Source organism: Glycomyces tarimensis, assembly GCF_054776215.1.
On the sequence record NZ_BAAHCB010000011.1, the window covers coordinates 1 to 57,671 of the forward strand.

Genomic DNA, 57,671 nt, shown 5'->3' on the forward strand with positions numbered 1-57,671 from the left:
CGGCAGGCTAGCCTCGCCCTCGCCGCATAGGACGGTGTCAACATCAAAGGGGTAAGCCCCCGCCGGTCAGGATGGCCGACAAGGGGATGCCGTTGGCATCGGTGGCCAGGTGGTGTTTGGAGCCAGCGCGCCACCGTCTACCGGACTCCGGCTGGCCCAGCAACACCCGGTGGTGCCTCCCACACACCGGCCTCCCGCCAGTCACGCAACCGCCGCCAGCATGTCATCCCGCACCCGGGCTCCTGCGGCAGCCACTGCCACCGGATGCCGGTGTAGAGCACGAACGCGTTGCCTCACAAGGGCTTCCTGTCATCGAATGGCTTTCTTCCACGGGCGCCCGGCGCACGCTCGTGCCTGGGAATCAGCGTCTCGATCCGCTCCCACAACGCGCCGTCGACGATCCAAGGCCCGTAGCTCTTGCGCTGCTGCGGGCCACGCTTCCCTTGCCTCACGACAAAGAGAACAACAATCACCCAAATAGTCACGACCTTTAACACGGCAACTGTATTTCGTTGCGCTGCAGCTATTTTCGCTGGAATTGGGACTGTCTGGCGCGCGTTTGGTGGCGGCGTCGCCAGTGGGCCGCGGCGACTCGCGTTCGCCGCGGACCCCGGAACCGGCGGAGACGGTGTGCCAGGCCTCGGCCGGGGCGCGGCCGATGAGGGTGTCTGATCCAATATCATCGACCACGATGGGCATCATAGGCTGCCTGCAGCACAACGAAATACAGCTGTCGTGCTAAACGTGAGTCCCCGTCGTACGGTTCAGAATCGGAGAGGTTCATGGGCGCCGAACCGGCGTCAGATGTCTTGAGCTTGGGGTGGAGCGTCAGCTTGATCCGGTGCAGCTGTGTACCGCTTCGCGTGTTGTCGGCCTTCGCATCGACGACGCCGAGAATGGCGATGCCACCGCCGCCGTTGGTCTGCCGTCCGATCTCCAACGTCAACTCCAACTCGACGTCCTTGACTTCCAAGCTGATCTGGTCATCGGCGGACAACAGGGCGATCTTCAACTCACGGCGAATCTCGGCCACCGCCGAACTGAGGGGAATGGATTCCATCCTCCAACCTTAATGCCCCTTCTCCAGGGCATTGGCGACCTGTGCCCGACCGTGAGCTCTAACGAACCGGGGGATCGACTCCGTCAGCGCCTCCAAGTTCGTGCCGTGGATCAGATCGCGAAGCCAGCGGCGTTGCTCCGCTTCGGCATGGGATTCGAACACCTCGCCGAGGGCAGCGGCCGCGTCGGCCGGCTGGTTCGCCTTCAAGAGCATCTGGCCTTTGGCTATCAGCGACTCTCGCAAGCGGACGCTGTAATTCGTAGGCGATGCGTTAGCCAACTTATGCCAGATCTCGGTGGCCTCGGTGATGGACTTCACGGCCGCCTCGTCGTAACCGCGAACGATCTGGAATTCGCTGAGACGCTCGAGTGCGGAAGCCAGAGAGCTATATGCTGCCAGGTTATCTTCCGCGATCATACGCAACATCTCAACCTTGACTTCTGGCCGCAACAGCGGTTCAAGATCGGCCAGCGGCGCAGGCAAAAACGGCTGCGTTCGTGGGTCACTGTGGGCCGGGATCGTTGGGGCGCTGCCGGAAACCATCACTGCCCGTTCGGTGGATTCCGCCTGCCGCATGACTTGCAACGCGCTCGCCTTCGTTCCCATGTCCCAAAGTGCCGCGGCCAGGTCTTCGGCCGCGAACACGGCGCGCAACCGAGAATCGCTCCGATGGGACGCTTCTTCCCAGGTCAAGGTCTGTATCTCCTGGAAGATCTTCAATGCCTTATGCCGCTGTTGCGTTCTCCAAAGCGCCATAGCGCAGTCTCTCAGAAGAGGGACCATATCGAGTCTGTAGAAGCCGGGGAAGGGCGTCGGCATGCGCCGGATCGATACTGCAGCTTCGAGTGCTGCCACGGCCTCGGGCTTCCAGCCGAGCCACCACATGCGACGTCCTATAGTCTCCAAGCCAACAGCGGCGCAGTAGGACGCGACGCCCGTTTTGGCGAGCCAATGCAGCAGCTCCGCAGTCTCAGTGACATCGGCTGCGTCAGCACTCTGCTGAAGATGGAAGACCGTTTCGATCCGCTCGAAATCCGACGGGCAGGCATAGGCGTCTGGCTGATCGAAGTCGCGCCGAAGTCGCAATGCCTCCAACGTCGCCTGCAGTGCCATGGTCGCGCTGCCAGAGAGGAGTTCCTGCTCAGCCAACGCTTCCAACTCTGCGATGGCAAAAGAATAATCGCCGCTATCCCGCATTCCCAGTCCACGGCGAGCCAGGACGGCTTCAAGGAGCGCTTTGCGTGCAGCCTCACTCTGCCCACTCTGCCGCAGCTTCGAGGCGACGGATTCGATGATAGAGAGATGTTCCCGATAGGAATTCAGATCGTCACATCCCGCCGCCCGATGGAGGTCCATCACCGTCCTCGCCACGGTAATGGCGCTGTTGTATCGCTCCAGGTTCGAGAAACGAACGCATACCCGCGAAAGCGCCGAGAATGCCCATGCAGAGGGCAGATTGGCGCCGATTTTCTTGCGGAGTCGCACCGCTTCGGTCAGTGAATCGAAGGCCTCGTCGACCTCCCCCATCGCCAGCGCCGCACCGGCTAGCCCCTCCAGCGCGTCGACGAGTCCGTGCCGATCGTCGGTTTCTTGACAGTGCCGAATCTTGAGGTTGTACAGCACCCGACCCAGCCGAGCCAACCGTTCGTCGTCGCGACGGGTCGCGAACTCCGTATTCGCGATAGCTTCCACGACTCCGTCGGCTTTATCGATTCGCTCGATCATGCTGGCGAGAATATTCGCCACGGCTTCGTTCCCGTGCTCCACGACCTGATTGACGGCCAGCTCAATCAGCTTCGGCAGGCTCTGGTCCAAAAATTCCGGCATGAGCGGGTCGCCGTCCTCGCCGACCATCTTCGCGAAGGTGCGGTTAAGGGTCTCATAAACGTGGTCGACCGCGCCCGGGTAGTGGTCGCAGGTGAGAGCCAGTAGGTGCAGCATCCGCGCGTAGTGCTCGGTGCCGAGCGGCTGGTCGTGTAGCGCGGCAAGCAGTTCCGGCAGGTCTTCGACGCTCGCCACCAGGTATTCGGAGACCAGGTCGGGTTCGATCGGGGCGGCACGCCAATTGGCGTCTGATTCGGACGGATAGAGTCGTACCAGCGCCTTGGCCGCCTCTCTCCGGTCGGCGTTGGACTGGTCGGCCCACAGCTCCGAGGCTTTGAGGAACTCGGTCGCTTCGCGGACGGTCGGTGCCGTCAGGGTCATGATCGCCACTGCATGCAGGGCTTGGTCACTCTGTGCCGGATTCGCTTTCGTGGTTGAGAGGGCCGGGGCGAAGTCCCAGCGCCGCTCGCGTTCACGCCGCAGCAGATAGCCGAGCAGGCGCTCTCGCAGTCCTTGCCGTTCGGGGACGGGCAGGATCTCCCGACGGGACGCCAGCAGCGCGGCGATGTGGACCAAGAGCGGCGAGTCGTACTGATCGCCGTCCACCAGGTCCAGGAATTCGCCTGAGCCTCGGGCGCCTTCGGCTCCGGCGGTGAATCGCTCGTAGGCGGTCGTGAAGTGGGTGCGGCGCAACTCCGGGCCGAAGTGCGAGCGCGACAACTCGATCCGGGGTGATTCCTCGCCCCGCAGGCGCTGTTGCAGGAGGGTCCCGCCGTGGTCGGTCATCTGCTCGTACCAGCCGCCCGCCGCCCTGGATACCAGCAGCACCCGCACGGGGTACCGCAGCGCATCTCCCAACCGCTCTAGATGCCGCAGCAGGGCGATCACCCTGGCGGCGATCGCTGCCCGCTCGACGTAGTCGAAGACGACGAGCAGCGGCGTCTGCGGCAGATGGGTTCCCCAGGGCGTCTGCTGATCGTCGTAGGCGAAGCCCGCCCTCCACGCCGAATCCGACTCGGCGACTTTCCGGCAGAGTTCGCCTGCCAGCCGAGTCTTGCCTGCGCCCGCCGGGCCGGTCAGCAGACGCAGCGAGACGTCGCAGTCCGACCCAGTCGAATCAGCCAGGCACCAGGACATCAGCTTGTCCAGCGCTTCGCCGTGGCTCTCCTTGACGAACGGCACCTGGCCGTATCTGGCGGTGATGAGCTTGAGTTCGGTCTCCTCGCCCAGCGACTCGAAAGGGTCGCGGACGAGCGGATGCGGGTCCGACAGCGGGAGCAATTCGGTGGCGCCGATCAGTTCCCTGAGTCGCGGCTGCGCCAGGATCACCGACGCGGGCACCACGTGGAAGCGGGGCCGCACCTTGTGCTCGTATTGCGCCACGACACCCAGCAGTCCCTTGTCGTCAACAACCATCGCGCCCGACAGGCCGCTCCACCAGGCCGTCTCGGCGCCGTTGGCATCATTCACGGTGAACAGCATCTTGCCGCGGCCGGAGCCCTCGCCAGGGACGAAGCCTCCGTCCACCCGGGCCGCGTGGTACGTGTCGTTCTCCTTGTCCGCGCGTGGAAAACCGATGCACCAGGCGTCCTTCGCTCCCACGTAGTCGCTGTACTCGCCCCAAACGACCCGGCCTTTCGGGGTCTGCAGACCGGGGACGCTCAGCAGGGCGACATCAATGGGGTTCACCTGTTTTTTGCCGTTCCAGACCACTTCGGCATGCCTGGCTATCCCATCGCCCGCGCACCGGACCTCGTGGGTCTCAGCGTCGGCCACGTCATGGGCGCAGGTCAGCACGAGTTCGTCGGCCACGAGGTAACCGGTGAGGCTGTGCTTCCGGGGGCCTCCGGTTCCGTTCTTGCGCGTACCGATCCGGACGACGCGCTGGTCGCTGCTCCATAGCCGGTCGGTGGGAGTCATGGTGTCCTGTCCTCGGGGGTGGTCCGGTAGCGGGTCGGTCGGCGAGCTCTCGGAGGTCGTCGGCCGAGTGAGGCGCGGCCCGAGTGCGGCTGCGGCTGTGTCGGCGGGGCCCACCCAAGTCTCGCGCATGCGTTTCGGTCGCGAGAGTCCGTCCGGGCAGGTCCGTCCGGCCAGAGGCCGAACTTCCAGTTCACGGTATCCCGGCCGCGCCCTTCGAAAACCAGACCGTACTGAAGCCTCGGACGATGGCGATTCTGCTTGGGTGATCGCTTGCCGGAGTCGACCCCCTCAGATGGTCAGGAACCGCAGTGGCTTAGTGGTTGAGAGATTATTTCTTCAAGGGGGTATGCCGAGCCAGGTTCATACCGATCGGTCGTAATATTTTCCTGCAGAAGGCCATCGTACAGACTTCGATACCAGCCATCGCTCCGCCGGTCTTCGAAATATATTCCTTTAATCTCGTGCCCAACAGTATTGTCGAGCTCGGACTGCATAATTGCGGCAACTTGATCCAATCCGATGATTATCTCTGCGCATGGGGTAATGGTAGTCAAGTACACGATCGAATTGAGCGCCTTGCTGGGCGCGCTGAAGACGATGCCCCAATGCGGGATTGGATCTGCAGTGCGGTTCATTACGTGCATCCCGTCCGCCTCGACCCAGACTGCCACTCGGGATGCTTCATCCGTTATTTCCCGCAGGGTGACCCCTTGTTCGAATTCGCTTCGGGCAGTTTCCATAGCATTCTGATGTTCATGGAGGGAATTAGCGATGGAATCGATCCAAGCGGCGATTAGCAGACTTGCAACGGTAGTGATACTGGAAAACACCATGCCTACCGAAGAGATACGGAGATGGATCAGTTCTTCGCGAGTCGATCCGGAATCGCCCTGGCTCTTCTCTCGATCAAACGGAATATGCGACATTTCGGGCCTCAATATAACGTGCCGATGGTGACCGATCGCTTGAGTCCGCGAACGCACCCAGCCGACGCCAAACCAGTTAATCAGAAGGCAGTCTATAGGCGGGCGGTCTATATCGCGTCGACGGCCCAGCGGACGTAGGCCAGGCGGGAGTGGATCCTAGCCTGAAACCGGCGCGGGCCTGCTTCCTTCCACCAGTCCGGCGCGGGAACTCTATCGTTCGCGCACACCACGATCTCGACCCCCGCCAGCGCCAATAGTTCACGGCGGTCCTCCAGATCGCCGGCGTCCCAGCGCTCCCCGTAGGTGGTGCCGGTCGGGACGCTCTGCCAGTGGGCCTGGGTCCGGGGTAGCGTTTCGAGACGTTTGCGTTCGTCGATGAGGCGCTTCATAATCTGGCGGAACCGCTCGTCTTCCCCGTCCCACACCCCAGCAGCGCGGTCGCCGCGATGCTGGTCGATCGCTCGATTGATCTTCACCAAGCGGTCGGCGACGTCATTGGCGGGCACGAACTCTTTGGCGTAGACCTCGGCGTCGTCCAGTTCCCCCATGACCGCCTCGACCACGACCTTTTCGAGCTTCGGCAGGAAGATCTCGGGCACGGCGTCGCAGTTCTTACGATGGCGCGCGCACCGGTAGACCAGCTCGTCGGGCTGGTTGCCCGGACGGACACGCGCGTACCGGTAGAGCCGCTCACCGCAATTGCCGCACCGGGCGAGGCCTTTGAACAGGTAAGTCTCGGTAACCGGCTTCTTAGGCCGGCCACCATAGAACTTCGTCCGCTTCGCATCGTCGGCCATGGTCAGCAGCGCCTTGTACTCCTCCTCAGTCGCGAGGGGCTCGGCGAACTGGACCGGCATCCCGTCATCCCCGCACACCACCCGACCCTGATGCATCGTGTAGCCCAGCAGGGTCGGGCTGGTCAAGATCCGGTTGACGGTGTTCTGCTGCCAGAACGACCCACCGAGGGGTGTGGGCACCTCTCGGTCGTTGAGCTCGCGGCGGATCCGCCCGATCGACCAGCCGTCGAGCCGCCACGCGATCATCTCGCGCACCACCGGCAACTGCTCGGGGTCCGGTTCCACCAGGAACGAATGGTCGTCCTGCCGGATCGCGCGGTAGCCATAGGCGAGCCGCCCGCCCACGTATCGGCCCTCGCGCCGGGCCTTCGCGCGCATATCGGCCGACCGCTGGGAGGCCATCACCCGCTCCCACTCGGCGCAGATGCTCATCACGTAGGCGAGCATCATCCCCGTCGGGGTGGTCGAGTCCAGCACGTTGTCCGACGTGGCGACCATCTTCCGATGCTCCTTCGCCCAGTCCAGGAACTTGGAGAAGTGAGAGACCGACCGCGAGTACCGGTCGAGCTTCCAGGCGCACAGGCCATCGAACTCATGGCGGCGATGGTTGAGCCATTCCCCGAGTTCACCTCGCTCCCATGGATCTACCCCGCCTGAAACGTCCAGGTCAACCGCCCAGCCAACGATCTCGCAATCATGCTGTTCGGCCCAGAGGATGATCGCCTCCCGCTGCCGCTCGGGAGAAGTAGTCACGTCGGTCTCGTGCGAGAGCCGGATGACACCGAGGATGCGGCGGTACTCCCGCTGGAACTCCGCGGCTGCGACGGTGCCGATCGACGCGAGATACTTGTCAAGATTCACGATGACCCCCAAAGCCCATAAATAATGATTATTCGGACTAATTAGTGTACATGAAGGCCGTAAATCTGTAACTTTTCACTGGGCCAACGGCGGACCGACCGTGGCCGAGAACCTGATCCTGCTGTGCCGCTTCCACCACGGCCGCATCCACACCCCCGGCTGGACCATCACCAAAACCGGACCGGGCAAAGCCCTGATCGTCCACCACGAGGGGCACGAGGACACCGACCCCGACCTGAAATGCGGGTGCGCCGACTGGCGCACCGACACCGACCTGGACGCCGACTTCACCGACGACATCGCGAACGCCTTCCCCACCGGCCTGTACCCCGAAGAATGGTCGGAGACCCTGAAACCCGACCTCGAAGCGGCTGCCGAACAGGCCGAGACCGAACAGGTCATGGCCGCCGCGAAAGCCGCCCGCGCCAAACTGCGAGCCCGCTTCACCACCCCGACACCCCGACACCCCGACCCGAGACCGAACCCGAACCGGCATCAGCACCGACACCCGAACCGGGGCAGGGCCAGAGGCGGGAATATGAGACTTCGACACCACTGACCGAGGCGAAGCGATCTCGCGACCTCGTCAGCGCCGCACCGGCACCCGACTACGGACCGCCCCCGTTTTTAGGGTGCCCGCTACGGGAGGCCGTGGCGGGGAAGACACCTCATAGGTCGCCAGCTCGAAACCGGGACGGGTTCGAGCACATCCCCATGCCCGGAGCCCGAACCGGCACACCAACCGCCCAGGCGGCCGCCACGAGCCGCCGCCGAACCGGACCACCAGCAACGCGAATACCCGCCACCAGGCCAGCCCCAATCCCACCCGGCACGGCACCACCGACCACCCCCGCGACGAACAACCAGCCCCGGCCCGCCCGCCACCGCTTTTGTCGCTGACCCAGCGCAGCCAGGCCATCCACGACACCGACCCCGCCAACGCCTCCGGGGCCATTTCCGGTCTCGACAGGCTCCCCGCCGAACCACAGCAGCACCAACTCCAGAGACCTGCCCCGGCCACCACGCCACCTCACCATCGCTGACTCAGCGCGGAACGACCGTCAATCACGCCCTCCAGGGCGAGGAAGTGAGGAACGGTTGATGCAGTGTCGTCCGTCGTCGTAAATCCGCCAGTTCGCCTTCTGGCAGCAAGCCGGCTCCAGCTCGGATCACCACGACGTTTCGAGCAGTCCAGCACGGGACCGCAGCCGTGGCGCCGCTAGCTCAGCCCGCTCGGATGATCGCGACCGCGGTCGCCCACAGCACCGCCGCCGAGCCGAATCCGACGACGGCCGCCGACAGTTCGAAGCTTCCGACCAGGGCAGCGAGTCCGGCAGCGGCCACGGCGAGCATCCCGTAGGCCGTCCACCGGTACTTCGGCTCGTCGAACACGGCCGCCAGCGGCAGGAAGTGCACCGCGACGATCGCCGCGATGACGGCCGGGAGGAGTTGGGTCGTCTCAAGCGCGACGAGCCCGGCGACGGCTGCGGCGATGAACGCCACCTCGAACAGGATCCACAAGTTGTAGCGGCGCCCCCAGTCGACCGGCAGCGTGCGCTCCCGCGTGCGGCTCGATGGGACGCGGACGGCGGCGACGATGAGTCCGACGGCCACCGCGAGCGCCGCGGCCAGGACTGTCCAGCGCAGCGCGCCGTCACCGAGGATGCCGGCGCCGCCGACGGTCCAGAAGAATCCGAAGACGGCGGTGACGATCACGCCGTTGCGGCGCACGCCACGGTCGAGTTCGGGCGGGGCGGTGAGGGTTTTCATGGATACATCATCGCAGCCGGAGCGACGGCGGCTCGCCCCTCACCACGATCGCTGTGTCGTTGGCCGCCCGCGCGGACGTGAGCGACAATAGCGCTCATGTCAGCATCCTCCCCCGCGTTCGAGGTCCGACCGGTCCGCGAATCCGAGCATGAGACGCTCGGCGACATCATCGTGGACGCCTACTTGCGCGACGGGTTCCTCCGGGACTCCGACGACCCGTACGCTCGGTTCCTGCGCGACATCGGCTCGCGCCTCGACGGCGCCGAAGTGCTCGTGGCCGCCGAGGGCGAGCGCGTGCTCGGCGGCGTCACGCTCGTCCCGCCCGGCAGTCTCCTGGCGGAACTGGCCGGGGCCGGCGAAGCCGAGATCCGGGCGCTGGCGGTCGATCCGGCCGGACGGACGCGTGGGGTCGGCACGTCGCTGGTGGCGGCGTGCATCGAGCGCGCGCGGGACGTCCACGGCGCCAAGCGCGTCGTGCTGTGCAGCCAGGAGACCATGAAGGCGGCGCACCGGATCTACGAGCGGCTCGGCTTCGAGCGCGCCCCGCGCCTGGACTGGCGGCCGGTGCCCGACGTGCTCCTGTGGGGCTACGCCTTGGCCTGCTAGCCGAGCTCGGCGACGAAGCGTCCGTAGTCCCCGAACGCCTGGTCGAGGTCGGCGTCGCTCAGGCCGTAGCGCGCCAGATCGTAGGTGTGGCCGCTCCCGCCGCGGGGCCTGGCCACGAGCCGCTCGAGGGCGGCGCGCTCCCGCTCGCCCCAGTCGGCGCCGAGGCGTTCGAACAGTTCGGGGAGGCGCCGCATCGGTTCGTCGACGAGGTGCCGGTAGGGCACGTCGATGATCGCGTCCGCCGGGAGGCGCCGCCGCGAGTCGGTGGCGCGCCCGATCCCGGTCGCGAGCAGCCCCAGCCACTTGCGGCCGATGAGATGCGGGTCGGGGCGCCGGACGTGCATCGACATGGAGTTCTCGGCGAGCGAGCCCAGCGATCCCATGACGGTGTGCAGCTCGCGGTGGGTCCACACCACCTGGGCGTCGGGGAAGACCGTCAGCAGGGTGTCGAGGTTCCACAGGTGCGCGGGGGACTTGAGGACCCAGCGGCGGGGCTCCCTGCCGTGCTGGAGGACCTGGAGGGCCTGCTTGAGGTACTGGTAGTCCGCGGTGTAGTCACGTTCGAGCATCCACTGCTCGTAGCGGGGCAGGGGCGCTCGCACGAGGTATGCGACGCCGTGCGGGAGGATGAAGATGCACTCCTCGGGCTTCTCCGCCCCCATCTTGTGCATCACCGGCAACTGCGGGGAGGCCGTCTCGGCGGCCTTGACGAATCGTTCGGCGTGCCTGATGCGCTCCTCGCGCTCGGCCTCACCGACGTCGGTGTGGAGCAGTTCCCACATCAGCGGGGCCCGGTGGCCGGCCGGCTCGGCGAGTGCGTAGTGCGTGAGGGTGGTACCGGTACGCGGCATGCCGACCACGACGATCGGCCGCTTGATGGGCTCATCGGCGATCTCGGGGTGCTGGGCGTGGAGCTTGCGGATCCGGAATCGGTTCTCCATGCGGGAGGCGATGTCCCCGCTGGTGCCCATCCAGCCGGTCGGCGTGAGGCCCTCGACGTCCGCGAAGCAGCCGAGGAGGAACCGCATGTCCTCGATGAACCGCTCGTCGCCCGAGGCGGTGCCGTCGGTCTTGGCCTCGGCCTCGCGGACGGCACGATCGATGATCTTGTCGACTTTGTTCCGTCTATTGGCGATCGTCGGAGCGAGCATGACGTTGATCGCCTTGAGCCACGGGGCAACTCGATGCATGGTGGCTTCTCCTCTTGGCGCGTATCAGATGTGAGGAAAGCTTACATTTGATCGCGCTGAGGTGAAACCACCGTTGCGGTCCAAGGCGGTCGGTTCGTCTACCGCGTATCGGTCTGCTCGGGTTGCCCCTCGATCGGCAGTACGGCGGCCAGCTGCGGCGCCAGCTCCGAGGCGAAGCGCGAGGACAGGTGGTTGTCGTCGCGGTAGACCAGGAGGTTGCCCACGACCACCGGGCACTTGCCCTCCTCGGTGTCGCAGATCCACGGGATCGGGTCGATCACCTCGGCTCCCGCGTCGGACACCGCCTCCATCGCGGCTTCCCGCCGTTCCGGGAAGAAGATCGCGTCGTCCAGGTCGTTGACGCACTCGGTGGCGTCCTCGGGGTGCTCGGAGAGGCAAGCGGGGACGTTGCCGACGCCCCAGGCGGTGTCGGCGATGACGTACACCTCGTCGGCGGTCTCGGTGAGGCGCTCGGCGGTCTCGACCCAGCCGTCGATCCACGCCTGATCGGGGTCGTCGGCGAGCACCTCCTTGTTGTCCGAGTTGGACGCGATGACCATGTCGGGCTCCTGCTCCTCGATCTCCTCCAGCGCCTTATCGCGCCACTCGGCGCACTCGGTGTATTCGCGCCCGCGTTCCTCGTTGAACTCCTCGACCATCGGGGCGCTGCACGCGGCCTTGGTGAGCACCAGCATCTTCCAACCCGAGGCCTGTGCGAGCTGGTTGAGCGGCGGGAACCAGTGCGCCGCATGGGAGTCACCGAACAGGATCATGATCCTGTCGCCGTCCGGGTCGCCGAACCAGCAGTCCTCGGCGAGGTCCGTGCCGGCCTGCATGGTCATGCAGCCCTCGTCGTAGGTCAGCGGCTTGTCCTCGCGTGCGTCGTCGAGCGAGGGCGTGAGATTCACCGGGACGTCCTCCACATCGGAGGAGTCGCCGAGCAGCTGCCAGACGGTCGCGTCGTTGCCCGTGACCTCCGCGGCGGTGGTGCCCTCCTGATTCTGGGCGGGCTGGGTGACCGCGACGAAGGAGGCCGCCAGCGCGCACACCATGAGCGCACCGCCGAGCGCCAGGGCCCGCGAGGGCACCTGCACCAAGGGCCTGCGGGTGCGGATCGGCTGCTCCACGAGGGAGAAGGTGGCCGCGGTGAGCAGGAAGGCGACGACCATGAGCAGCAGCATGTGCCGCAGGCGCGGTTCCTCGATCCCGAGCGCGGCCGGGGCGATCATGATGATCGGCCAGTGCCACAGGTAGAGGCCGTAGGAGATCTTGCCGACGTACTGTGCCGGGGCGATGCCGAGCAGGGACCGGGCGCCGAAGCGGTGCGGGGCGCAGCCTGCGGCGATGACCAGGGCCGCTCCGGCAACCGGCATCGCCGCGGCGTAGCCGGGGAAGACGGTGTCCTCGTCGAGGACGAAGACCGAGGCGACGACGAGTGCGAGGCCGGCCCAGGAGGCGAGTGCGGCGAGCGCGCCCGGGAGGCGCTGGAGCCGCGCGGCACCGACGGCGATGAGCGCGCCGAGGGCCAGCTCCCACGCGCGGGTGTGGATGCCGAAGTACGACCAGACCGGGTCGTCGGCGGTCCTGGTGACGCTCAGGTAGAACGAGCCGGCGCCGACGAGGACGAGGAAGCCCGTGATCGCGGTGGTCCTGCCGCCATGGCGAAGCCCGCGAGCCTTGCATTGGGTCGGGTCGCGGTCTTCGTGCGCCTGGGGCTCCCCCGTCTTCGCGATTCGCGCGCCGAGGGCGGCGATGGCGATCAGGATCAGCGGCCAGACCAGATAGAACTGCTCCTCGACCGCGAGCGACCAGAAATGCTGGAGCGGCGACGGCTCGGACTCGGCATTGAGGTAATCGGTGCCTTCGACCGCGAGACGGAAATTGATGACATTGAGCGCCGCCGCGGCCGTGTCGGCCGCGACCTCCCCCAAACGCGTACGCGGCAACCACAACCACGACGCCACCAAAGTCGCCAGCAGCACCGTCGCAGCCGCCGGCAGCAGACGCACCGCACGGCGGGCATAGAACCCGGCCAACGAGACCGTCCCCGTGCGGTCGATCTCACGCAGCAGCAGCGACGTGATCAGAAAACCCGAAATCACGAAGAACACATCGACACCGACGAAACCACCGGCCATGAACGGAAAACCGATATGCGCCGCGATGACGACACCCACAGCCACCGCCCGAAGCCCCTCGATATCCGGCCGCCAGTGGCCGGGACGCTCGCTTCGTTTGCCCATAGAGGCGACATCGCTGTCGTTCGATGCCCTAGCCGGTTCTGTTGCGCTGGTCAGACGCATAAATGTCGGTCTCCGAACGATTCACCGGGCATGGTTTTCCCCAGCCGGGCAAGGCTGGGCTGACAATTCGGGCACCGCTTCCGGGGACGGTTCGAGACACTAGCATTGTCCCACAAGCGGCGGCGAAGCCCACCCGAACATGGCATATGCCCTCGTTCGGCCATGATTCGAGAGTCGCTCTCCCGCAGGCAGACCACGTCACGCTCGGTACCGAGGTGGTCGGTGTCGCCTACGGCCCTTCGGATTCCGATTCGGCAGGTTCGGCCTCCAGCGGGAGCACGGACGCCAGTTGCGGCGCCAGCTCGGCGGCGAAGGTCGCGGACAGATGGCTGAAGTCGCGGTAGACCAAGAGGTTCCCCACCATCACCGGGCACCTGCCCTCTTCGACGTCGCAGAGCCACGGTATGGGGTCGATCACACTCGCTCCGGCATCGGCGACGGCGGCCATGGCCCGCTCGCGGCGCTCAGGGTGCATGATCGCCTCGTCGAGGTCGTAGACGCACCGAGTGGCGTCGTCGATGTGCTCGGACAGGCATTCGGGCACGTTGATGCGGCCCCAGAGCGTGTCGGCGCGAGTACGTGGACCTCGTCGGCGGCGGTGAGCCGCTCGGTGGTCTCGGCCCATCGACCGGCGCCGATTTCGAAGCCGGGTCACCGCTTTCGGCCGAGCTCACCGTTGATCGCTCGTGAGTCTGGCGCATCGGTCTACGGGACTCCGGGAAGCATCTCGGGGGTCTGGCGCAGCAGGCCCTCCTGGGTCGCCGAGGCGATGTGGAGGCCCTCGCTGTCGAAGAAGCGCCCTTGGGCCAGGCCCCGGCCGCCGGAGGCGGTGGGCGACTCGGCGTCGTACAGGATCCACTCGTCGGCGCGGAAGGGCCGGTGGAACCACAGGGCGTGGTCCAGGCTCGTGCCGAGGTAGCCGCCGGGGCCCCAGACGGCGCCGTGGCGGCTGAGCACCGAGTCCAGCAGCGTCAGGTCGGAGGCGTAGGTGAGCACGCAGACGTGGATGAGCGGGTCGTCCGGGAGCGCCCCGTCGGCCTTCATCCAGACGCGCTGGCGCTGCTCGGCGGGCCGCTCGCCGGAGCGGAAATAGCCGGAACCGCCGAGGTAGCGCACGTCGATCGGGCGAGGGATGCGCGCCCACATGCTCAACCGGTCGGGGTCGGCCTTGAGGCGCTCGGCGATCGTCGGGACGTCCTCGGGCGCGGCCAGGTCCGTCGGGGCGGAGTCGGAGTGCTCCAGGCCCTGCTCACCGGTGTGGAATGAGGCCGACATGAAGAAGATCGTCCGTCCGCCCTGCAGGGCCACGGTGCGACGCACGGAGAAGGAACGGCCGTCGCGGATGTTCTCCACCTGGTAGAGGATCGGCTTCGAGGGGTCCCCGGGCCGCACGAAGTAGCCGTGCAGGGAGTGGACGCGCCGCTCGGGCGCGACGGTGCGTCCGGCGGCGACGAGCGCCTGTCCGGCCACCTGGCCGCCGAAGACACGCTGGAGGCCGACCTCGGCGCGCGGGCCGCGGTACAGGCCCGTGTCGATCTGCTCCAGGTCGAGGACGCCGAGGAGCGAGTCCACGGCGTCCTGACCGACGAGTACCTCAGACACTCAAGATCCGATCTGGTGGACCCGGACGGTGTTGGTCGATCCGGGCGTGCCCGCGGGGGTGCCCGCCACGATCACGACCAGGTCGCCGGGGGAGGCGAGCCCGTGTTCCTGAAGGGTCTTGTCGACCAGGGCGAACATGGCGTCGGTGTGGTCGACGTGCTCGACGAGGTAGGAGTCGGTGCCCCACGACAGCGCCATCTGGTTGCGGACGCTCTCGATCGGGGTCAGGCCCACGATCGCCTGGCTCGGCTTGAGCCGGGCGAGGCGCTTGACGGTGTCGCCGGTCTGGGTGAACGCCGCGAGCGCCTTCGCGCCGATCGCGTCGGCGACCTGCGCGGCGGCGGCCGTGACGGCGCCGGGCTTGGTCTTCGGGTCGTGGGAGAGCTCCGCGAGGCCGATCGGGCCGGACTCGGTGGTCTCGACGATCTTGGCCATGGTGCGGACGGTCCCGATCGGGAACTTGCCGACCGAGGTCTCGCCGGAGAGCATCACCGCGTCGGTGCCGTCGAGGACGGCGTTGGCGACGTCGGAGACCTCGGCGCGGGTGGGCCTGGCGTTCTCGATCATGGAGTCGAGCATCTGGGTGGCGACGATGGCGGGCTTGGCGTTGTCGCGGCAGAGGCGGATGATCTCCTTCTGCACGAGCGGCACCTCGTCGAGGGGCATCTCGACGCCCAGGTCGCCGCGGGCGACCATGACGCCGTCGAAGGCCAGCACGATCTCCTCGAGGCGGTCGACCGCCTCGGGCTTCTCGACCTTGGCGATGATGGGGCGGCGCACGCCGACCTCGTCCATGACCTTGTGGCCCAGGCGGACGTCGTCGGGGTGGCGCACGAAGGACATGGCGATGAGGTCGACGCCCAGGTTGAGCGCGAACTTCATGTCGGAGATGTCCTTCTCCGACAGGGCGGGCACGGAGATGGCCACGTTCGGCAGGGACAGGCCCTTGTTGTTCGAGACCGGGCCGCCCTCGACGACGAGGCACTCGACGTCGGTGTCGGTGGAGCCGAGTACCTCCAGGGCCAGCTTGCCGTCGTCGACCAGGAGCCGGTCGCCCTTGGTGACCTCCGCCGGCAGCTTCTTGTAGGTGCAGGAGACGCGGTCGTGGTCGCCCTCGACGTCCTCGGAGGTGATGAAGACGCGGTCGCCGGCGTCCCACTGCTCAGAACCGTTCGCGAAGGTGCCGAGGCGGATCTTGGGGCCCTGCATGTCGGCGAGGATGGCGACGGGCTTCCCCGCGGCATCGGCGGCCTCGCGGACCATCTGATAGACGGCCTCGTGGTCGGCTTGCGAGCCGTGGCTGAAGTTCATTCGGGCGACGTTCATACCGGCGTCGATCAGGCCGGCCATCCGCTCTGGCGTGGCCGTCGCGGGCCCGATGGTGCAGACGATTTTTGCTCTACGAGTCACCCTGCGAGCTTATATCGGACGCCGATTCGCACTCGCGAGGTCACCGCAGTTGAGAGGCGGAATTCACGGGGCCGCGAAATGGCGCCGGATTGCGAAAAGCGGGTACAGGGAATTGCGCGCGAGCGATCGGATCTCCCGCGCGCAATTCCATATATTCGCGCTTATGCGCTCAGTGGCTGCGCGTCGGCGGTGACCGGTTCGGGAAGGGACACTTCGCCTCCGAGATACCGGTGAACGGCCGCCGCCGCGGCGCGGCCCTCGGCGATCGCCCACACGATGAGCGAGGCGCCCCGGTGGGCGTCGCCCGCGACGAAAACGCCGGGCGCGTCCGTCTGCCAGTCGTCGCCGCAATCGAGCGAACCGCGGCGGTTGCGCTCCAGTCCGAGCTGGCGCAGCAGCTGCTGGTCCTCGGTGCCGGCGAAGCCGATCGCGAGCAGCACCAGGTCGGCCGGGACGATCTGCTCGGTGCCGGGCACCGGGTTGACGACGCGGCGACCGCCGGACTTGTCGACGACGACCTCGCTCAGGCGCATCTGCCGGACGTGCCCGCGCTCGTCGCCGATGAACTCGGCGGCGGCACTGCCGTAATTGCGCTCCCCGCCCTCCTCGTGGGCCGGGTAGTTGCGCACGATGACCGGCCAGGTGGGCCACGGGTCGCGCTCGTCGTCGCGCTCGCTCGGCGGCATCGGGTACAGATCGAGCTGGCGGACCGAGGCCGCGCCCTGCCGGTGGGCCACGCCCAGGCAGTCCGCGCCGGTGTCGCCGCCGCCGATGATGACGACGTGCTTGCCGCGCGCGTCGATGGGCGCGAACGGGGCCTTGCCGGCGACGACCTGGTTGGCGCCGACGAGGTGCTCCATGGCCTGGTGGATGCCCGCGAGATGGCGGCCGGGCTGGTCGGTCTCGCGGCCTTCGAGGGCGCCCACGGCCAGGACGACCGCGTCGTGGCGCTCGCGCAGGTCCTCGGCGGACAGGTCGAAGCCGACGTTGACGCCGCAGGAGAACTCGACGCCCTCGGCCTTCATCTGCGCGACGCGCAGGTCGACGTGGCGCTTCTCGAGCTTGAAGTCCGGGATGCCGTAGCGCAGCAGGCCGCCGGGGGCGTCGTCGCGCTCGTAGACGGTGACCGCGTGGCCCGCGCGAGCGAGCTGCTGGGCGGCGGCGAGGCCGGCGGGACCGGAGCCGACGACGGCGACGGACTTGCCGGTGGAGAACTCGGCCGGGTGCGGGACGACGTTGTCGTCCTCGAAGGCGCGGTCGATGATCTCGACCTCGATGTTCTTGATGGTCACCGGGTCGTCGCCGATGCCGAGCACGCAAGAGGCCTCGCACGGGGCCGGGCAGAGCCTGCCGGTGAACTCGGGGAAGTTGTTGGTGGCGTGGAGCTGCTCGATCGCGGCCCCCCACCGGCCGGTGCGGGCGAGGTCGTTCCACTCCGGGATCCGGTTGCCCAGGGGACAACCGTTGTGGCAGAACGGGATGCCGCAGTCCATGCAGCGCGAGGCCTGCTTGGTGACCAGCTCTTGGCTGGCGCGTTCGTAGACCTCGCGGTTGTCGAGGATGCGCACCGGTACCGGCCGCTTCTTCGGCACTTCGCGGCCGTGTTCGAGGAACCCGCTGGGATCAGGCATGCTGCGCCTCCTTCTGCTCGGCTTGGGCGGCGAGCACGGCCTTGTACTCGGTGGGGATGACCTTGGTGAAGCCGCTGGCGGCCTTGGGCCAGTTGGACAGCAGGTCCGCGGCGACCGCCGAGCCGGTGGCGCGGCCGTGGCGCAGCAGCAGGTTGTGGACCAGGTCGATGTCGGCGGCGCCGAGCTCGTCCAGGTCGACCAGGGCGGTGTTGGTGCGGCCCTCGTCGAGCCGCCACACGTAGGCGACGCCCCCGGACATGCCGGCGGCGAAGTTGCGGCCGGTGGGGCCGAGGACGAGGACCGTGCCGCCGGTCATGTACTCGCAGCCGTGGTCGCCCACGCCCTCGACGACGGCGACGGCCCCCGAATTGCGGACGCCGAAGCGTTCGCCGACCTTGCCGCGGCAGTACAGCTCGCCCGACGTGGCTCCGTAGAGGATGGTGTTGCCGGCGATGACGTTGTCCTCGGCGGCGAACGGGGCCCCGGCGTCGGGCCGCACGACGATCCGGCCGCCGGACAGGCCCTTGCCGAGGTAGTCGTTGGCGTCGCCGATGAGCTTGAACGTCGCGCCGCGGGTGAGGAAGGCGCCGAAGGACTGCCCGGCGGTGCCCCTGAAGGTCAGGTCGATCGAGCCGTCCGGCAGGCCCTCGCGGTGGGTGCGGCTGACCGCGGCCCCCAGCAGCGCGCCGACCGAGCGGTCGGTGTTGCGGATCGGGAGCTCGGCCGCGACGGTGCGGCCCTCCTCGATGGCGGGCCCGGCGATGTCGACGAGCTTCGCACCCATGGTCTGCTCCACCTCGTGGTCCTGCTCGCGGAGCCGGACGCGCGGGCCCTCGACGGGCGGTGCGATGACGTTCGACAGGTCGATGCGGGCGGCCTTGCGGCCGTCACCGGCGATCTGGCGGAGCCGCTCGACGTTGCCGATGGCCTCGTCGAGCGATCGGTAGCCGAGCTTCGCGAGGTACTCGCGGACCTCCTCGGCGATGTAGCGGAAGAAGTTCTCCACGAACTCGGGGCTGCCGATGTAGCGCTCGCGCAGGAGCGGATCCTGGGTGGCGACGCCGACCGGGCAGGTGTCGAGGTGGCACACGCGCATCATGACGCAGCCCGCGACGACCAGGGGTGCGGTGGCGAAGCCGTAGCCCTCGGCGCCGAGGAGCGCGGCGATCACGACGTCGCGTCCGGTCTTCATGGCGCCGTCCACTTCGACCCTGACGCGGTCGCGCAGGCCGTTGCGGACGAGGGTCTGCTGGGCCTCGGCGAGACCGATCTCCCATGGTGTGCCGGCGTGCTTGACCGAGTTCGCGGGGGCGGCGCCGGTGCCGCCGTCGAAACCGGAGACGAGGATCGTGTCGGCCTTGGCCTTGGAGACGCCGGCGGCGACGGTGCCCACGCCGACCTCGCTGACGAGCTTCACGTGGACCTCGGCGTCGCCGCCTCCGGCGTGCTTGAGGTCGTGGATGAGCTGGGCCAGGTCCTCGATCGAGTAGATGTCGTGGTGCGGCGGCGGGCTGATGAGCCCGACCCCCGGGGTGGCGTTCCGGGTCTTGGCGATCCACGGGTGGACCTTCTTGCCCGGCAGCTGGCCGCCCTCACCGGGCTTGGCGCCCTGGGCCATCTTGATCTGGATGGCGTCGGCGGTGGCCAGGTACTCGGAGGTGACGCCGAAGCGGCCCGAGGCGACCTGCTTGATGGCGCTGCGCCGCTCGGGGTCGTAGAGGCGATCGATGTCTTCGCCGCCCTCGCCGGAGTTGGAGCGCCCGCCGAGGCGGTTCATGGCGATCGCCAAGGTCTCGTGGGACTCCTGGGAGAGCGCGCCGTAGGACATCGCGCCGGTGTGGAAGCGCTTGACGATGCTCTCGACCGGCTCGACCTCCTCGAGCTCGACCGGCTCGCGGCCGTCGTCCGCGAAGTCGAGCATGCCGCGCAGCAGCCCGGAGTCGGCCGCGAGGGCGTCGACCTTCTCGGTGTAGCGCTTGAAGACTTCGTACTGGCCCGAGCGGGTGGCGTGCTGGAGCAGGAACACCGTCTCGGGGTTGAACAGGTGGATCTCGCCCTCGCGGCGCCACTGGTAGTCGCCGCCCGGGGGCAGCGGCTGGACGGGGTCGACACGCTGCTCGTAGGCGCGGCGGTGCCGCTCGGCCACCTCCTTGCTCAAGGTCTGGAGGCCGATGCCGCCGATGCGGGAGTCGGTGCCCTTGAAGTAGCGGTCGACGAAGTCGGCATCGAGGCCGACGGCCTCGAAGACCTGCGCGCCGGTGTAGGAGGCGATCGTGGAGATGCCCATCTTGGACATCACCTTGAGCACGCCCATGCACAGGCCGTCGATGTAGTTCTGGACGGCCCGGGCCGGCTCGAGCTCGATCACGCCGGAGTCGCACAGCTCCTCGATGGAGTCGAACGCGAGGTACGGGTTGACGGCGGCGGCGCCGTAGCCGAGCAGGACGGCGGCGTGGTGGACGGTGCGGCAGTCGCCGGTCTCGGCGATGAGCGCGACCTTGGTGCGGGTCTGCTCGCGCACAAGGTGCTGGTGGACCGCGGCGGTGAGCAGCAGCGACGGGATCGGTGCGAGGTCGGCCGTGGAGTCGCGGTCGGAGAGCACGAGGATGCGCACGCCGTCTTCGATGGCCTCGGAGACGTGGCGGCAGATCTCGACCAGGCGGTCCTTCAGGCCGCGAGAGCCGTGGCGCGCCTTGTAGACCCCGGAGACGCGCACGGCCTTGAAGCCGGGCATGTCGCCGTCCTCGTCGATGTGGAGGATCTTGGCGAGCTCGTCGTTGTCGAGGACCGGGCGGGCCAGCTCGATCTGGCGGCACGAGTGCGGGCCGGGCTCGAGGATGTTGCCCTCGGGGCCGATCATGGTGCCCAGCGCGGTGACCAGCTTCTCGCGGATGGCGTCGAGCGGCGGGTTCGTCACCTGCGCGAACAACTGCGTGAAGTAGTCGTAGAGCAGCTTGGGGCGCTTGGAGAGCCCGGCGATGGGCGTGTCCGAGCCCATGGAGACGACTGGTTCGGCGCCGCTGGAGGCCATGGGCGCCAGGATCATGCGCAGCTCTTCGTCGGTGTAGCCGAAGGTGAGCTGGCGGCGGCGCACGGACTCGGCGTTGTAGGCGACGTGCTCGCGGTCGGGCAGCTCCTCGAGCCGGATGAGGCCGGCGTGGAGCCAGTCGCCGTAGGCGTGCTCGCCGGCGAGCTCGTCCTTGATCTCCTCGTCGTCGACGATGCGGCCGGCGGCGGTGTCGACCAGGAACATGCGGCCGGGCTGGAGGCGGCCCTTCTCGGCGACCTCTGAGGGCGCGAAGTCGACGACACCGGCCTCGGAGGCGAGGACGACGACGTCGTCGGTGGTGCGCCACCAGCGGGCGGGGCGCAGGCCGTTGCGGTCGAGGACCGCGCCGATCTGGGTGCCGTCGGTGAAGCAGACCGCGGCGGGTCCGTCCCACGGCTCCATGATCGCCGCGTGGTAGCGGTAGAAGTCGCGGCGCTTCGGGTCCATGGTCGCGTTGTGCTCCCAGGCCTCGGGCATCATCATGAGCATCGCGTGCGGCAGGGTGCGTCCGCCGAGGTGCAGCAGCTCGACGACCTCGTCGAAGGCCAGCGAGTCGGAGGCGCCGGGGGTGTTGATCGGGAACAGGCGGCGCAGACGGCCGGGCAGGTGCTCGCTGGCGAGCTCGGCCTGGCGGGCGGTCATCCAGTTGCGGTTGCCGCGGATGGTGTTGATCTCGCCGTTGTGGGCCACCATCCGGAACGGGTGGGCCAGCGGCCATGACGGGAACGTGTTCGTGGAGAAGCGCGAGTGGACCAGCGCGATGGCGCTGACGAGCCGCTCGTCGCGCAGGTCGGGGTAGAACTGCGGCACCTGAGCGGGCGTGAGCATGCCCTTGTAGACGATGGTGCGGGCCGACAGGCCGACGATGGCCGAGCCGTCGAAGTGGCGCTCGCGCAGCTCGCGCTCGGCCTGCTTGCGGACGGCATAGGCGAGCCGGTCGAGCTCGATCCCGGCCGCGGCACCGTCCTCGGCGGCGAGGAAGACCTGGCTGACGCGAGGCATGGACGCCAGCGCGCCCGCGCCGAGCGGGCCGGGGTCGACCGGCACGTCGCGCCAGCCGACGACGCGGCAGCCTTCGGCCACGGCGTACTTCTCGATGATGGCGCGCGAGCGCAAGGTGGCTTCGTCATCGCCGACCGGGGTGAAGACGAGCCCGGCGGCGTAGTGGCCCGGCTCGGGAAGTGTGAAATCGACCACGTCGCGGAAAAAGGCGTCGGGGATCTGGAGCATGATGCCCGCGCCGTCTCCCGAGTCGGGGTCGGGTGCGGTGGCTCCGCGGTGCTCCATGCGCACGAGCGCGGACAATCCGCGTTCGACTACACTGTGGGCGGCCCGGCCTTGCATGTCCGCAACGAAGGCGACGCCGCAGGCGTCGTGTTCCCAGTCGGGGCGGTAAAGACCTGGTTCGGGGTTCTGGGCAGAACGCAACCTTGGCCTCCTTCGTCGTCGAGGGCTCCAGCCTGTGGGGCGCTGGAACACGGCGGTGTTTCATACGGGACGACGTCGGCCCGAAAGAATGCAAAGTGTCAGACGAGTGTAATGCATCGCTCATCTGGGGGTCACTCTCGTCCTACGATACGAGCAGCTAGGCCGTTTTCCAATATCGCCGCTCAGGCCCGCCGCAACGGCCTCGCAATGAACCTGTAACGCGTGATTCGCTCGGGGATCAGGGTGCGGCGGTGTTGCAGAGTGTGGCTAGAGTGTGGGGATCGCGCGACGCCCATCGTCGTGATCGAACACCAGTCCATGGCGATGCGTGCGAGTCACCCCTGCGCACCACCAAGGATGTGTGGCCGAACCATGGCTGGAGAGCCGTGCTCCGGCACTGCAACTGTACGTTTTCAAGGAGCAATTCAACAATGAGCTATCCCCCACCCGGTGGCCACCCTCCGCCTCCTGGCTACGGCCAGCAGCCTCAGCAGCCGGGGTATCCCCCGCAGCAGGGTGGGTACGCCCCGCAGCAGCCCCTCCAGGGTCAGCAGCCCGGATACCCGCCTCAGCAGCCCGGTTACGGCGCCACCCCTCCGCCGCCGATCCCCCCGCCGGCGCCGCCGAGCGGCGGTGGCGGGGTACTCGGGAAGATCCTCGGTTCCATCGGCGGGGTCGTCCTGGTCGGCGTCATCGCGGTCGTCTACTTCGTCTTCGGCGGCGGCGGCTCGAGTGACGACACCGACCCGAACAACGACACGCTCGACGCCGAGCAGATGGAGGCCGCCGAGGCGGCCGAGGTCGGCGACTGCATGGCCGACGCGCTCTCGGCCGAGACCGACGACCTGGTCGTTCCCTGCGACGACCCGAACGCGTTCTGGTCCATCACCCAGGTCTCGAGCGACTCCGGTGCCGAGGTCGACATCATGGGCGAGCTGACCGACCAGCAGATTCCGGTCGACATCTGCGGCCAGGAGGTCGCCGGCTGGCAGCTCGGCGAGACGTGGAAGAGCTACCAGTACGTCTACACCGAGTCGGTCGAGGGCCTCGGCGGACCGGTCGACTACCTGTACTGCGTGGAGGCGATCGAGCAGGAGGACGCGAACGGGCGCCTCCCGGTCACGCCCACCACCGGATCGTGCTTCGACGACAGCACCGACGGCTGGTGGACCGTCGACTGCGCGAGCCCGGACGCCCTCTACGAGGTCATCGACTCCGAGGTCGTCGACCCGCCCGCGGCGATGACTCAGGACGAGGTCAACGCGGCGCTCGGCGGCTGCCCGGACGCGCACTACTACCCGTGGCCGGTCGAGGACGTCGACGGCAACGTCAACGGCATCCTCTGCGTGGTCGACATCTAGACACCGTCGAACGCGGCCGTCCCGGTGCGAGCCGGGGCGGCCGTCGTCGCACCGACCGCTCGCATCGCCCTCATATGATGGACTCCAAGGAACCACGTCACGCCCCTTGCCCGGCGATGCCAACGGAGAACCACATGAGCTACCCGCCCCCGAACCCCTATGACCCCAACAGGCAGCAGCCCGGGTACGGCCAGTCTTCTCACCCGCAGCCCCAGCACTTCAACACCGACGGCGATCCCTACGCGCGCCCCGACTCCTACACCCAGCCCGGCTACGGCCAGCCGGGGTACCCGAACCCGCCGATGAGCGTGGCCCCCGGCTCCGTCCCGCCGGGCGGCACGCCGCCGCCGACCGGTCCGGTGTTCCAGCCGGGACAGCCCGCGCCTCCGCCTCCGGGCGGGTCCTCCAACATGCCGCTGATCGTGACGCTCGTGGTCATCGTCGTCGCGCTCGCGGCCGGCGCGATCGTCATCAGCATGACGCTCACCGGTGAGGAGGACGACCCGGTGATCGCCGACGACGAGACCAGCACCGAGGCCGCCTCGACCACGGAGGAGGCGAGCACCGAAGCACCGTCCCCTGAGGAGGAGACCACCGACAGCGACAGCGACGAGGCCGTCTACCGGCTGCCCGAGGTGGACGAGTGCATCGAGGCGGTCGAGACCGGCTTCTACGTCGTCCCGTGCGACGCCGACACCGCGTACTGGGTGGTCCTGCACATCGAAGAGGACCCCGACGACCCCGACCCCGAGGACAAGTGGCACGCCACCGCGGCCCACAACGCCTGCAAGGACTTCGAGTACACCCAGTACTACTTCACCGACACGTCCATTTCGGCCGGGCGCGAGTGGGATCCCGAGATCGACTCGATCATCGCGATCTACTGCGTCCGAGAGGTCTGAAGCGGCAAGGGCGGTACGCGCCGCCTGCGCGGTCAGGCTCAGCGGCCTGAAGCGGCACGGGCGATTCGCCGCCGGCGCGGTTAGGATCGGAGCCATGCCGCTCCGCACGCACGAGGTCGACCTCTTCGAGACCTCCAGGCGACGCCTCGGCGCCATCGCCTACCGCCTCCTCGGCTCCGCCGGCGAGGCCGAGGACGCCGTCCAGGAGACCTTCCTGCGGTTCGAGGCCGCCGACCGCGGCCAGATCCAGGTGCCCGAGGCGTGGCTGACGAAGGTGCTCACCAACCTGTGCGTCAACGAGCTGACCTCCGCGCGGGCCAGGCGAGAGACCTACGTGGGGCAGTGGCTGCCCGAACCCGTCCTCGACGGCGACCCCGTGCTCGGCCCCGCCGACACCGTCGAGCAGCGCGAATCGGTCTCCATCGCCATGCTGACGCTCATGGAGCGGCTCTCCCCCAACGAGCGCGCGGTGTACGTGCTGCGCGAGGCGTTCTCGTACTCCCATGCCGAGATCGCCGAGATCCTCGACGTCACCGAGGCCAACTGCCAGCAGATCTACTCCCGCGCCAAGCGACACGTCGCCAGGGAACATGTCCGCACCGAAGTCGACGAGGCCTCCGCGCGCAAGATCGTCGAAGAGTTCCTCGCGGCCGCGGCCAGCGGCCGGACCGAGCCGCTCGTGCGACTGCTGACCGAGGACGCGGCGGCCATCGGCGACGGCGGCGGCAAGATCCCGGCCCGTGCCAAGGCCGTGGGCGGCGCGTTGGAGGTGGCGAAGTTCCTGCGCGGCCTGTTCAAGCCCTCCAAGAGCAAACGCGACATGTTCGGCAGCAGCCTCTCGGGCTACGCCGCGCTCGTCAACGGCGACCCCGCGATGGTGGCCGTCGTCGACGGCCATGTCATCGGCGTCATGATGCTCGAATGCACCGCCGAGGGCATCGCCGGGGTCCGCAACCAGGTCAATCCCGACAAGCTCGAGTACATCGACCGCCAGTGGGCCGAGACCGACCGGGGAGCGCCACTGTTCACCATGTGGTGACCCACTTCATATCCGCCTCCTGTCAGGATTCGCGGCGCCGTCTCGTTCAGAGGGCACACCAAGCCGACAGGAGCACGTCATGGAACATGACCTGAAACAGGGTAGGCAGCACCGCATCGTCGTCCTCGGAGCCGGATACGCCGGAAGCGGCGCCGCCGGATCGCTGGCGCGTCGGCTCCACCCCGACGACTTCGCGATCACCCTCGTCAACGCCGAACCCGACTTCGTCCAGCGCCTGCGCCTGCACCAGCTCGCCGCCGGACGCGAGTGCAAGCCGCTGCCGCTCGCCGAGATCCACCGGGGCACCGGCGTGCGATTCCGCTGGTCTCGCGTCACGGCCGTCGACCCCGAGCGCAGAGCGGTCGCGGTGACCGGCGGCGAGGGCGGCGGCGAGGAACTCGCCTACGACACCCTCGTCTACGCCCTCGGCAGCACCATCGACCACCAGAGCGTGCCCGGCGTCGCCGAGCACGCTCACCACATCGCGAGCCGCCCGGGAGCGCTGCGGCTGCGCGAGCGCCTGCACGACCTGGCCGCGGGGCAGGCGGTGGTCGTCGTCGGTGGCGGACTGACCGGCATCGAGGCCGCCACCGAGATCGCCGAGGCGCGACCCGAACTGAAGGTCACGCTCACCACTCGCGGCGAGCTCGGCGACTGGCTCTCCCCCAAGGCGCGGCGCCACCTGCGCCGAGGCTTCGAGCGCCTCGGCGTGGCCGTCCTCGAGCGCGTCCGCGTCGAACGCGTCGAAGCGAAGCGAGTGATCGACGCCGACGGCACCGCGTTGCCGTCCGACGCGACCGTGTGGGCCGGCGGCTTCGCCGTCCACCCCATCGCGGCCGCCAGCGGCCTCGATGTCACCGAGACCGGCAAGATCGTCACCGACCGCACGATGCGGTCGATCTCGCACCCGGAGGTCTACGCCATCGGCGACAGCGCCCACGTCCTCGGCGACAACGGCGCACCGCTGCCGATGTCGTGCGCGTCGGCGGGTTTCACCCGGATCCAGGCGGTGGGCGCGATCGTCGCCCGCCTGACCGCGACGAAGATCCCCGAGCCGAAGCTGCCGTATCTCGGCAACGGCATCAGCCTGGGCAACGGCGACGGGGTCGTCCAGTTCGTCGGGCCCGACCAGCGGGCCAAGTCCTGGAGCATCAGAGGCCGGGCGGCCGCGAAGTACAAGAGCTTCGTCAACTGGGCGACGGCGTGGAATGCCGCCCATCCGACGGCCGGCCTGCCGACACGCAGGCGCCGCATGGCCGCCTCGGAAGCCACCGCCGACGAGCGGGTCCCCGCCTAGGGTGGCTTGCATGGACAGCGCCGCGATCGAGCGTTTCGAGGCCGGCCGGGCCCGGCTGGCCTCGCTCGCGTACCGTCTGCTCGGCTCGGCCGCCGACGCCGAGGACGCGGTGCAGGACGCGTTTCTGCGCTGGCAGAGCGCGGAGCGCGACGTGATCGAGGTGCCGGAGGCGTGGCTGACCAAGGTCGTCACCAACCTGTGCCTCGACCGGCTCCGCTCGGCGCGCTCGCGCCGCGAGCGCGCGGTGGGCGCCTGGCTGCCCGAGCCCCTGCTCGAGGGCGACCCGATGCTGGGGCCGGCCGACACCTTCGAACAGCGCGAATCGGTGTCGTTGGCCGTGCTGATGCTCATGGAGCACCTCTCGCCGGTCGAACGGGCCGTCTACGTCCTGCGCGAGGCGTTCTCGTACAGCCATGCCGAGATCGCCGAGATCCTCGACATCACCGAATCGGCGAGCCAGCAGCACGCCCACCGGTCCCGGCGACGCGTCGCCGCCGCGCGCGGCGGGGACGACGTCGACCGCGCCCGCGCCCGCCGTGTCGTCGAGGCGTTCATCGACGCCGCGGCCTCGGGCCGCACCGAACGCCTGGTCGCGTTGCTCACCGACGACGCGACCGCGATCTCGGACGGCGCCGGACTGGCCAAGACGCTCACCACCTTGGGAACCCCTGAGCGGATCGCCTCCGTCACTCGGGCCGCCTTCAAGCCGACTCCCGCGAAGCGGCGCCTCGTCGGCGGAGCCCCCGCCATGTACTTCGAAACGGTCAACGGTGCGCCCGCCATGATCGCCGTACTCGACGACCGCGTGGTAGGAGCGGTGGCCTTCGACGTCGGCGACGGCAAGATCGCGGTCGTGCGCGGCTTCGCCTCCCCGCACCGGCTCGGCCGCCTCACCTGGATGTGGCGGCGCCGCCCGCATGGGGAACCGCTCATCGCCGAGTGGTGACCGGCCTCATATCCATTCCCTGTCAGCTTTCGCGCGCCCATTCGGTTCAGGAGGCATGACACACCGAGACAGGAGTGCGATCATGAAGCACCGCATCATCGTCCTCGGCGCCGGATACACCGGGGCCTCCGCCGCCGGGCGCATGGCCAGGCGCCTGCACCCCGACGATGTCGAGATCACCCTCGTCAACGCCGAGCCCGACTTCGTCGAACGCGTCCGCATGCACCAGCTCGCCGCCGGCCAGGACCTCAAGCCGCGGCCGCTCGCCGACATGTTCGAGGGCACCGGCGTGCGGGTGCGCCTCGCCCGCGTCACCGCCGTCGACGCCGACCGCAAGACCGTGGCCCTCGGCGAGGGCGAGGAGCTGTCGTACGACACGCTCGTCTACGCGCTCGGGAGCACGGGCGACGACCACGGCGTGCCCGGCGTCGCCGAACACGCCTTCGACATCGCCGGACGCCACGGAGCGCTGCGGTTGCGGGGACGCCTCCGGGATCTGGCCGCCGCGGGACGCGTCGTGATCGTCGGCGGTGGGCTCACCGGCATCGAGAGCGCCGGCGAGATCGCCGAGGCCCGGCCCGATCTCGACGTCGCCATCGTCGCCCGCGGCGACTTCGGTGACTGGCTCTCGCCCAAGGGGCAGCGGTACCTGCGCGCATCCTTCCGGCGCCTGGGCATCACCGTCCACGACCGCACCGGGGTCGAACGCGTCGACGCCGGCGGCGTCGTCACCGCCGGGGGCACCACGATCCCGGCCGAGTCCACCGTCTGGACCGCCGGTTTCGCGGTCCACCCGATCGCGGCCGACACCGGTCTGGAGACCGCCGAGAACGGCCAGATCATCGTCGACCGAACCATGCGGTCCATCTCGCACCCCGACGTCTACGCCGTCGGCGACGCCGGACTGGCCGAGGGCCCGGGCGGCAAGCCGCTGCGCATGTCGTGCGCCTCGGGCACGCCCATGGCATGGCAGGCCGCCGACGCGATCGCCGCCCGCTTGGCCGGTCGCAAGATCCCCCAGGCCCCGCTGCGCTACTTCAACCAGTGCATCAGCATCGGCCGCGACGACGGCCTCATCCAGTTCGTGACCGCCGACGACCGCGCCAAGAGCGCCGTCCTCAAGGGAAAGACCGCCGCTCGTTACAAGGAGACGGTCTGCAAGGCCGCGGCTTGGGGCGTCGCCCACCCGACACTCGGCATACCCGTCCGACGGCACCGGGTCGCCGCGGCGCGGCAGCCCAAGGGCGCCGCGACGCCGGCGGACACGGAGAGGCGATGACCAACCCGCTCGGCGACGGCTCACTCAGCGATGATGCGCGGGTGGAGGTCTTCGGTCGGCGGCTCCCAAGCGTCGACGTCGACCGGGACCTGCTCGCCGGAGCGGATGTCCTTCATCTGAAGGCCGTCCTCACCCCCGAAGAGCACGAACGGGATGCCGCGCCGGTCGGCGAACTTGATCTGCTTGCCGTACTTGGCCGCCGAGGGCGAGACCTGCGTCGGGACACCGCGTGCGCGCAGGCGCTGCGCGAGCGAGTTCGCCTCCGGGCGCTCGTCCTCGTTCGCCAGCGCGACCAGCACGCAGGTGGGGACCTCTCGGGTGGCGGTCAGTCTCCCGGATTGGAGCAGGGGCACCAGTATCCGGGAGATGCCGATCGACAGGCCGACACCGGGATAGGTGTTGCGGCCGTCGGAGGCGAGCGTGTCGTAGCGTCCGCCCGAGCACACCGAACCGAGGCTCTCGTAGCCTTCGAGGAACGTCTCGTAGACCGTGCCGGTGTAGTAGTCCAGTCCGCGGGCGATCTTCATGTCCGCGACGACCAGTCCGGGCGCCGCTTCGGCGGCGGCCTCGACGACGGCGGCGAGTTCGCTCAGGCCCTCGTCCAGGAGCGGGTCGCTGACTCCGAGGGCCTTGACCTCGTCGACGAACGAGGTGTCGGCAGCGGAGATCGCGGCGAGCCTAAGGCAGGCCTCGGCCTGCTCAGGGCTGGCTTCGAGCTCGTCGACCAGGAGCTTTTCGACGGCCTCGGCGCCGATCTTGTCGAGCTTGTCGATGATCCGCAGCGCCTCTTCGGTGTTGCCGATGCCGACGCCCTGGTAGAAGCCCTGGGAGAGCTTGCGGTTGTTGACGTGCATGCGCACCGGCGGCAGCGGCAGGCCGCGCAGGGCGTCGGCGATGACGAGCGGGATCTCGACCTCGTAGTGGGCGGGCAGCTCGTCGCGGTCGACGATGTCGATGTCGGCCTGCCAGAACTCGCGGAAGCGGCCCTCTTGGGGGCGCTCGCCGCGCCAGCACGGCTGGATCTGGTAGCGGCGGAAGGGGAAGTGGAGCTTGCCGGCGTTCTCCAGGACGTAGCGCGCGAACGGCACGGTCAGGTCGAAGTGGAGGCCGAGCCCGGCGTCGCCGGCGCCGCCTTCTGGGCCGGCTTCGGCTTGGAGCCGGCGCAGCACGTAGACCTCTTTGGACGTCTCGCCCTTGCGGAGCAGCTGGTCCATCGGTTCGACCGCGCGCGTCTGAATGCCCGCGAAGCCGTGGAGTTCGAAGGCCCGGCGGAGATGGTCGACCACCTGCTGCTCGACGATGCGCTGCCTGGGCAGCAGTTCGGGGAATCCCGAGAGCGGCTGGGGTCGTGACATGGCTGTCTCCTCGTTCGGACTGTCTGGGTTACAAGCGCGGCCGATCGCCTGGAGCGCGATCAACCGTTTCGGTGCATGGCGACGCGGCGCAGGTACGGATTGGCGGCTCGTTCGGTCGCCATGTCGGTGCGCGGACCGTGGCCGGGCAGGACGACGGTCGCGTCGTCGAGCGGCAGGACCTTGCGCTCGAGGCTCTCCCACATCTGGGCGTCGCTGCCGCCGGGCAGGTCGGTGCGGCCGATCGCACCGGCGAAGAGCACGTCGCCGGTGACGGTGTAAGGCCGGGAGTCGTCGGCGGTGTGGAACATGGTCGAGCCCTCGGTGTGGCCCGGGGCGTGGTCGACCTGGAAGCGCATGCCGGCGAGGTCGATGACGGCGCCGTCGGCGAGGACCTCGACGTCGTCGGGTTCGGTCCATTCCAGGCCGGTGCCGAACATGGCGCCGGTGCCGGGTCCGAAGCCCCGGCTGGGGTCCTCCAGGAGGTGGGTGTCGCCCGAGTGGATGTAGGCGGGCACGTCGTTGGCGCCGCAGACGGGCGTGACCGAGAAGGTGTGGTCGAGATGCCCGTGGGTGAGCACGACGGCCACGGGTTTGAGCCTGCGCTCACGGAGCAGGTCCTCCAGCCGCGGAGCGATGCCGATGCCCGGGTCGATCACGACGCATTCGGAGCCGCGGCCGTCGGCCAGCACGTAGCAGTTCGTGCCGAACGCATCAGCCACAAGCGTCTCGATGAGCACCCGGTTCCCCTCCTTCGACGCGCCTCAGAATACACCTGGCAGGCACGGTGATGCCGCTGCCAGTCCCCCGATACACTCCAGATCGCGTAACCCCTAGTACGAGCATTTGTCGACCGAGGAGGCCCCGCAGTGCCCGCCAAGTCCAAGCACATGGAGCGGCGCAAGCAGCGCATCGCGAACGCGAAGAAGAACGCGCGCCTGGCGGGCAAGTTCCGCCGCAGGCGCCGACTCCAGGCGACCTTCGGACTACTGGCGATCATCGTGCTGGTCACCGCGGGGTATCTGTGGCAGACCGGGTTCTTCGACGCCGAGGAGCCCGCTGAGGACCCGGCCGTGACCGAGACCCCCTCCTCCGAGGTCAGCGAGTTGCCGACCGAGGAACCGACCGAATAGCCCCTGACCGACGAATTCGAAGGAGAACCGACGGTGGCGTCGAAACAAGCCCAGCGCCTGGCCGCCCGCCAGCAGCTCCAGCAGCGCATGGCCGAGAAATCCGAGCGCGAACGCAAGCAGCGCACCGTCTGGTGGAGCATCGGCGGCGTGGGCGGCCTCGTCGCGCTCGTGCTCATCGCGTGGCTCGCCGTCACGGTCTTCGCTCCCGACGAGGAGGAGACCGACGCCGCCTCCTCGCCTGAGGACGCCCCGAGCAGCGAGGCCCCGGCCGAGCCGGACGTGACCGACGGCCTGCCCGCGCAGGAGGTCATCATCGACTCGATGACGATGAGCGAGCCCGAGGCGGGCGAGACCGTCGAGTGCGCCTACACGCCGACCACCGGCTCCGAGACTCCGCCTGCCGAGCAGCCCGCGGCCGGCACCCAGGAGATGACGATCGAGACCGGCGTCGGCACCATCACCGCCGAGATCGACACGGCGAACGCCCCGTGCACGGCAGGCTCGTTCACCTACCTCACCTCGCAGGGCTACTTCGACGGCTCGCAGTGCCACCGCCTGGTCACCGAGGGGATCTACGTCCTCCAGTGCGGCGACCCCGACGCGCGCGCCGCGATCGAGGCCGGCACGCCCGAGGGCGCGGGCATGGGCGGCCCCGGCTACCAGATGGCCGAGGAGAACATGCCCGAGGACGGCGAGAACAACTACCCGGCCGGGACCCTCGCGATGGCGAACGCCGGCGCGGGCACCACGGGCAGCCAGTTCTTCCTCGTCTACGAGGACTCGACGCTCAACCCGGCCGCGTACACGATCCTCGGCCAGGTGACCTCGGGCCTCGAGGTCGTCCAGGACGTCGCCGCCGCCGGAGCCATGTGATCACCAGCCTCGACCCGCTGCTGGGCGCGACTAGGATGAGAACCTAAGCTTGATGAGCGAGACCAGCACCTACGGCGAAGCTCGCGAGTTGTAGATCATCGGCACGGCGAGTTCGAGGAGGCGACGGTGGTTACCGAACGGGCCGCAGGGTCCAGCGGCAAGAGCCCGGACACCGGGACCCAGGCCTCCGGCTCGGAGGCCGTCTCGGTCGGGCCTCCGACGGGGCGGCGCATGCGCGCCCGCCTGGCGCGGTTCAACGCGCCCTGGCAGTCCTCGACCCTGCCCGAGGTCCTCGAACCGCTGGTCGCCGCCCACCGGGCCGCGCACCCGCGCGCCGACGTGCGGCTGCTCCAGCAGGCGTATACGCGCGCCGAAGAGCTGCACAACGGGCAGTTCCGCAAGTCGGGCGATCCGTACATCACGCACCCGCTGGCGGTGTCCTCGATCCTCGCCGAACTGGGCATGGACACGAACACGCTGGTGGCGGCGCTGCTGCACGACACCGTGGAGGACACCGAGTACACGCTCGAACAGCTCTCCGAGGAGTTCGGCGGTGAGGTCGCGCTGCTGGTCGACGGCGTCACCAAGCTCGACAAGGTGAAGCTGGGCGACGCGGCGAAGGCCGAGACGATCCGCAAGATGGTCGTCGCGATGGCCAAGGACCCGCGGGTGCTGGTCATCAAGCTGGCAGACCGGCTGCACAACATGCGCACGCTGACGTTCCTGGCGCCGGAGAAGCAGGAGCAGAAGGCCCGCGAGACCCTGGAGATCCTCGCGCCGCTGGCCCACCGCCTGGGGATGAACACGATCAAGTGGGAGCTGGAGGACCTGTCCTTCGCCACGCTCTACAAGAAGCGCTACGCCGAGATCGCCCGGCTGGTCTCCGAGCACTCCCCGCAGCGCGAGATGCTGCTCCAGCAGGTCACCGCGCAGGTCAAAGAGCAGCTCAAGGACGCCCGCATCAAGGCGGACGTGTCCGGGCGGCCGAAGCACCTGTACTCGATCTACCAGAAGATGATCGTCCGCGGCCGCGACTTCAACGACATCTACGACCTGGTGGGCCTGCGCATCCTCGTGGAGAACGAGCGGGACTGCTACGCGGCCCTCGGGGTGATCCACGCGTCCTGGCAGCCGGTGCCCGGCCGTTTCAAGGACTACATCGCGATGCCGAAGTTCAACATGTACCAGTCGTTGCACACGACGGTCATCGGGCCGAACGGCAAACCGGTCGAGATGCAGATCCGCACGTGGGCGATGCACCGCACCGCCGAGTACGGCATCGCGGCGCACTGGAAGTACAAGGAGACGAAGAACTCGACGGTGGCCGGCCCTCCGGCGCACATCGACGACATGGCGTGGCTGCGCCAGCTCCTCGACTGGCAGCGCGAGGCGGCCGACCCCTCGGAGTTCCTCGACGCGCTGCGGTTCGACTTGGCCTCCTCCGAGGCGTACGTGTTCACTCCCAAGGGTGATGTGATCGCACTTCCCGCCGGCTCCACGCCGGTGGACTTCGCCTACGCCGTCCACACCGAGGTCGGCAACCGGTGCATCGGCGCCCAGGTGAACGGCAAGATCGTGCCGCTGGAGTCGACGCTGTCGAACGGCGACGTGGTCGAGGTGTTCACGTCGAACTCGAAGGACGCCTCGCCGAGCGAGGACTGGCTGAACTTCGTCAAGAGCCCGCGGGCCCGCACGAAGATCAAGCAGCACTTCAAGCGCGAGCGCCGCGAGGAGGCGATCGAGCTCGGCAAGGACGAGCTCACTCGCGCGATGCGCAAGCGGCGCATGCCGATGCAGCGGATGCTCACGCATGACAACCTGACGTCGCTGGCGAAGGACATGAACCTCAAGGACGTCGAGGCGCTGTACGCGGCGCTGGGCGAGCACCACATCTCGCCGACGCACGTGGTGACGCGCCTGCTGGAGGTCCAGGGCGGCGCCGAGGGCGCCACCGAGGACATGGCCGAGGCCACCGCGCCGACGCAGCCGGCCAGGATCGTGCCCGAGGAGCACGGCGACATCCACGTCGCGGTGACGGTGGCGGGCATGGACGAGGGCGAGATGCCGGTGCGGCTCGCCCACTGCTGCAACCCCATCCCGGGCGACTCGATCATCGGTTTCGCCACGCGCTACCACGTGGTCAGCGTGCACCGGCGCGACTGCGAGAACGCCGAGGAGCGCATCGAGCTGCAGCCCGACCGGGTCCTCGAGGTCCGCTGGTCCGATGAGGACGACCAGGCGACGTTCGTGGCGACGGTGCAGGTCGAGGCGCTCGACCGCCACCGCCTGCTGGCGGACGTGACGCAGGTGCTGTCGGGCGAGCGCGTATCGATCCTGTCGGCCACGGTCACCACCACCAGGGACCGCGTGGCGTTGTCGCGCTTCACCTTCGAGATGGCGAATCCCGAGCACCTGGACCACATCATCAAGGTCATCCGCAAGGTCGACGGCGTCTACGACGCCTACCGCCTCACCGGAGCCGAGACCAAGGTCTGAGCGCCGTACCCGCGCGCACCGGGCGTAGGCGAGCCCGCTGTATGTTGAGTTCGGTTCTTCAGCGGCACGACCGGAAGCGCGGCAATGACGACCATCTCGAATTTCGACGACGATGAACTCGCACTGGTACTGAGCACCCCGCGAGCGGTGATGGAGGCGGCGGTCGTCGCCGACGGGCAGCCGAGCCCCATCGAGTTCGTCAAGGAGCTCTCGGCCGGCGCCAAGGAGTTCCGCGAGGCGCAGCGGAACGCGAACGACCTCGTGCGGTCGGTCGCGGCCGCGCTGCGCGAGCGCGGGCAGTCCGAGTCGAGCGGCGCGGGCCTTCCCGACGCCGAGGAGGCGGTGTCCACGGCGATCGAGCGGACCGAGGACGCGCTGGCGCTGATCCGGGAGCGGTCCGGCCGAGAGGACGCCGCGGCGTACGGCGCTTGGCTGCTGCGCATCGCGACGCGGATCGCCAAGGCGTCCAGGTCCAGAGCGGGCGGGTTCCTCAGCCGCAAGGTCGAGGTCTCCGCCGGCGAGCAGGCGTTCATCGAGCAGCTCACGGCCGCGGTCGCTCGCTGACCGTGTGAGCCGGTGCGGCGCCCTTCAGTCGCGCAGGTGCGGCAGCACCCGCTCACCGAACACGTCGATGAAGCGCTCCTGGTCGAGGCCGACCTGGTGCAGGTACACCCGTTCGACGCCCAGTTCGGCGTAGGAGGCCAGCGTCTCGGTGTGCCGAGCCGGGTCGGCCGAGACGATCACCGCGCCCTCGAGCGCCTCGTCCGAGACGCGCTCGGCGGCCGCGTCGAACTGCTCGGGCAGTTCGAGCTCCTCGTTGAGCAGCGGCGGCAGGATGTTGAAGCGCCACCGTTCGAACGCCTGCGCCCGCGCGGCGTCGTCGTCTCGCTCCCAGGAGAGGTGCACCTGGAGGTGGACGGGTTTGCCCTCGCCGCCCCCTTCTCGGAAGGCGTCGATGACCTCCCGCAGTCGATCGATGGGGCCGTTGACCGTGATGAGACCGTCGGCCCAGGGCGCCACGGTTCGGGCAGTCTGCGGCGAGAGCGCGGCGGCGAACAGCGGCGGCGGGGCCTCGGGGCGGGTGTACAGGCGTGCCGCCCGCACGGTCACCAGCCCGTCGTGGTCGACGGTCTCCCCGTCGAGCAGCCGCCGCAGGATCTGCGCGCATTCGCCGAGCCGGGCGTTCCTCGTCGGTTTGCGGGGCCAGGGCTCGCCGGTCACGTGCTCGTTGAGCGCCTGGCCGGAGCCGAGGGCCGGGATGAACCGGCCGGGGAACATCTCCGCGACCGTCGCGATGGCCTGCGCGGTGATCGTCGGGTGGTAGCGCCCGCCGACGGCGGTCACGACGCCGAACGGCAGCGCGGTCTCGGCCATGGCCGCGCCGAGCCAGGTCCAGGCGAATCCGGCCTCGTTCTGGGTCTCGCTCCACGGTGCGAAATGGTCCGAGGAGAGCACGGCGTCGAATCCGGCGTGTTCGGCGCCGCGGGCGAGGCCGAGCAGGCGCGAGGGCGGGAACTGCTCGTGCGAGGCGTGGTATCCGATCTCCATGGCGACTCAACCGGCTCTCATCGCGCGGCCCAGGCGATCGTCGAGAGCAGCGCGAGCTCGGCTTGGCGCGAGTCGAGACGGGTGTGCTGCGCGACGATCGGGACGTCGCTGGTCGCCACCGACGCGAAGTCGGTGTCGCGCGGCAGCGTCTCGGGATCGGTCAGGTCGTCGAACCGCTGGTGCACCGTGCGGCGCGCCGGGACGGTGACGTTGTACGGCCCGGCGGGTTCGCGGTCGGAGAAGTAGACCGTGATCGCCACGCGCGCGTCGCGGTCGGACGTGTTCAGCATGCAGATGGTCTCGTGGCTTTCCAGGGCCCTGGTGCCGCCGTGGCCGCCCGAGGGGATGTGCCCCTCGGGGATCACCCGGACGCGCTGTCCCAATGGATCCATCGGTGTCCTCCTGTTCTCGAACGCCGCGGTGGCGGATCGGTCAATTGACGATGTGCGCTCTCGGCCTGAGCCACCGGTAGCCGTAGCCGTTCAGCTTCAAGGCGGGCGAGTCTCCTTCCTGTGGTTCGTAGTCGCTGTCGGCCATGACGTCGACGAGTGTCCGGAGGTCGTCGTCGGGAATGGTCGCCTCGGCCTCGTCCGCGGAGAGGTTGACCAAGGTGACCACCGTGGAGTCCTCGTGATCGTGGCGCAGCGCCAGCACCGAGGGGTGGCCGACGTCGAGCACCCGGCCGACGCCGAACCCGATCTCGGTGAGGCCGAGCCTCGCGCGCACCAGGTTGCCGACCTTCGCCATGAGGCTGTCGTGCTGGCGCGTCTGCGCGTAGACGTTGACGCTCTGGAATCCGTATCGCCCGTCGCTGATGACCGGTGCCACGAGTTCGTCGGTCGGGGCGGAGGAGAAGCCCCCGTTGTCGTCGTCGGACCACTGCATCGGCGTGCGGACCGACCGGCGCTCGCGCCGCGACAGGTCGTCGCCCATGCCGATCTCGTCGCCGTAGAGCAGGACGGGTGTGCCGGGGAATGACAGCAGCAGCGCGTGGACGGACGCGATCCGCCGCTGGTCGCCTTCCAGCATGGGGGCGAGTCTGCGTCGGATGCCGCGCCCGTAGACGCGCATCGACTCGTCGGGGGCGAACACGCCCATGACCTCCTCGCGCTCCTCCTCGCTGAGCTGTTCCAGATCGAGCTCGTCATGGTTGCGCAGCCAGTGCGCGTACTGGCTCAGTCGCGGCGGTTCGGGCTGCTTTCGCAGGCCCCGCGCCAACGGCTCGGCCTCGGAGCGGGCGAGCGAGAGGAAGAGGTGGTTGTTGAGCCAGAAGTCCAGCAGCAGCGTCATGCCCTCCCCGTCGAGGAAGTAGTTCTGGTACTCCTCGATCGGCACGTCGACCTCGCCGAGGAGGATCGCTTCGGGGTGGCGCAGGTTGACGAATTCGCGCATTTCCCTGAGCAGCCAGGCCCCGTCTTCGGCCGGGTCGGCCGCACGCGCCCGCTCGACCATGTACGGCACCGCGTCGACTCTGAATCCCGATATGCCCAGGCGCATCCAGAACGCCATGATCCGGCGGAGCTCCTCGCGCACCTTGGGATTGGCCAGGTTCAGATCGGGTTCGTGGGAGTAGAAGGTGTGCCGGTAGTATTGCCCCGCCTCCTCGTCCCAAGTCCAGACGTCGTCTTCCACGGTGGGGAAGACCGGTTCGACGTCGGTGGGTTCGGGTTCGTCGGCCCACACGTAGTAGTCGCGGTAGGGCGAGTCGCGGTCGCGCCGCGCCTCCTGGAACCACCGGTGCTGGTCCGAGGTGTGCTGGGCCACGAGATCCACGATCACCCGGATGCCGATCTCCTCGGCCTTCTCGAGCAGCTCGACCAGATCGGCGAGGTCGCCGAACCGCGGGTCCACGGCGAGGTGGTCGGCCACGTCGTAGCCGCCGTCGCGGTAGGGAGAGACGTAGAACGGCAGCAGCCACAGGCAGGTGACCCCGAGGCCCCGAAGATGGTCCAGACGCTGGGTCACGCCGCGGAGGTCACCCCAGCCGTCGCCGTCGGCGTCGCTGTACAGGGCCGGATCGACGGCGTAGACGACGGCGTTGCGGTACCAGCGCGTGAGCATTCAGTCCCCTTCGGGTTCGAGCAGTAGTCCTTGATCGGCCCGCATCTGTCCGCCGAAGCGACGGCCTTCGCCGGCACCGTCGCTCGCGACCAGGACGCGCCAGGCGCCGTCGAGCTCCAGGGTCTTGGGTCCGTCGGCGAAGTTCACCGCGGCCACGCGGACGTCGTGGCCGGACCGCCGCGAATACGCCAGTACCTCGGGCGGGGAGGGAAGCTCCTCCCAGTCTCCGGCGCGGAGCGCCCCGCTGCGCTTGCGTTCGGCGATGAGCCGCCGGTACAGGGCGAGCGTCGAGTCCGAGTCGGCGGCGGCACATTCCGCGGACAGCTCCGACGACTCGGGCGGGAAGGGCAGCCACGGTCGCGCGTTCCAGCCGTGCGGCGGCTCGCGGCGCCACGGCAGCGGAGCGCGGGAGCCGTCGCGCCCGCCGGGATCGACTCGGGTCTCCGCGGTGATGTCGGCGTCCCGCAGGCCGAGTTCCTCGCCTTGGAAGAGGAACGGCGTGCCGCGCAAGCTCAGCAGCAGCACCGCGGCGGCCCTGGCCCTCGCCATCGAGCCGCCGTACCGCGTCCGGTGCCGCTCGTTGTCGTGATTGGACAAGACCCACGTGGGCCACGCCCGCGCCTCGCCGAGCTCGCGTTTGGCCTCCCGCACGCACATCCGGAGCGCGACCGAGTCCCACGGCGCGTCCAACGGCGGGAAGTTGAACGACATGTGCAGCTCGTCCCCCGACCCGTAGTACCGCGCGACCTGCCGAGTGGAGCGCACGTTCACCTCGCCGACGAGGACGCGATCGCCGGGATAGGAGTCGACCAGGGCCCTGATGCCGCGGAGCACCTCGTGCGTGTAGGGCTGCTCGTTGAAGTCGACGAGCGGCTGCCCGGCGGCGCACCGCGGATCGTCGGCGAACTCGGGGTCCTTGCCGATGCAGTGAGCGACGTCGATCCGAAAGCCGTCGACGCCGCGGTCGAGCCAGAAGCGCAGCACCCCGTGCATCGCCTCGACGACCTCGGGGTTGCACCAGTTCAGGTCGGGCTGTTCGGGGAGGAACAGGTGGAGGTAGTACTGCCCGGTCGGCGCGTGCCAGGTCCACGCGCTCCCGGCTCCGAGGGCGGCGCGCCAGTTGTTCGGCTCGTCCCGCCAGAGATACCAGTCGCGTTTGGGGTTGTCGCGGGAGGATTGCGCCTCGCGGAACCAGGGATGGCGGTCGGAGGTGTGGTTCGGGACGAAGTCCATCAAGACCCGCAGACCGCGCTCGTGCGCCTCGTCCAGCAGCCGGTCCATGTCCTCGAGGTCGCCGAAGGTCGGGTCGATGTCGGTGTGGTCGCTGATGTCGTAGCCGGCGTCGGCCATCGGCGATCGATACACCGGCGAGATCCAGATGGCGTCCACGCCCAGGTCCTGGACGTAGTTCAGGTGTTTGGCGATGCCCGCCAGGTCGCCGACGCCGTTGCCGTCGCCGTCCGCGAACGACCGCGGGTAGATCTGGTACACCACGGCGTCGCGCCACCAGGGTGCCGCACCGCCCTCGGACACGACCGCTTCACCGCCTTCTCGTCTCCACGTCGGACTCCCGCACAGTCGAACGAACGTCCTCGCATAGGTAGCCTCGCGAGCCGACGCGTAAACATCGAGGCGCCGCGGCCTAGGCGGCGGCCTCCCAGTCGATGCGGTAGGTGTACTGCCAGGCGGTCTTCTCCGGACGGGCGAACCGCTCCAGGAAGTAGGGCATCAGCAGGTCGCGGAACCGGGCCGCCACCGGGCCGGCGGCCTTGGCCCGGTTGGTGCGCGCCGCCGCCGCGATGACCCGCTCGACGCGTTCGCGTCGGCCGCGCTCGTAGACGCGGAAGGCCGCTTCGGGCGGGAGGTCGCGCAGGCAGCGGGCGAGCTCGACGGCGGACTCGGCCGCGAGCGACGCCCCCTGGCCCGAGGAGGGGGACGTGGCGTGGGCGGCGTCGCCGACGAGCACCGTCCGGCCCTTGTGCCAGCGCGGGAGCCGCGGCAGGTCCTCGAGCTTGTGCGCCGGGACGAAGTCCTCCGGACCCACCTGGTCCAGGATCGCCAGTGCCGGGCTCCGGTCGCGGGCGAACGCCGTTCGCAGTCGCTCCATCCACGTCGCGAAGTCGGTCTCGCGCATTACGGCGCGGTCGATGCGTTTGATCGGCAGATTCGCGAACCAGCCGCATTCGGCGCCTTCGACCTGGTATCCGAAGAAGGCTCGGCGGCCGAACACGAAGTGCTGCGCTCCGCCCGTGTCGGGCAGGCTCCCGCCTTCGACGTAGCCGCCGAAGCTCACCAGGCCGGTGTAGCGCGGTTCGGGGCCCTTGGGATCGATGCGGCGGCGCACCGCCGAGTGGATGCCGTCGCAACCGATGAGGACATCGGCCTCGGCGGTGGTGTGGTCGTCGAACTGGGCGATGACGCTGTGGCCGGTGTCGACGGCGTCCACGAAGCGCTTCCCGTAGCCGAACGCGACGCCCTCGGCCTCGGCGTGGCGCTGGAGCCCGGCGGTGAGCGCGCCGCGCGGGAGCGTCATGCGGGGGCTCAGGTTCGGCAGGTCGTTCATTTCGCCGAGGACCTTGCCGGTGTAGCTCTGGATGATGAACCGGGGGGTGGGCACGGCGGCCCCGTCGAGCACGCCGCCGGCGCCGACGAGGTCGAGGGCGGCCCGGCCGTTCGCGGCGACCGACAGCGGTCCGCCGGCGGTGCCGGTGCCGGGCCGGTGGCCCTCGTAGACCGTCGCCTCGATACCGGCCTTGCGCAACGCCAGCGCGGCGACCGGTCCCGCCACTCCCCCGCCGACGATGATCGCGGTCCGGGCCTTGGCCTGAGGTGGCGATGTGCTGCTCATGTCGTTCTCCGCTTCGTCAGATGCCGTCGCGGCGACGCTATGGCGGGGGTCGGCCGCGGCGAATCAGCCTGGAGTCGCGTTCGCGGATCGACTGGGGGTGTACGGCTCCGCACGGTCGTACTCTTCTGCGAGTCCCGACACAAGAACCACAGGGGACTCTATAGTGAACTTGAATCACACGAGGGGGGGCTCATTGTGGGCATCGGAGACAAGTTCGACGAGATGAAGGACCAGGCCTCGGACGCGGCCGACGACGGCCGGGACAAGGCGGACGACCTGTTCAACAAGGCGAAGGAGTCGCCGGCGGGCGACAAGATCGACGAGCACTCGGGCGACGCCAGGGAGCGGGCTCAGGACGCCGTCTCGAGGATGCAGGGCGAGCAGCGGGAGTAACGCGGGCTCACCGGTCACGCGAAGGGCGGGCGGATCCGATCGGATCCGCCCGCCCTTCCGTTCGTCTCGGGCCCTCAGCGGCGCTTCTTGCGGCGCTGCTGCGGTTGCGGGCCGGAACGCGGGCCGCCGGAGCGCGAGGCGCCCGCCGCGGCCGGTTCCTCGAGGAGCTCGATCGGCACCTCGTCGCTCTTCGCGGTGCGCAGGCGGTCGTCGTCCGGGTCCTCGTCGCCCTCGTCGGTCTTGCCGGTGCGCTTGTTGAGGACCTTCTGGCTGTGGCGCTTGTAGACGGCGCTGCGCTCGGCCATGTCGACCACCCAGGGGGCGGCCAGGAAGATCGAGGAATAGGTGCCGACGACGATGCCGACGAACAGCACCAGGGCCAGGTCCTTGAGGGTGCCGACGCCGAGCAGGCCGACGCCGATGAACAGCAGCGCCGCCACCGGCAGCGCGCCGATCAGCGAGGTGTTCAGCGAGCGCATGAGCGTCTCGTTGACGGCGTCGTTGACGCCCTCGGCGTAGGTCTTCTGGCGGGTCTGGAGCAGGTTCGCCGTGTTCTCCTGGACCTTGTCGAACACGACGACGGTGTCGTACAGCGAGTAGCCCAAGATGGTCAGCATGCCGACCATCGTCGAGGGCGTGACCTCGAAGCCGACCAGCGAGAAGACGCCCGCGGTGAGGATCAGGTCGTGCCCGAGGGCGGCGAGCGCCGCGATCGCCATGCGCCGTTCGAACCGCAGCCAGATGAACCCGGTGATGAGCACCAGGAACACCACCAGCGCGATGAGCGCCTGGCGGGACACGGACTCGCCCCAGGTGGCGGAGACCTCGGAGGTCGAGATCTGGTCGGGGCTGACCCCGGCGACCTCGCTCATCGACTCCACGACGGCCATGGAGGTCTCGCCGTCCATCGCGGCGGTGCGGATGACGAAGGTCTGGTCCTCACCCGACCCGGCCACCTGCCCGGAGGCCACGTCGGCGCCGGCGTCCTCGGCAGCGTCCTCGACCTCGGTGATGGCGACGTCGGCTTCGACCGGCACGGTGTACTGATTGCCCCCGGCGAAGTCGATGCCCAGGGCGAAGCCCTTGATGAGCATGACCGCGATGCAGGCGGCGATGACGATCGCGGATCCGAGGTACCAGCGCCGGCGATTGGCGACGAACTCGAAGTCGGTCTCGCCCCGGTAGAGCCGGCTCCAGATCGGCAGCGGCTTCTTTCGGGCGCTCTCGGCGTTGTTCTGCTTGGTGCTCATCGGTGCTCCTTAGCCGCGCGAGGCCGCTTTGCCGGGGACCGGGACCGCCCTGGTGTGGAGCCCGGAGAGGTGGACGTTGTTGAGGACCCTGCCGCGGGCCAGCCACTCGGCGATCGGGTGGGTGAACAGGAAGACCACCAGGATGTTCACCAGCGTCGACAGGCCGAGCGCGAAGGCGAAGGCGCGGACCGGCCCGATGGCCAGGAAGTACAGGACCAGCGCGGAGATGATCGAGACGGCGTTGGCCGACAGGATCGTGCGCCTGGTCCGGATCCAGGCTCTGGGCACGGCCGATCGGGCCGAGCGTCCGTCGCGCATCTCCTCCTTGATCCGTTCGAAGTAGACGACGAACGAGTCGGCGGTGATGCCGATGGCGACCACGAAGCCGGCGATGCCGGCGAGCGTGAGCGTCAGCCCGATCTGGGAGCCCAGCAGCGCGACCATCGGGTACAGGACCGCGGTGGCGGTGATGAGGCTGCCGAGGACGACGAAACCGAGCACCCGGTAGTACGCGATGCAGTACAGGAACACCAGCGCGAGGCCGATGACCATGGCGAGCAGGCCCGCCTCGAGCTGGTCGACGCCGAGGGTCGCGGTGACCTCGTTGAGGGTCTGGACGACGAAGGTGGTCGGCAGCGAGCCGAAGTTGAGCTGATCGGCGAGCTGGTTGGCCTCGTCGGCGCTGAAATCGCCGGAGATGGAGGTGGAGTTGGTGGACGCCTCTCGGATCGTCGGGTCGCTGACGACCTCGTTGTCGAGGACGATGGCGATCTGCTGGCCCACGTTCTCGCTGGTGAGCGCGCCCCATTTCTCGGCGCCCTCCGCGGTGAACTGCACGTTGACGACGAACTGGTTGAGATTCGCCTGGTCGGTGCCGACGTCGGCCTGCGCGACGTCGGAGCCGAGCACGGCGGCCGGCTGGAGCAGGTACTTGTAGGCGATCGTCGACTCGGGGTCGTCCGCGACGACCGGCCGGGGCGGTGAGCACGCCGTGACCTCGATGTCGGGCTGCTGGACGGAGCCGGGCGGGCGGTTGTCGAGCTGCTCGCACGAGATCTGCGGGACGTTGAACTGGACCGCGGCCGGCAGCAGGCCGACCTCCTCGGGGGTGAGCTCACCGAACGGCTCGAGTGCGGCCTGAGCGGCCGGGTCGGTGGGGGCGGCGGTCAGGCCCTGGGCGACCGTGGCGGCCTCCTCGCCGACCTTGGCCCACACGTCGTCGAGCGTGAGGTCCTCATCGGAGGTGCTGACCTGGGGCGAGCCGGAGCTTTCCTCGGTCGGCTCCGCGTCGGTGGGGGTCTCGCCCGATTCCGCCGTAGGCTCGTCGGTGGTCTCCTCGTCGCCCTCGCCGTCGGTGGCCTCCTCATCGGAGGCGGCGTCCTCTTCGGCGCCGGCCATGTCCTCCAGCGCCGCGGTGTCGGCCACGGAGTTGGTGACGAGGCGGAAGCGCAGCTCGGCCGGGGCGCCGACGTCGCGAAGGGCTGCTTCGTCGGTGTCGTCTCCGGCGACGCTCACGACGATGTTCTCGCTGCCCTCGACGTAGACCTCGGGCTCGGTCACTCCGGTCGAGTTGACGCGGCTCTCGATGATCTGCCGCGCCTGCTCCATGGTCTCGGCCGAGGGGGGCTCGTCCGTTCCCTGCTGATAGGCGGTGAGCGTCATCGACAGCCCGCCTTGGAGGTCGAGACCGAGCCTCGGCGTCGGGAACTTCAATCCGGCGCCGGCAACGGAGGCGACCCACAGCACTCCGATGACGGCCACCAGGGCGATGAAGTACGGGGCGACGGGCAGGCGCTTTCGCTGGATCTTCTTCCGTGGGCGGTCAGCGCCCGTGGTTGCACCCATGTTCGACGGCAATGGTCAGTCTCTTCCTTGAGTCGATGCGGAACGGGCACAGGGGATGCCCGGTCCGGCTGTGCCGGCCTCCGAAGCTCCGCCCGGGCGGGCGGGCGCCGATCGGAGGGAGTGGCCTTGCACACGCAGTGTCGGCGCGGCTCATTCTAGACGGCCGCGATGAGACGCCGTATCCCGCCCGAATCGGACGGCCACCACGTGGAGGCCGGTGTTCTAGTACTCCTTGCGGTCGGACTTCCCGGGGTGCTTGTCGTCCCCGTCGTCGGTGGCCCGCAGCTTCTCGAGGTCCTCGTCGGTGAGCGTGGCCTCGTCCTCGCTGATGGAGGTCTCGTCCTCGGCGGCGGCCGGCTCCTCTTCGGTGGGCAGAACCTTGGCGATGGCCTGGCGGGCGAACACCAGGAAGACGTCGTCGGAGGCCTCGAGGGTCACGGTCTCCTCGTCGGAGTCCACGACGGTGCCGTACAGGCCGCCGATGGTCATGACGCGGGCTCCCGCGTCGACCTTGGTCTGCATTTCCTGCTGCTCGCGCTGGCGCTTCTTCTGAGGCCGGATCATGACGAAGTACATCAGGGCGATGAACCCCGCGATGATGATCAGGAATGACAGGTCTTGCACGCTGGTGCCTTTCATTGGTGGCGATCTGTTGCCAGCGGAGTCTAACGCGCGCGTCCGCACTGGCCAGAGCCCGCTATGTCCCCCACCCTACGCGTTGCCGGCCTCGAAGAGCCCGTCGGTGGAGGGCGGCGACATGCCCAGGTGGCGCCAGCCGGCGGCGGTGGCCACGCGGCCTCTGGGCGTGCGGGCCAGGAGACCGGCCCGGACCAGGTAGGGCTCGCAGACCTCCTCGACGGTGTCCGACTGCTCCCCCACCGCGACTGCCAGGGTGGTCAGGCCGACGGGCCCGCCGCCGAACGTCTTCACCAGCGCGCTGAGGACGGCCCGGTCGAGCCGGTCGAGGCCGAGGTCGTCGACGTCGTAGAGCGCGAGGGCCTCGGAGGCGACCGGCTCGGTGATGGTGCCGTCGGCGCGGACCTGCGCGAAGTCGCGGACGCGCCGCAGCAGCCGGTTGGCGATGCGGGGCGTGCCTCGCGCGCGCGAGGCGATCTCGGCGGCGCCGTCGTCGGTGATGGCGACGTCGAGGATGCCCGCCGAGCGCCTGACGATGGCCTCCAGCTCGCCGGTGGCGTAGAACTCGAGCTGGCCGAGGAAGCCGAAGCGGTCGCGCAGCGGGCCGGTGAGCAGCCCGGCACGGGTGGTGGCGCCGACGAGCGTGAACGGTTCGAGTTCGAGCGGGATGGCGGTGGCGCCGGGGCCCTTGCCGACGATCACGTCGACGCGGAAGTCCTCCATGGCGGTGTAGAGCAGTTCCTCGGCCGGCCGAGCCATCCGGTGGATCTCGTCGATGAACAGGACCTCGCCGGGGCCGAGGCTCGTGAGGATCGCGGCCAGGTCGCCGGAGCGCTCGATGGCCGGGCCGGAGGTCTGGCGCAGGCCGACGCCGAGTTCGGCGGCGACGATCATCGCCAGGGTGGTCTTGCCGAGCCCGGGCGGGCCGGACAGCAGCAGGTGGTCCGGGGACGAGCCTCGCCGCCGCGCCCCTTCGAGCAGGAGGCTGATCTGCTCGCGCACCCGGGTCTGCCCGATGACGTCGTCGAGCTTTCCGGGGCGGATGCCGGCCTCGGCGAGGCGGTCGAGCTCGGTGGCCTCGGCGGCGGTCAGGGCGGCGTCCCACTCTTCGGAGGTGAATTCGGGTTCGTCCATGGCCTATCGCTTCCCGAGCAGTCGAATGGCTTGCTTCAGCAGCGTAGGCACGTCGGCGCCGTCGACGCCGTCGGCGTCGAGCTTCTCGATCGCGGTCTCGGCGTCCTTGGCCGACCAGCCGAGCGCCTGGAGCCCCTGGCTCACCTGGGAGCGCCAGCCGCCGGGGCGCGAGCCGCCCTGTTTGGGCAGGCCCGGGTCGACCGGACCGATCTTGTCGGCCAGATCGAGGACGATCCGCTCGGCGCTCTTCTTGCCGACGCCCGGGATGCGCGAGAGCGTGGCGGTGTCGCCGGTGGCGATGGCGTGGCGGATGACGTCGGGGCGCAGGGCCTCGATCGCGTCGCGGGCGATGCGCGGCCCGATCTTCTGTGCCGTCTGGAGCAGCTCGAACAGGTCTCTTTCAGTGGGAGAGTTGAAGCCGTGCAAGGTGATCGAGTCTTCGCGCACGATCGTGGAGACGTGGAGGACGACCTGCGAGCCGACCTTGAGGTTGGCGAGCGTGTGCGCTCCGGCGTGGACGGCGTAGCCGACCCCGCCGACGTCGATGACCGCGTACGACTCCCCCACGGACGCCACCGATCCGGTGAGCTGTGCGATCATCGCGCGCCTCCCTTCGCGGCGGCGAGTCTGGCCTTCATGCCGCCCCTCCAAAGGTGACAGATGGCGATCGCGAGCGCGTCGGCGGCGTCGGCGGGCCTGGGCGGCTCGCTCAGGCGCAGCACGCGGGCGACCATGGCGGTCACCTGCCGCTTGTCGGCGTTGCCGTTGCCGCATATGGCGGCCTTGGCTTCCGAGGGCGTGTAGGTGGCCGTGGGCAGTCCGGCGCGGGCACCGGCGAGGAGCGCGATGCCGGAGGCCTGCGCGGTGCCGATGACGCTGGCCACATTGTGCTGACTGAAGACGCGTTCGACGGCGACGGCCTCGGGCCGGTGAACTTCGATGTGCTCGCGCAGGCCGTCGTCGAGCGCGAGGAGTCGATCGGCAAGGGGCGCTTCGGGGTCGGTGCGGATGACGTGGACGGCGATCATCCGGCCCGGCGCCCCGGGCCGCCCTTCGACGATGCCGACGCCGCAGCGGGTCAGTCCCGGGTCGATCCCCATCACGCGCACTCGCCCCTCCGTTCTGTCGTTCGCGCCAGCCTATCCGGGAGGCACGACAGGTGTGTTCCGTGACGCTCGTGGCATGTCCCATAAACCCCTTGCCGAGCGGCTAGGGACGGCGTTACGTTGATAGGCGGAGGGTGCAACGACGAGCCCCAATGCCCCGAATCCCGTGCTTACCAAGACTATTTGTGAGATGACCGTGTCTGCCGCTGCGCTTCACTCCCCCGCCCTCTCCGGCAACCACTCGCGCCGCTCCATCGCAACGATGGTCTTCGTGCTCGGCGCGCTCTCGGCGACCGCGCCGATCGCCATCGACCTCTACCTCCCGGCCTTCCCCGACATGGCCGGCGCGCTCGGAACGCCCGAGGCCCGCATCCAGCTCACCCTGACGTCGATGATGATCGGGATGGGCATCGGCCAGGCGTTCATCGGTCCGCTCTCCGACCGCATCGGCCGCCGCAAGCCGCTGCTCATCGGCATGGCCCTGTTCACCCTCACCTCGCTGGTGTGCGCGATCGCGACCAGCGCGGATCTGCTCATCGCCATGCGGTTCCTGCAGGGCCTGAGCGGCGCGGCCGGCGTGGTCGTCGCCCGCGCGGTCATCCGCGACCACTTCCACGGCGACGACATGACCCGCTTCACGGCCAAGATGATGTTCGTCACCATGCTCGCGCCGATGCTCGGCCCGATCGTGGGGGCGCAGCTCATCCGCTTCGGGCCGTGGCCGGTGGTCTTCGTCTTCATGGCGGTGCTGTCCACGCTGTCGACGTTCCTGGTGTGGAAGTTCCTGCCCGAGAGCCTTCCGGCCACCGAGCGCCGCTCGATGGGCCTGCGCGAGTTCGGCTCCTCGGTCGCCGCCTTGGTGCGCGACGCGGGCTTCATCGCACCGACGCTCATCGTGATCATGAACTTCTCGATGCTGTTCACCTACGTCTCGACATTCAGCTTCATCTCGCAGAACGAGCTGGGCGCCTCAGCGGGCTTCTACTCGCTGCTGTTCGCCGCCGGCACCCTGGCGCTGCTCGCCGGGAACCAGGCGAACATGCTCATGATCGACCGCAGCGACTCGAACCACCGCATGGTCACCGGCATGGTGATCTCGCTGGCGGGCGTCGCGTGGCTGGCCGGAGTGCAGTTCGCCGGCGCCGAGAACCTGTGGACGGTCCCGGCCGGGATCATCGTGATGATGTTCGGTTGCGGCGTGGTCTTCCCGAACGCGGGCGCTGCCGCGATGTCCTCGCAGCCGCCGCAGGTCGCCGGCACGGCCTCGGCGTTCATGGGCGCGCTCCAGATGGGTGCGGGCGGCGCGCTGCCGGCACTGGCGACCATCGGCGGCGTGACACTCGCGAACATGACCCTGGGCATCGCCGTCTATGCCGTCGCCACGGCCCTGGCGGTGGTCTGGACGATCCGGGTCTACCCGAGGAAACCGGCGCTCGCCGCTTAGCTCTCGCTCGGCACGGCCGGCCCGAGGGGTCGGCCGTTGTCGTTTAGGCGCAGGCGGGGACGGGCACCTCGAACGCATGCCCAAGCAGGTCTATCGCGACCGGAGCGACGCCGGACACGCACTGGCGGCGCTGCTGGATCACTACCGAGGCCACTCGGACGTGCTGGTCCTCGCGCTGCCGCGCGGCGGCGTGCCCGTGGCCTACGAGGTCGCACGGGCGCTGCAGGCCCCGCTGGACGTGTTCACGGTCCGCAAGCTCGGCCTCCCCGGCCACGAGGAGCTGGCGATGGGCGCCATCGCCAGCGGCGGCGTCACGGTCCTCAACGACCAGGTCGTGCGGCTCAGCGGCGTCGACCGCGGCCAGATCGACCGGGTCGCCGAGCGCGAGGCCGCCGAGCTGAGCCGCAGGGAGCGGGCCTATCGGGGCGATCGGCCCCCACTGGTACTCGAAGGCAGGACGGTGCTGCTCGTCGACGACGGGCTGGCCACCGGTTCGACGATGCGCGCCGCCGTTCAGGCGGTGCGGGCGCTCGGCCCCGAGCGACTGGTCGTGGCCGTCCCCACCGCTCCGTCCTCGACATGCCGGGAGCTGGAGGACATGGTCGACGAGATGGTGTGCGCGACCACCCCCGAGCCGTTCGCCGCCGTCGGCCAGTCGTACCGGGTCTTCGACCAGACGAGCGACGAGGAGGTCCGCGAGCTGCTGGCCGCGGCCACGAGCTCGGACACGGGAGGCGCCTAGTGGACGGCGCGGAGTCGATCGTGCGCTCGGAGCTGGTGCCCGTCGTCGACGGCGTGCCGTCCGACGAGACCTGGCTCGACGTGGTCGGCGACGCGCGGTTCGTGCTGCTGGGTGAGGCCACGCACGGCAGCGAGGAGTTCTACTCGGCGCGCGAGCGCCTGACAAGGCGGCTCATCGAGGAGCACGGGTTCCGCGCCGTGGCGGTGGAGGCCGACTGGCCCGACGCCTACCGCGTGAACCGGTTCGTTCGGGGCCGGGGCGCGGCCGCGACCGCCGAGGAGGCGCTGCGCGGCTTCGAACGCTTCCCGACCTGGATGTGGCGCAATACGAGCGTGGTGCGATTCGTCGAGTGGCTCCGCGAGCACAACGACCTTGGGGCCGACGACCGGGCGAAGGCCGGGTTCTACGGGCTCGACCTGTACAGCCTCTACCGTTCGATCGCGGAGGTCGTCGCCTACCTCGACCGCGTCGATCCGGCCGCCGCCGAACGCGCCAGGGAGCGGTACGCCTGCCTGGACCACCGCGGCGGCGACGACGGCCAGGCGTACGGGTACGCCGCCGCGTTCGGCGCCGGCGAATCGTGCCAGGAGCAGGTGCTGGAACAGTTGTCCGAGCTGCAGCGGCAGGGGCTGGAGGCGGCCAGGCGCGACGGTCTGCTCGCCGAGGACGAGCGGTTCTACGCCGAACGCAACGCCCAGACGGTTCTGGCCGCGGAGGAGTACTACCGCTCGATGTTCGGCGGCTCGGTCGAATCGTGGAATCTGCGCGACACCCATATGGCCGAGACCCTGGAGGCGCTCGCCGACCGCCTGACCGAGCGGCTCGGCGAGCCGGCGAAGATCGTGGTGTGGGCCCACAACTCCCACCTCGGCGACGCCCGCGCCACCGAGGTCGCCGAACGAGGCGAACGCAACCTCGGGCAGCTGATGCGCGAACGCCGCCCCGGCGAATGCCGGCTGATCGGCTTCACCACCTATGCGGGCACGGTGACCGCCGCGGACGACTGGAACGGGCCGGCGCTGCGCAAGCGGGTCCGACCGGGCCTGCCCGGCAGCGTCGAGGAGCTGTTCCACCGGGTCGGTCAGCGGGAGTTCCTGCTCAGGTTCGACACGGCGCCGCGATCCGCCGAGGCGCTGCGCCAAGCGCGTCTCGAACGCGCCATCGGCGTGATCTACCGACCCGAGACCGAGCGGTACAGCCACTACTTCCGCACCAGGCTCGCCGAGCAGTTCGACGCGGTGATCCATATCGACGACACGCGCGCGGTCGAACCGCTGGAGACCACCGCCCCCTGGATCGAGGGCGAGGCCCCGGATACCTACCCGTTCAGGGTGTGACGCCCCCGAGGTGCTCGTTGAACCAGTCCTGGGCCAGTTCGGCCACGGACTCCATCGCGCCGCGCTCCTCGAACAGGTGGGTCGCGCCGGGCACGATCGCGATCCGGTTCGGGCCGCCCAGGCGGCGTTGCGCGTCGTAGTTGAGGCCCAGGACGCTCTCGTCGCGTTCGCCGACGATGAGGAGCGTCGGCGTCCTGACGTTCGGCAGGTCGTCTCCGGCGAGATCGGGCCGGCCGCCCCTGGAGACCACCGCCCGCACCTCCACCCCGGGCGCCGTCGCGGCCCGCAGCGCGGCCGCCGCGCCGGTGCTCGCGCCGAAGTAGCCGATCCACTCGTTCTCGGCTCCGGGGCGGTCCTGGAGCCAGTTGGTGACCTCGGCGAGCCGCTCGGCCAGCAGCGGGATGTCGAAGACCTTCCGGCGGTCCTCGGCTTCCTCGGGCGTGAGCAGGTCGAACAGCAGCGTCCCGAGCCCGGCCTCGTTCAATGCCTCGGCGACGGTTCGGTTGCGCGGGCTGTGGCGGCTCGAACCGCTGCCGTGGGCGAACACCACCACGCCCGCGGCGTCGTCGGGGACGGCCAGGTGGCCCTCCAGCTCGATGGAGTCTGCCGGGATCTTCAGCGTCTCGTCGATCATGCCGCGGGTATACCCGCGCCGGACGGCGCTATGCCCCGCGGTTCGTCTTGGACCGGCCCTAGGCGTCGAGCTCGGCGAGGACGTCGTCGGCGATGTCGACGTTCGTGTAGACGTTCTGGACCTCGTCGGAGTCCTCCAGGGCGTCGACGACCCGCATCACCTTCCGTGCGCCCTCGGCGTCCACGGCGATGCTGGTGGAGGGCTGGAACCCGGCGTCGGCCGAGTCGTAGTCGATTCCGGCCTCCTGGAGCGCGGTGCGGACCGCGACCAGGTCGGTCGGCTCGCACAGCACCTCGAAGCCGCCCTCACCGAGGTCGTTGACCTCCTCGGCGCCCGCGTCGAGGACCGCCATGAGGACGTCGTCCTCGGTCAGCCCGTCGGTCTTCGGCACGATGATGACGCCCTTGCGAGAAAAGAGGTATCCGACGCTGCCGGCCTCGCCGAGCGAGCCGCCGTTGCGGGTCAGCGCGACGCGCACCTCGGAGGCGGCCCGGTTGCGGTTGTCGGTCAGGCACTCGATGAGCACCGCGACCCCGCCGGGCGCGTAGCCCTCGTACATGATCGTCTCGTAGTCGACGCCGCCGCCGTCGAGGCCGCCGCCGCGCTTGACCGCGCGGTCGATGTTGTCGTTCGGCACCGAGCTCTTCTTGGCCTTCTGGATGGCGTCGAAGAGCGTGGGGTTGCCGGCGGGGTCAGGACCACCAGTACGCGCCGCGACCTCGATGTTCTTGATCAGCTTCGCGAAGATCTTGCCCCGCTTGGCGTCGATCGCGGCCTTCTTGTGCTTGGTCGTCGCCCACTTGGAGTGGCCACTCATGCCAGCAGTCCCCTGTCCTACTTACTCAACCGTTCCGGCGCCTGAGCGCCGGACCATATCCACGAAGTATCGGTGCACCCGCGCGTCCGGCGTCACCTCGGGGTGGAACGAGGTGGCCAGGCAGGCGCCCGCACGTACGGCGACGATCCTACCGCCCGGCCCTTCGGCCGGTCCCTCCCCGGCATCGACCCTGCCCAGGACCTGCACGTCGTCGTCGACGCGCTCGACCCACGGCGCGCGGATGAAGACGCCGTGGAAGGGGCCGCCCTCGACACCGTCGAGGTCGATCGGCGATTCGAAGGAGTCGACCTGGCGTCCGAAGGCGTTGCGGCGGACCGTCATCGGGATGGTTCCGAAGGAGCGCTGGTCGGCCCTGCCGTCGAGAACCTCGGTGGACAGCATGATCATTCCCGCGCAGGACCCGAAGGCGGGCATCCCGGCGTCCAGGCGCTTCTGGAGCGGCTCGAACAGGCCGAATACGGTCAGCAGCCTGCTCATCGTCGTCGACTCGCCGCCTGGGATGACCAGGCCGTCGACCGAGTCGAGCTCGGATTCGCGGCGGACCGGCACGGCTCGGGCGCCGGCGGCCTCGATCGCGCGCATGTGGTCGACGACGTCGCCTTGCAGCGCGAGTACGCCGACCTCGGGCACCACGGACATCAGAGAACTCCAAAAGTCGCGTTCATCGGGCGATACAAGCGTAGTTCGGCCACATCCCACTGCCTACCTGCGCAATCGGCACTGTGACCGATTACTTCGCTCCGGGACCGATCCGTTAGGCTCTGCGGGCGAACGTGCAGCACCCCTAGGAGCTTGAAGACCCATGCCTGAGATCGTCAAACGCAACCCGATGCCCCGTTCGGTGCGGGCCGGACGCAACGCCTTGTGGATCCAGACGGCCATCTGCGTCGCCGTCGGCGGCCTCATCGTCTTGGCCCACCACTACGCCCGCGGCCTGGTCCCCGAAGCCGCCGAGCACGACGTCTACCGCGTCGCGGCCGGCCTCGGCGCGCTGGCGCTGTTCCTGCTCCTGGCCATCGCGCTCCTGCGCACCCAGTGGCGGGTGCTGTGGCTGCTCATCCTCCTCAGCCAGGTCCTGAGCCTGGCCGGGCTCGTGTGGCTCATCGCCACCGGCGGCCTGTACTGGGCGCTGTGCATCGCGTTGGCTATCGTTCCAATCACCATCATCGGAACGTTGACCGAGCGGTTCGCCCGCCGCTGGTTCAACCACTAACCGCTCGGAAGGCGATCGCCCATGCTCCCGCAGCCCAACTTCGGCCACTCCTCCGGTCCGGAAGACGACGACAAGGACGAGGTCGAGGGACCGCCGAGGCAGATCGGCCGGTTGCGGATCGCCATGTGGGTGCAGGCCGTCTGCGCGGTACTCGCGGGCAACTTCCTGATCGTCACCGTCTTCGCCTACCGCGCGATGTCGGTCGAGGACCTCATCGACGCCGCTCCCGACGTCGACGACGCGGCCTCGCTGGCGCGCGACGCACACGAGTACTACCAGAGCACGGACTTCCTGGCCATGTACCTCACCCTCGCCGGCGTGGCGATCCTGTGCGCGATCGTCGCCGCGCTGTGCGCGCTGCGGCTCAAGACCCGCATGAGGGCCGTTCGCCGCACCGCGATCGCGGTGACGATCGTCCTGTTCCTCGCCGGCATGCTCATGACCGGCATCTTCAGCTACCTCGTCGCGCCGTGGGTGTTCGCCTCGGTCCTGGCGCTGTGGTGGCTGTTCGCCGGCGATGTCAGGCACTGGATGACCGAGAAGTCGAGGTAACCGGGGCTCCCCCTCCCCCGGCTCGCCCTCACCGTGGCGGGAGAGGTAGTCGATGAACGCCGCGCGAGCCAGCGGTTCGCTGGAGCCCCACTGGCCCTGGGTCGCCTCACGCCACATCGCCACCAGGTCGTCGATGGCGACGCCGATCTCGGCGACGTCGGGATCGAGGTTGTCGGCCTCGCTCGCCGCCGGGGTGTGGCGGAACAGGTCGATGAAGAACCGCCAGTCGCGGCGGTGGCGCGCCAGCGCGAACGCGCGGTGCTGGAGTTCGGTGGTGGGCAGTTGGTCGAGGTCTGCTGCGTTCATGCCTCAACTCTAGGCTCCGTGACCGTTTCGGGAGTGTCGATGGGGGTTTGCACGCCTTCGGCTACTTAGGATCACGGCATGTACAAGAAGTTCACACGCGTCGTCGCCGCTCTCGGGTCGGTCGCGTTCATCGCACTCGCGCCCGCGCAGGCGCAGGCGCGTTCGGTACCGGTCAGCAACGGCCACGGCGCCTTCTACCTCGAGGTCGAGTACTCGGACGGGACGGTGCACGACGCCCTGCTCAGGTGCCCTTCGGGCGAGGGCCATCCGCACGGGGACCGAGCGTGCGCCCAGCTCACCTCGGTCGAGGGCGAGGTCGCCGCACTGCCGCCGCTCGACGGGATGTGCACCATGGACTACCGGCCGGTGACGGTCCGCGCCCACGGGATGTGGCAGGGCCGCTTCCACTCCTATCAGGGTGAGTTCGGCAACCACTGCGTCGCCGTGGGCCACACCGGCGGGCTCCTGTTCGACATCGCGCCCGCATAGGGGCGCAAGCGCGGCGGGGGCGGACCGTTCGGCGGTGGCCAGGAGTGGTCGCAACGACTCCTGGCACCACAGGTCCGGTCCGGGCCCGCTCGGCGTCGCTGGGCTACCAGCCGCGGCCGGCCATCTTCTGGTCCTCGGTGAGGGAGTCGACGTTGATGCCGACCATGGCCTCGCCCAGGCCGCGGGAGACCTCGGCGACGACCTTCGGGTCGTCGTGGAAGGCGGTGGCCTTGACGATGGCGGCGGCGCGCTTGGCGGGGTCGCCGGACTTGAAGATGCCCGAGCCGACGAAGACCCCCTCGGCACCCAGCTGCATCATCATGGCCGCGTCGGCCGGGGTGGCGATGCCGCCGGCGGTGAACAGCACCACCGGGAGCCTGCCCAACTTGGCGACCTCGGCGACGAGCTCGTAGGGGGCGCGCAGCTCCTTGGCGGCGGCGTACAGTTCGGCGCCGTCGAGCTTGGTCAGGCGGCCGATGTCGGCGCGGATCCGGCGCATGTGGCGGGTGGCCTCCACGACGTTGCCGGTGCCGGCCTCGCCCTTGGAGCGGATCATGGCCGCGCCCTCGCCGATGCGGCGCAGCGCCTCGCCCAGGTTGGTCGCGCCGCACACGAACGGGACGGTGAACCGCCACTTGTCGATGTGGTTGGCCTCGTCGGCCGGCGTGAGGACCTCGGACTCGTCGATGTAGTCGACGCCGAGGGTCTCCAGGACCTGGGCCTCGACGAAGTGGCCGATGCGGGCCTTGGCCATCACGGGGATCGACACGGCCTCGATGATGCCGTCGATCATGTCGGGGTCGCTCATGCGGGACACGCCGCCTTCGGCGCGGATGTCGGCGGGGACGCGTTCGAGCGCCATGACCGCCACGGCTCCGGCGTCTTCGGCGATCCTGGCCTGCTCGGGCGTGACGACGTCCATGATGACGCCGCCCTTCAGCATGTCGGCCATGCCTCGCTTGACGCGGGCGGTCCCGACCTCGGCCTCGGTCTTCTGGGTCTCTGACACGGTCACCGGCTCCATCTTGATGGTCGACTACGTTGGGGGTGCCTGACCTGGTCGATTCTACGCCGCGACCGGCCTCACAGCCTCTTGGTACAAACCGCGGCGGCTAGCGCACCGGGTCGTCGATGTCCCAGTACTGCGGGCGGGGCAGGCGGTGGTGGAGGCGCAGCAGCACGGCCATCGGCAGGGAGCGGGAGGCGACGGCGTCGCGGACGAAGTCGGAGTGGATCTGGCGGGCCAGGGCGACGCGGCGGTTGGCGGCCTCCAGGTCGTCGGTCCCGGCGTGCTCGGCGTCGAGCTCGCGCAGCGCGCGGGTCAGGTCGTTCTCGGCGTACTCGCGCAGCTCGCGCTGGCGCTGGGTGTCGGCGGGGACGGCGACGACGGACAGGGCGAGGGCGACCGGCTCCTCGAAGCCGGGGTGGCCGACGAATTTGAGCACGGTCTCGGCGCGCTCGTCGAGCTTGGCCAGGAGCGCGGCCTCGGCGGTGCGGGCGCGCCGGTGCAGCCGCTCGACGCGCGTCACCGTCCACGTCGCATAGGCGCCGACGGCGGCCACGACCGCTACGAGTATTGCCAGCCACCACATCGGGATCATCGTAATGGGGCCAGGCTCGCCGACGGCTGGCCGGTCGAGGCTTGGTGAGCGTTCACTGTCGGGGCGCCCGGGGAGCTCAACCGCGTTCCGCGCCGGCGTCGATCGCGGCGCGGTAGACCTCCAGGACGCGGGCGGCGACCTCGGGCCAGTCGTAGCGTTTGACCCATTCGTTGGCGCGCTCGACGTAGCCGGAGCGAAGCTCGGTGTCGTCGAGGAGTCGGGCGGCCTTGGCGGCGAGGTCGGCGGCGTCGCCGACGGCGAACAGCTCGCCGGCGCTGCCGTCGTCGAGGACGCTCTTGAACGCCTCGATGTCGGAGGCGAGCACGCATGTTCCGGCGGCCATGGCCTCGGTGAGGATCATGCCGAACGACTCGCCGCCGGTGTTGGGGGCGACGTAGAGGTCGACGCTGGCGAGCATGCTGGCCTTCTCCTCGTCGGTGACCGCGCCGAGGAAGTGGATGCGTTCGGCGATCGCGGGGTCGAGGCCGGCGACGGCGGACTGGGCGTCGCCGCGGCCGACGACGAGCAGGTGAATGTCCGGCCGGTCGGCGGCCAGGCGGGCGAAGGCGTCGCGGAGGATCCCGAAGCCCTTGCGGGGCTCGCCGTAGCGGCCCATGAACCCGATGGTCGAGCCCTCGG

Annotated in this window: 47 protein-coding genes and 3 pseudogenes (1 of these 50 running past the window's edge); 18 read left to right on the top strand and 32 right to left on the bottom strand. The window is 69.2% G+C overall.

The features are described 5' to 3' along the window. Positions 1–52: 52 nt before the first annotated feature. The 5 genes and pseudogenes from ACYVK3_RS10325 to ACYVK3_RS10345 all read right to left on the bottom strand — a co-directional run. Positions 53–401 (bottom strand): annotated as a pseudogene (locus tag ACYVK3_RS10325) (transposase); the annotation flags it as partial. Positions 402–679: 278 nt separating this feature from the next. Further along, entirely contained in the window at positions 680–1,060 is a 381-nt protein-coding gene (locus ACYVK3_RS10330; RefSeq protein WP_460497227.1) for a trypco2 family protein, read from the bottom strand. Between the two features lie 9 nt (positions 1,061–1,069). Then, positions 1,070–4,804, bottom strand: a complete 3,735-nt coding sequence (locus tag ACYVK3_RS10335; protein ID WP_460497228.1) for a trypsin-like peptidase domain-containing protein — start codon at positions 4,802–4,804, stop codon at positions 1,070–1,072. A 296-nt stretch (positions 4,805–5,100) separates the two neighbouring features. Next, positions 5,101–5,730: a hypothetical protein gene (locus ACYVK3_RS10340; RefSeq protein ID WP_460497229.1), complete on the bottom strand. Its 630-nt coding sequence runs from the start codon at positions 5,728–5,730 to the stop codon at positions 5,101–5,103. A gap of 107 nt (positions 5,731–5,837) precedes the next feature. After that, positions 5,838–7,400, bottom strand: a complete 1,563-nt coding sequence (locus ACYVK3_RS10345) for a recombinase family protein (protein WP_460497230.1) — start codon at positions 7,398–7,400, stop codon at positions 5,838–5,840. Positions 7,401–7,488: 88 nt separating this feature from the next. Between ACYVK3_RS10345 and ACYVK3_RS10350 the strand changes: the two genes are divergently transcribed. Further along, entirely contained in the window at positions 7,489–7,947 is a 459-nt protein-coding gene (locus ACYVK3_RS10350; protein WP_460497231.1) for a hypothetical protein, read from the top strand. A 665-nt stretch (positions 7,948–8,612) separates the two neighbouring features. On the opposite strand, the gene ACYVK3_RS10355 is transcribed toward ACYVK3_RS10350, so the two are convergent. Then, complete coding sequence (locus ACYVK3_RS10355; protein WP_460497232.1) at positions 8,613–9,158, bottom strand: hypothetical protein; 546 nt, start codon at positions 9,156–9,158, stop codon at positions 8,613–8,615. 96 nt (positions 9,159–9,254) lie between these two features. Between ACYVK3_RS10355 and ACYVK3_RS10360 the strand changes: the two genes are divergently transcribed. Continuing rightward, the gene (locus ACYVK3_RS10360; RefSeq protein ID WP_460497233.1) at positions 9,255–9,764 is read left to right on the top strand and encodes a GNAT family N-acetyltransferase; all 510 of its coding nucleotides are present in this window, start codon (positions 9,255–9,257) and stop codon (positions 9,762–9,764) included. Here ACYVK3_RS10360 and ACYVK3_RS10365 read toward each other — a convergent pair. From ACYVK3_RS10365 to gltB, 7 genes are all read right to left on the bottom strand, one after another. Continuing rightward, entirely contained in the window at positions 9,761–10,954 is a 1,194-nt protein-coding gene (locus tag ACYVK3_RS10365; protein WP_460497234.1) for a sulfotransferase family protein, read from the bottom strand. The genes ACYVK3_RS10360 and ACYVK3_RS10365 overlap by 4 nt on opposite strands. Positions 10,955–11,052: 98 nt before the next feature. Further along, a complete protein-coding gene (locus ACYVK3_RS10370) occupies positions 11,053–13,257 on the bottom strand; it encodes an acyltransferase family protein (RefSeq protein ID WP_460497235.1) in 2,205 nt (734 codons plus the stop codon). A 229-nt stretch (positions 13,258–13,486) separates the two neighbouring features. Then, positions 13,487–13,882, bottom strand: coding sequence for an SGNH hydrolase domain-containing protein (locus tag ACYVK3_RS10375; protein ID WP_460497236.1), 396 nt, complete (start codon positions 13,880–13,882; stop codon positions 13,487–13,489). An 80-nt stretch (positions 13,883–13,962) separates the two neighbouring features. After that, positions 13,963–14,859, bottom strand: a complete 897-nt coding sequence (locus ACYVK3_RS10380; RefSeq protein WP_460497237.1) for an acyl-CoA thioesterase — start codon at positions 14,857–14,859, stop codon at positions 13,963–13,965. After that, positions 14,860–16,269, bottom strand: coding sequence for a pyruvate kinase (gene pyk / locus ACYVK3_RS10385; RefSeq protein WP_460497238.1), 1,410 nt, complete (start codon positions 16,267–16,269; stop codon positions 14,860–14,862). 161 nt (positions 16,270–16,430) lie between these two features. Then, complete coding sequence (locus tag ACYVK3_RS10390) at positions 16,431–17,900, bottom strand: glutamate synthase subunit beta (RefSeq protein ID WP_460497239.1); 1,470 nt, start codon at positions 17,898–17,900, stop codon at positions 16,431–16,433. Further along, a complete protein-coding gene (gltB, locus tag ACYVK3_RS10395; RefSeq protein WP_460497240.1) occupies positions 17,893–22,377 on the bottom strand; it encodes a glutamate synthase family protein in 4,485 nt (1,494 codons plus the stop codon). The genes ACYVK3_RS10390 and gltB overlap by 8 nt, the downstream gene beginning before the upstream one ends. A gap of 431 nt (positions 22,378–22,808) precedes the next feature. On the opposite strand from gltB, the gene ACYVK3_RS10400 reads away from it, so the two are divergent. From ACYVK3_RS10400 to ACYVK3_RS10425, 6 genes are all read left to right on the top strand, one after another. Beyond that, positions 22,809–23,738: a hypothetical protein gene (locus ACYVK3_RS10400; protein WP_460497241.1), complete on the top strand. Its 930-nt coding sequence runs from the start codon at positions 22,809–22,811 to the stop codon at positions 23,736–23,738. 134 nt (positions 23,739–23,872) lie between these two features. Next, positions 23,873–24,640, top strand: a complete 768-nt coding sequence (locus ACYVK3_RS10405) for a hypothetical protein (RefSeq protein ID WP_460497242.1) — start codon at positions 23,873–23,875, stop codon at positions 24,638–24,640. 94 nt (positions 24,641–24,734) lie between these two features. After that, the gene (sigJ, locus tag ACYVK3_RS10410) at positions 24,735–25,679 is read left to right on the top strand and encodes a sigma-70 family RNA polymerase sigma factor family protein (RefSeq protein ID WP_460497243.1); all 945 of its coding nucleotides are present in this window, start codon (positions 24,735–24,737) and stop codon (positions 25,677–25,679) included. A gap of 79 nt (positions 25,680–25,758) precedes the next feature. Beyond that, positions 25,759–26,976 (top strand): NAD(P)/FAD-dependent oxidoreductase, encoded by a 1,218-nt coding sequence (locus ACYVK3_RS10415; protein ID WP_460497244.1) that lies wholly within the window; start codon positions 25,759–25,761, stop codon positions 26,974–26,976. Between the two features lie 10 nt (positions 26,977–26,986). After that, positions 26,987–27,922: a sigma-70 family RNA polymerase sigma factor family protein gene (locus tag ACYVK3_RS10420; protein ID WP_460497245.1), complete on the top strand. Its 936-nt coding sequence runs from the start codon at positions 26,987–26,989 to the stop codon at positions 27,920–27,922. 82 nt (positions 27,923–28,004) lie between these two features. Next, on the top strand, positions 28,005–29,201 hold the full coding sequence (locus ACYVK3_RS10425; RefSeq protein WP_460497246.1) for an NAD(P)/FAD-dependent oxidoreductase: 1,197 nt from the start codon (positions 28,005–28,007) through the stop codon (positions 29,199–29,201). A gap of 20 nt (positions 29,202–29,221) precedes the next feature. On the opposite strand, the gene hisS is transcribed toward ACYVK3_RS10425, so the two are convergent. Beyond that, the gene (gene hisS / locus ACYVK3_RS10430; RefSeq protein ID WP_460497247.1) at positions 29,222–30,556 is read right to left on the bottom strand and encodes a histidine--tRNA ligase; all 1,335 of its coding nucleotides are present in this window, start codon (positions 30,554–30,556) and stop codon (positions 29,222–29,224) included. Between the two features lie 59 nt (positions 30,557–30,615). Beyond that, positions 30,616–31,293, bottom strand: coding sequence for an MBL fold metallo-hydrolase (locus ACYVK3_RS10435; RefSeq protein ID WP_460497248.1), 678 nt, complete (start codon positions 31,291–31,293; stop codon positions 30,616–30,618). A 129-nt stretch (positions 31,294–31,422) separates the two neighbouring features. On the opposite strand from ACYVK3_RS10435, the gene ACYVK3_RS10440 reads away from it, so the two are divergent. The 4 genes from ACYVK3_RS10440 (at position 31,423) to ACYVK3_RS10455 (ending at position 35,619) form a co-directional block, all read left to right on the top strand. Then, entirely contained in the window at positions 31,423–31,686 is a 264-nt protein-coding gene (locus tag ACYVK3_RS10440) for a hypothetical protein (RefSeq protein WP_460497249.1), read from the top strand. A 33-nt stretch (positions 31,687–31,719) separates the two neighbouring features. Continuing rightward, positions 31,720–32,559, top strand: coding sequence for a peptidylprolyl isomerase (locus ACYVK3_RS10445; RefSeq protein ID WP_460497250.1), 840 nt, complete (start codon positions 31,720–31,722; stop codon positions 32,557–32,559). Between the two features lie 126 nt (positions 32,560–32,685). After that, positions 32,686–35,055, top strand: a complete 2,370-nt coding sequence (locus ACYVK3_RS10450; RefSeq protein WP_460497251.1) for a RelA/SpoT family protein — start codon at positions 32,686–32,688, stop codon at positions 35,053–35,055. 84 nt (positions 35,056–35,139) lie between these two features. Continuing rightward, entirely contained in the window at positions 35,140–35,619 is a 480-nt protein-coding gene (locus ACYVK3_RS10455; RefSeq protein ID WP_460497252.1) for a hypothetical protein, read from the top strand. A 24-nt stretch (positions 35,620–35,643) separates the two neighbouring features. Here ACYVK3_RS10455 and ACYVK3_RS10460 read toward each other — a convergent pair whose 3' ends face one another. The 5 genes from ACYVK3_RS10460 to ACYVK3_RS10480 form a co-directional block, all read right to left on the bottom strand. Next, positions 35,644–36,603, bottom strand: coding sequence for an LLM class oxidoreductase (locus ACYVK3_RS10460; protein WP_460497253.1), 960 nt, complete (start codon positions 36,601–36,603; stop codon positions 35,644–35,646). Positions 36,604–36,620: 17 nt separating this feature from the next. Next, positions 36,621–36,995 carry a sensory rhodopsin transducer gene (locus tag ACYVK3_RS10465; protein ID WP_460497254.1) on the bottom strand — a complete coding sequence of 125 codons (375 nt, stop codon included), beginning with the start codon at positions 36,993–36,995 and terminating at the stop codon, positions 36,621–36,623. Between the two features lie 40 nt (positions 36,996–37,035). After that, positions 37,036–38,664, bottom strand: coding sequence for an alpha-amylase family protein (locus ACYVK3_RS10470; protein ID WP_460497255.1), 1,629 nt, complete (start codon positions 38,662–38,664; stop codon positions 37,036–37,038). Then, on the bottom strand, positions 38,665–40,197 hold the full coding sequence (locus ACYVK3_RS10475) for an alpha-amylase family glycosyl hydrolase (protein ID WP_460497256.1): 1,533 nt from the start codon (positions 40,195–40,197) through the stop codon (positions 38,665–38,667). 109 nt (positions 40,198–40,306) lie between these two features. Next, a complete protein-coding gene (locus tag ACYVK3_RS10480) occupies positions 40,307–41,512 on the bottom strand; it encodes an FAD-dependent oxidoreductase (RefSeq protein ID WP_460497257.1) in 1,206 nt (401 codons plus the stop codon). 195 nt (positions 41,513–41,707) lie between these two features. Between ACYVK3_RS10480 and ACYVK3_RS10485 the strand changes: the two genes are divergently transcribed. Then, positions 41,708–41,905, top strand: a complete 198-nt coding sequence (locus ACYVK3_RS10485) for an antitoxin (RefSeq protein WP_460497258.1) — start codon at positions 41,708–41,710, stop codon at positions 41,903–41,905. Between the two features lie 74 nt (positions 41,906–41,979). On the opposite strand, the gene secF is transcribed toward ACYVK3_RS10485, so the two are convergent. From secF to ruvC, 6 genes are all read right to left on the bottom strand, one after another. Then, on the bottom strand, positions 41,980–43,155 hold the full coding sequence (secF, locus tag ACYVK3_RS10490; RefSeq protein ID WP_460497259.1) for a protein translocase subunit SecF: 1,176 nt from the start codon (positions 43,153–43,155) through the stop codon (positions 41,980–41,982). A gap of 9 nt (positions 43,156–43,164) precedes the next feature. Then, entirely contained in the window at positions 43,165–45,000 is a 1,836-nt protein-coding gene (gene secD / locus ACYVK3_RS10495; protein ID WP_460497260.1) for a protein translocase subunit SecD, read from the bottom strand. 222 nt (positions 45,001–45,222) lie between these two features. Then, on the bottom strand, positions 45,223–45,624 hold the full coding sequence (gene yajC, locus ACYVK3_RS10500; protein ID WP_460497261.1) for a preprotein translocase subunit YajC: 402 nt from the start codon (positions 45,622–45,624) through the stop codon (positions 45,223–45,225). 87 nt (positions 45,625–45,711) lie between these two features. Continuing rightward, positions 45,712–46,770: a Holliday junction branch migration DNA helicase RuvB gene (gene ruvB / locus ACYVK3_RS10505; protein WP_460497262.1), complete on the bottom strand. Its 1,059-nt coding sequence runs from the start codon at positions 46,768–46,770 to the stop codon at positions 45,712–45,714. 3 nt (positions 46,771–46,773) lie between these two features. Further along, a complete protein-coding gene (gene ruvA, locus ACYVK3_RS10510; protein ID WP_460497263.1) occupies positions 46,774–47,370 on the bottom strand; it encodes a Holliday junction branch migration protein RuvA in 597 nt (198 codons plus the stop codon). Next, on the bottom strand, positions 47,367–47,879 hold the full coding sequence (ruvC, locus tag ACYVK3_RS10515) for a crossover junction endodeoxyribonuclease RuvC (protein ID WP_460497264.1): 513 nt from the start codon (positions 47,877–47,879) through the stop codon (positions 47,367–47,369). The genes ruvA and ruvC overlap by 4 nt, the downstream gene beginning before the upstream one ends. Positions 47,880–48,066: 187 nt before the next feature. Here ruvC and ACYVK3_RS10520 point away from each other — a divergent pair, with 187 nt between their 5' ends. Then, positions 48,067–49,320 (top strand): multidrug effflux MFS transporter, encoded by a 1,254-nt coding sequence (locus ACYVK3_RS10520; RefSeq protein ID WP_460497265.1) that lies wholly within the window; start codon positions 48,067–48,069, stop codon positions 49,318–49,320. A 76-nt stretch (positions 49,321–49,396) separates the two neighbouring features. Beyond that, a pseudogene (locus ACYVK3_RS10525) lies at positions 49,397–51,399 on the top strand (erythromycin esterase family protein). On the opposite strand, the pseudogene ACYVK3_RS10530 reads toward ACYVK3_RS10525, so the two are convergent. The 3 genes and pseudogenes from ACYVK3_RS10530 to pdxT all read right to left on the bottom strand — a co-directional run. After that, positions 51,389–52,027 (bottom strand): annotated as a pseudogene (locus tag ACYVK3_RS10530) (dienelactone hydrolase family protein); the annotation flags it as partial. The pseudogenes ACYVK3_RS10525 and ACYVK3_RS10530 sit on opposite strands and share 11 nt — an antisense overlap. Positions 52,028–52,091: 64 nt before the next feature. Next, a complete protein-coding gene (locus ACYVK3_RS10535) occupies positions 52,092–52,850 on the bottom strand; it encodes a YebC/PmpR family DNA-binding transcriptional regulator (protein WP_460497266.1) in 759 nt (252 codons plus the stop codon). Between the two features lie 21 nt (positions 52,851–52,871). Continuing rightward, complete coding sequence (gene pdxT, locus ACYVK3_RS10540) at positions 52,872–53,510, bottom strand: pyridoxal 5'-phosphate synthase glutaminase subunit PdxT (RefSeq protein ID WP_460497268.1); 639 nt, start codon at positions 53,508–53,510, stop codon at positions 52,872–52,874. A gap of 163 nt (positions 53,511–53,673) precedes the next feature. On the opposite strand from pdxT, the gene ACYVK3_RS10545 reads away from it, so the two are divergent. From ACYVK3_RS10545 to ACYVK3_RS10555, 3 genes are all read left to right on the top strand, one after another. Continuing rightward, positions 53,674–54,084: a hypothetical protein gene (locus ACYVK3_RS10545; RefSeq protein WP_460497269.1), complete on the top strand. Its 411-nt coding sequence runs from the start codon at positions 53,674–53,676 to the stop codon at positions 54,082–54,084. Positions 54,085–54,105: 21 nt separating this feature from the next. Next, on the top strand, positions 54,106–54,636 hold the full coding sequence (locus ACYVK3_RS10550; protein WP_460497270.1) for a hypothetical protein: 531 nt from the start codon (positions 54,106–54,108) through the stop codon (positions 54,634–54,636). A gap of 384 nt (positions 54,637–55,020) precedes the next feature. After that, entirely contained in the window at positions 55,021–55,431 is a 411-nt protein-coding gene (locus tag ACYVK3_RS10555; RefSeq protein WP_460497271.1) for a subtilase-type protease inhibitor, read from the top strand. 103 nt (positions 55,432–55,534) lie between these two features. Here the strand turns inward: ACYVK3_RS10555 and pdxS are convergent, their stop codons facing one another. The 3 genes from pdxS to ACYVK3_RS10570 all read right to left on the bottom strand — a co-directional run. Further along, positions 55,535–56,455 (bottom strand): pyridoxal 5'-phosphate synthase subunit PdxS, encoded by a 921-nt coding sequence (gene pdxS, locus ACYVK3_RS10560; protein WP_460497272.1) that lies wholly within the window; start codon positions 56,453–56,455, stop codon positions 55,535–55,537. 88 nt (positions 56,456–56,543) lie between these two features. Further along, positions 56,544–57,032: a hypothetical protein gene (locus tag ACYVK3_RS10565; RefSeq protein WP_460497273.1), complete on the bottom strand. Its 489-nt coding sequence runs from the start codon at positions 57,030–57,032 to the stop codon at positions 56,544–56,546. A 76-nt stretch (positions 57,033–57,108) separates the two neighbouring features. Continuing rightward, on the bottom strand, positions 57,109–57,671 hold the 3' portion of the coding sequence (locus ACYVK3_RS10570; protein WP_460497300.1) for a glycosyltransferase family 4 protein. Its footprint extends 553 nt past the window's final position; only the last 563 of its 1,116 coding nucleotides appear in the window; its start codon lies beyond the right edge, outside the window — the gene reads right to left on this strand; the stop codon is at positions 57,109–57,111.

Excerpts from the sequence above, each read along its gene's own strand:
- ACYVK3_RS10330 (WP_460497227.1), bottom strand. The coding sequence starts at position 1,060 with ATGGAATCCATTCCCCTCAGTTCGGCGGTGGCCGAGATTCGCCGTGAG.
- ACYVK3_RS10335 (WP_460497228.1), bottom strand. The coding sequence starts at position 4,804 with ATGACTCCCACCGACCGGCTATGGAGCAGCGACCAGCGCGTCGTCCGG.
- ACYVK3_RS10340 (WP_460497229.1), bottom strand. The coding sequence starts at position 5,730 with ATGTCGCATATTCCGTTTGATCGAGAGAAGAGCCAGGGCGATTCCGGA.
- ACYVK3_RS10355 (WP_460497232.1), bottom strand. The coding sequence starts at position 9,158 with ATGAAAACCCTCACCGCCCCGCCCGAACTCGACCGTGGCGTGCGCCGC.
- ACYVK3_RS10360 (WP_460497233.1), top strand. The coding sequence starts at position 9,255 with ATGTCAGCATCCTCCCCCGCGTTCGAGGTCCGACCGGTCCGCGAATCC.
- ACYVK3_RS10365 (WP_460497234.1), bottom strand. The coding sequence starts at position 10,954 with ATGCATCGAGTTGCCCCGTGGCTCAAGGCGATCAACGTCATGCTCGCT.
- ACYVK3_RS10370 (WP_460497235.1), bottom strand. The coding sequence starts at position 13,257 with ATGCGTCTGACCAGCGCAACAGAACCGGCTAGGGCATCGAACGACAGC.
- ACYVK3_RS10375 (WP_460497236.1), bottom strand. The coding sequence starts at position 13,882 with ATGGGCCGAGACCACCGAGCGGCTCACCGCCGCCGACGAGGTCCACGT.
- ACYVK3_RS10390 (WP_460497239.1), bottom strand. The coding sequence starts at position 17,900 with ATGCCTGATCCCAGCGGGTTCCTCGAACACGGCCGCGAAGTGCCGAAG.
- ACYVK3_RS10400 (WP_460497241.1), top strand. The coding sequence starts at position 22,809 with ATGAGCTATCCCCCACCCGGTGGCCACCCTCCGCCTCCTGGCTACGGC.
- ACYVK3_RS10405 (WP_460497242.1), top strand. The coding sequence starts at position 23,873 with ATGAGCTACCCGCCCCCGAACCCCTATGACCCCAACAGGCAGCAGCCC.
- sigJ (WP_460497243.1), top strand. The coding sequence starts at position 24,735 with ATGCCGCTCCGCACGCACGAGGTCGACCTCTTCGAGACCTCCAGGCGA.
- ACYVK3_RS10415 (WP_460497244.1), top strand. The coding sequence starts at position 25,759 with ATGGAACATGACCTGAAACAGGGTAGGCAGCACCGCATCGTCGTCCTC.
- ACYVK3_RS10420 (WP_460497245.1), top strand. The coding sequence starts at position 26,987 with ATGGACAGCGCCGCGATCGAGCGTTTCGAGGCCGGCCGGGCCCGGCTG.
- ACYVK3_RS10425 (WP_460497246.1), top strand. The coding sequence starts at position 28,005 with ATGAAGCACCGCATCATCGTCCTCGGCGCCGGATACACCGGGGCCTCC.
- hisS (WP_460497247.1), bottom strand. The coding sequence starts at position 30,556 with ATGTCACGACCCCAGCCGCTCTCGGGATTCCCCGAACTGCTGCCCAGG.
- ACYVK3_RS10455 (WP_460497252.1), top strand. The coding sequence starts at position 35,140 with ATGACGACCATCTCGAATTTCGACGACGATGAACTCGCACTGGTACTG.
- ACYVK3_RS10460 (WP_460497253.1), bottom strand. The coding sequence starts at position 36,603 with ATGGAGATCGGATACCACGCCTCGCACGAGCAGTTCCCGCCCTCGCGC.
- ACYVK3_RS10465 (WP_460497254.1), bottom strand. The coding sequence starts at position 36,995 with ATGGATCCATTGGGACAGCGCGTCCGGGTGATCCCCGAGGGGCACATC.
- ACYVK3_RS10470 (WP_460497255.1), bottom strand. The coding sequence starts at position 38,664 with ATGCTCACGCGCTGGTACCGCAACGCCGTCGTCTACGCCGTCGATCCG.
- ACYVK3_RS10480 (WP_460497257.1), bottom strand. The coding sequence starts at position 41,512 with ATGAGCAGCACATCGCCACCTCAGGCCAAGGCCCGGACCGCGATCATC.
- secF (WP_460497259.1), bottom strand. The coding sequence starts at position 43,155 with ATGAGCACCAAGCAGAACAACGCCGAGAGCGCCCGAAAGAAGCCGCTG.
- secD (WP_460497260.1), bottom strand. The coding sequence starts at position 45,000 with ATGGGTGCAACCACGGGCGCTGACCGCCCACGGAAGAAGATCCAGCGA.
- ruvB (WP_460497262.1), bottom strand. The coding sequence starts at position 46,770 with ATGGACGAACCCGAATTCACCTCCGAAGAGTGGGACGCCGCCCTGACC.
- ruvA (WP_460497263.1), bottom strand. The coding sequence starts at position 47,370 with ATGATCGCACAGCTCACCGGATCGGTGGCGTCCGTGGGGGAGTCGTAC.
- ACYVK3_RS10520 (WP_460497265.1), top strand. The coding sequence starts at position 48,067 with ATGACCGTGTCTGCCGCTGCGCTTCACTCCCCCGCCCTCTCCGGCAAC.
- ACYVK3_RS10535 (WP_460497266.1), bottom strand. The coding sequence starts at position 52,850 with ATGAGTGGCCACTCCAAGTGGGCGACGACCAAGCACAAGAAGGCCGCG.
- pdxT (WP_460497268.1), bottom strand. The coding sequence starts at position 53,510 with ATGTCCGTGGTGCCCGAGGTCGGCGTACTCGCGCTGCAAGGCGACGTC.
- ACYVK3_RS10545 (WP_460497269.1), top strand. The coding sequence starts at position 53,674 with ATGCCTGAGATCGTCAAACGCAACCCGATGCCCCGTTCGGTGCGGGCC.
- ACYVK3_RS10550 (WP_460497270.1), top strand. The coding sequence starts at position 54,106 with ATGCTCCCGCAGCCCAACTTCGGCCACTCCTCCGGTCCGGAAGACGAC.
- ACYVK3_RS10555 (WP_460497271.1), top strand. The coding sequence starts at position 55,021 with ATGTACAAGAAGTTCACACGCGTCGTCGCCGCTCTCGGGTCGGTCGCG.
- pdxS (WP_460497272.1), bottom strand. The coding sequence starts at position 56,455 with ATGGAGCCGGTGACCGTGTCAGAGACCCAGAAGACCGAGGCCGAGGTC.
- ACYVK3_RS10565 (WP_460497273.1), bottom strand. The coding sequence starts at position 57,032 with ATGATCCCGATGTGGTGGCTGGCAATACTCGTAGCGGTCGTGGCCGCC.